At 48.7% G+C, this 56309-nt stretch carries 60 protein-coding genes and 3 pseudogenes (2 of these 63 cut by a window edge); 21 read left to right on the forward strand and 42 right to left on the reverse strand.

Annotation, left to right across the window (positions count from 1 at the left end):
- From K7J14_RS00250 to K7J14_RS00265, 4 genes are all read left to right on the forward strand, one after another.
- Positions 1 to 313, forward strand: the final stretch of a protein-coding gene (locus tag K7J14_RS00250) for a carbohydrate ABC transporter permease (protein ID WP_230752040.1). 575 nt of this gene lie to the left of the window's left edge; 313 of the gene's 888 nt are visible here — the last part of the coding sequence; the start codon falls outside the window, past its left edge; its stop codon occupies positions 311 to 313.
- Positions 313 to 1170: a carbohydrate ABC transporter permease gene (locus K7J14_RS00255; protein ID WP_230752041.1), complete on the forward strand. Its 858-nt coding sequence runs from the start codon at positions 313 to 315 to the stop codon at positions 1168 to 1170. Before K7J14_RS00250 ends, K7J14_RS00255 begins: the two co-directional genes overlap by 1 nt.
- A gap of 23 nt (positions 1171 to 1193) precedes the next feature.
- Positions 1194 to 2549, forward strand: a complete 1356-nt coding sequence (locus K7J14_RS00260) for a family 4 glycosyl hydrolase (protein ID WP_230752042.1) — start codon at positions 1194 to 1196, stop codon at positions 2547 to 2549.
- A gap of 65 nt (positions 2550 to 2614) precedes the next feature.
- A complete protein-coding gene (locus K7J14_RS00265; RefSeq protein ID WP_230752044.1) occupies positions 2615 to 3667 on the forward strand; it encodes a LacI family DNA-binding transcriptional regulator in 1053 nt (350 codons plus the stop codon).
- A 13-nt stretch (positions 3668 to 3680) separates the two neighbouring features.
- On the opposite strand, the gene K7J14_RS00270 is transcribed toward K7J14_RS00265, so the two are convergent.
- The 3 genes from K7J14_RS00270 to K7J14_RS00280 form a co-directional block, all read right to left on the reverse strand.
- A complete protein-coding gene (locus tag K7J14_RS00270) occupies positions 3681 to 4493 on the reverse strand; it encodes a hypothetical protein (protein WP_230752045.1) in 813 nt (270 codons plus the stop codon).
- A 535-nt stretch (positions 4494 to 5028) separates the two neighbouring features.
- Positions 5029 to 5655 (reverse strand): P-loop NTPase family protein, encoded by a 627-nt coding sequence (locus K7J14_RS00275; RefSeq protein ID WP_230752046.1) that lies wholly within the window; start codon positions 5653 to 5655, stop codon positions 5029 to 5031.
- A 51-nt stretch (positions 5656 to 5706) separates the two neighbouring features.
- Positions 5707 to 6516 (reverse strand): helix-turn-helix transcriptional regulator, encoded by an 810-nt coding sequence (locus K7J14_RS00280; RefSeq protein ID WP_230752047.1) that lies wholly within the window; start codon positions 6514 to 6516, stop codon positions 5707 to 5709.
- 266 nt (positions 6517 to 6782) lie between these two features.
- On the opposite strand from K7J14_RS00280, the gene K7J14_RS00285 reads away from it, so the two are divergent.
- Positions 6783 to 7565, forward strand: coding sequence for a hypothetical protein (locus tag K7J14_RS00285; protein WP_230752048.1), 783 nt, complete (start codon positions 6783 to 6785; stop codon positions 7563 to 7565).
- 85 nt (positions 7566 to 7650) lie between these two features.
- Here the strand turns inward: K7J14_RS00285 and K7J14_RS00290 are convergent, their stop codons facing one another.
- From K7J14_RS00290 to K7J14_RS00355, 14 genes and pseudogenes are all read right to left on the reverse strand, one after another.
- Complete coding sequence (locus K7J14_RS00290; protein ID WP_230752050.1) at positions 7651 to 7803, reverse strand: hypothetical protein; 153 nt, start codon at positions 7801 to 7803, stop codon at positions 7651 to 7653.
- A 16-nt stretch (positions 7804 to 7819) separates the two neighbouring features.
- Complete coding sequence (locus K7J14_RS00295) at positions 7820 to 8437, reverse strand: hypothetical protein (RefSeq protein WP_230752052.1); 618 nt, start codon at positions 8435 to 8437, stop codon at positions 7820 to 7822.
- Between the two features lie 257 nt (positions 8438 to 8694).
- Positions 8695 to 10203, reverse strand: coding sequence for an SLBB domain-containing protein (locus K7J14_RS00300; protein WP_230752053.1), 1509 nt, complete (start codon positions 10201 to 10203; stop codon positions 8695 to 8697).
- Complete coding sequence (locus K7J14_RS00305) at positions 10200 to 11225, reverse strand: GNVR domain-containing protein (RefSeq protein ID WP_230752054.1); 1026 nt, start codon at positions 11223 to 11225, stop codon at positions 10200 to 10202. Before K7J14_RS00305 ends, K7J14_RS00300 begins: the two co-directional genes overlap by 4 nt.
- 23 nt (positions 11226 to 11248) lie before the next feature.
- Entirely contained in the window at positions 11249 to 12322 is a 1074-nt protein-coding gene (locus tag K7J14_RS00310; protein WP_230752055.1) for an MraY family glycosyltransferase, read from the reverse strand.
- 282 nt (positions 12323 to 12604) lie between these two features.
- Positions 12605 to 13205: pseudogene (locus tag K7J14_RS16480) on the reverse strand (IS256 family transposase); the annotation flags it as partial.
- Between the two features lie 338 nt (positions 13206 to 13543).
- A complete protein-coding gene (locus K7J14_RS00320) occupies positions 13544 to 14083 on the reverse strand; it encodes an acyltransferase (RefSeq protein WP_230752056.1) in 540 nt (179 codons plus the stop codon).
- Positions 14084 to 14087: 4 nt separating this feature from the next.
- Positions 14088 to 14813, reverse strand: a complete 726-nt coding sequence (locus K7J14_RS00325) for a WecB/TagA/CpsF family glycosyltransferase (protein ID WP_230752057.1) — start codon at positions 14811 to 14813, stop codon at positions 14088 to 14090.
- Positions 14800 to 15924 carry a glycosyltransferase gene (locus tag K7J14_RS00330; protein ID WP_230752058.1) on the reverse strand — a complete coding sequence of 375 codons (1125 nt, stop codon included), beginning with the start codon at positions 15922 to 15924 and terminating at the stop codon, positions 14800 to 14802. The genes K7J14_RS00325 and K7J14_RS00330 overlap by 14 nt, the downstream gene beginning before the upstream one ends.
- 23 nt (positions 15925 to 15947) lie before the next feature.
- On the reverse strand, positions 15948 to 17066 hold the full coding sequence (locus K7J14_RS00335) for a hypothetical protein (protein WP_230752059.1): 1119 nt from the start codon (positions 17064 to 17066) through the stop codon (positions 15948 to 15950).
- Positions 17067 to 17342: 276 nt separating this feature from the next.
- Positions 17343 to 18428, reverse strand: coding sequence for a polysaccharide pyruvyl transferase family protein (locus K7J14_RS00340; protein WP_230752060.1), 1086 nt, complete (start codon positions 18426 to 18428; stop codon positions 17343 to 17345).
- Between the two features lie 13 nt (positions 18429 to 18441).
- Complete coding sequence (locus K7J14_RS00345) at positions 18442 to 20208, reverse strand: thiamine pyrophosphate-binding protein (RefSeq protein WP_230752061.1); 1767 nt, start codon at positions 20206 to 20208, stop codon at positions 18442 to 18444.
- Positions 20198 to 21259, reverse strand: a complete 1062-nt coding sequence (locus K7J14_RS00350) for an NAD-dependent epimerase/dehydratase family protein (protein ID WP_230752062.1) — start codon at positions 21257 to 21259, stop codon at positions 20198 to 20200. Before K7J14_RS00350 ends, K7J14_RS00345 begins: the two co-directional genes overlap by 11 nt.
- Positions 21256 to 22707 carry an MATE family efflux transporter gene (locus tag K7J14_RS00355; RefSeq protein ID WP_230752063.1) on the reverse strand — a complete coding sequence of 484 codons (1452 nt, stop codon included), beginning with the start codon at positions 22705 to 22707 and terminating at the stop codon, positions 21256 to 21258. Before K7J14_RS00355 ends, K7J14_RS00350 begins: the two co-directional genes overlap by 4 nt.
- 777 nt (positions 22708 to 23484) lie before the next feature.
- On the opposite strand from K7J14_RS00355, the gene K7J14_RS00360 reads away from it, so the two are divergent.
- From K7J14_RS00360 to K7J14_RS00380, 5 genes are read left to right on the forward strand one after another with little or no spacing between them, the layout of a single operon-like run.
- A complete protein-coding gene (locus K7J14_RS00360) occupies positions 23485 to 24156 on the forward strand; it encodes a helix-turn-helix transcriptional regulator (protein ID WP_230752064.1) in 672 nt (223 codons plus the stop codon).
- Between the two features lie 14 nt (positions 24157 to 24170).
- The gene (locus K7J14_RS00365; RefSeq protein WP_230752065.1) at positions 24171 to 24398 is read left to right on the forward strand and encodes a hypothetical protein; all 228 of its coding nucleotides are present in this window, start codon (positions 24171 to 24173) and stop codon (positions 24396 to 24398) included.
- On the forward strand, positions 24398 to 24958 hold the full coding sequence (locus K7J14_RS00370) for an NlpC/P60 family protein (protein ID WP_230752066.1): 561 nt from the start codon (positions 24398 to 24400) through the stop codon (positions 24956 to 24958). Before K7J14_RS00365 ends, K7J14_RS00370 begins: the two co-directional genes overlap by 1 nt.
- On the forward strand, positions 24955 to 25176 hold the full coding sequence (locus K7J14_RS00375; protein ID WP_230752068.1) for a hypothetical protein: 222 nt from the start codon (positions 24955 to 24957) through the stop codon (positions 25174 to 25176). The genes K7J14_RS00370 and K7J14_RS00375 overlap by 4 nt, the downstream gene beginning before the upstream one ends.
- Before the next feature lie 10 nt (positions 25177 to 25186).
- Positions 25187 to 25891, forward strand: coding sequence for a DNA-binding domain-containing protein (locus K7J14_RS00380; protein WP_230752069.1), 705 nt, complete (start codon positions 25187 to 25189; stop codon positions 25889 to 25891).
- Positions 25892 to 26151: 260 nt separating this feature from the next.
- On the opposite strand, the gene K7J14_RS00385 is transcribed toward K7J14_RS00380, so the two are convergent.
- The 6 genes and pseudogenes from K7J14_RS00385 to K7J14_RS00405 all read right to left on the reverse strand — a co-directional run bounded on the left by K7J14_RS00385 (position 26152) and on the right by K7J14_RS00405 (position 27656).
- The gene (locus K7J14_RS00385) at positions 26152 to 26370 is read right to left on the reverse strand and encodes a hypothetical protein (protein WP_230752070.1); all 219 of its coding nucleotides are present in this window, start codon (positions 26368 to 26370) and stop codon (positions 26152 to 26154) included.
- A 195-nt stretch (positions 26371 to 26565) separates the two neighbouring features.
- Positions 26566 to 26886 carry a BrnA antitoxin family protein gene (locus tag K7J14_RS00390; RefSeq protein ID WP_230752071.1) on the reverse strand — a complete coding sequence of 107 codons (321 nt, stop codon included), beginning with the start codon at positions 26884 to 26886 and terminating at the stop codon, positions 26566 to 26568.
- Positions 26864 to 27016, reverse strand: a pseudogene (locus K7J14_RS16295) (hypothetical protein); the annotation flags it as partial. The pseudogene K7J14_RS16295 and the gene K7J14_RS00390, both read right to left, overlap by 23 nt.
- Complete coding sequence (locus K7J14_RS00395) at positions 26995 to 27144, reverse strand: hypothetical protein (protein ID WP_230752072.1); 150 nt, start codon at positions 27142 to 27144, stop codon at positions 26995 to 26997. The gene K7J14_RS00395 and the pseudogene K7J14_RS16295, both read right to left, overlap by 22 nt.
- Entirely contained in the window at positions 27141 to 27458 is a 318-nt protein-coding gene (locus K7J14_RS00400) for a helix-turn-helix domain-containing protein (protein WP_230752073.1), read from the reverse strand. The genes K7J14_RS00395 and K7J14_RS00400 overlap by 4 nt, the downstream gene beginning before the upstream one ends.
- Before the next feature lie 15 nt (positions 27459 to 27473).
- The gene (locus K7J14_RS00405) at positions 27474 to 27656 is read right to left on the reverse strand and encodes a type II toxin-antitoxin system RelE/ParE family toxin (protein ID WP_230752074.1); all 183 of its coding nucleotides are present in this window, start codon (positions 27654 to 27656) and stop codon (positions 27474 to 27476) included.
- A 613-nt stretch (positions 27657 to 28269) separates the two neighbouring features.
- Between K7J14_RS00405 and K7J14_RS00410 the strand changes: the two genes are divergently transcribed.
- Positions 28270 to 28503, forward strand: coding sequence for an AbrB/MazE/SpoVT family DNA-binding domain-containing protein (locus K7J14_RS00410; protein ID WP_230752075.1), 234 nt, complete (start codon positions 28270 to 28272; stop codon positions 28501 to 28503).
- Positions 28497 to 28832, forward strand: coding sequence for an endoribonuclease MazF (gene mazF / locus K7J14_RS00415; protein ID WP_230752077.1), 336 nt, complete (start codon positions 28497 to 28499; stop codon positions 28830 to 28832). Before K7J14_RS00410 ends, mazF begins: the two co-directional genes overlap by 7 nt.
- Positions 28833 to 28862: 30 nt before the next feature.
- Here the strand turns inward: mazF and K7J14_RS00420 are convergent, their stop codons facing one another.
- On the reverse strand, positions 28863 to 29333 hold the full coding sequence (locus K7J14_RS00420) for a hypothetical protein (RefSeq protein WP_230752078.1): 471 nt from the start codon (positions 29331 to 29333) through the stop codon (positions 28863 to 28865).
- Positions 29330 to 29626: a nucleotidyltransferase domain-containing protein gene (locus K7J14_RS00425; RefSeq protein ID WP_230752079.1), complete on the reverse strand. Its 297-nt coding sequence runs from the start codon at positions 29624 to 29626 to the stop codon at positions 29330 to 29332. The genes K7J14_RS00420 and K7J14_RS00425 overlap by 4 nt, the downstream gene beginning before the upstream one ends.
- Positions 29627 to 29732: 106 nt before the next feature.
- Between K7J14_RS00425 and K7J14_RS00430 the strand changes: the two genes are divergently transcribed.
- Positions 29733 to 31037 (forward strand): mechanosensitive ion channel family protein, encoded by a 1305-nt coding sequence (locus K7J14_RS00430; protein WP_230752080.1) that lies wholly within the window; start codon positions 29733 to 29735, stop codon positions 31035 to 31037.
- 22 nt (positions 31038 to 31059) lie between these two features.
- Here K7J14_RS00430 and vapC read toward each other — a convergent pair whose 3' ends face one another.
- Positions 31060 to 31458, reverse strand: a complete 399-nt coding sequence (gene vapC / locus K7J14_RS00435) for a type II toxin-antitoxin system tRNA(fMet)-specific endonuclease VapC (RefSeq protein ID WP_230752081.1) — start codon at positions 31456 to 31458, stop codon at positions 31060 to 31062.
- On the reverse strand, positions 31458 to 31688 hold the full coding sequence (locus K7J14_RS00440) for a hypothetical protein (protein WP_230752082.1): 231 nt from the start codon (positions 31686 to 31688) through the stop codon (positions 31458 to 31460). The genes vapC and K7J14_RS00440 overlap by 1 nt, the downstream gene beginning before the upstream one ends.
- A gap of 212 nt (positions 31689 to 31900) precedes the next feature.
- Between K7J14_RS00440 and gdhA the strand changes: the two genes are divergently transcribed.
- The 3 genes from gdhA to gltA all read left to right on the forward strand — a co-directional run bounded on the left by gdhA (position 31901) and on the right by gltA (position 35809).
- The gene (gene gdhA / locus K7J14_RS00445) at positions 31901 to 33247 is read left to right on the forward strand and encodes an NADP-specific glutamate dehydrogenase (protein ID WP_230752083.1); all 1347 of its coding nucleotides are present in this window, start codon (positions 31901 to 31903) and stop codon (positions 33245 to 33247) included.
- A 175-nt stretch (positions 33248 to 33422) separates the two neighbouring features.
- On the forward strand, positions 33423 to 34304 hold the full coding sequence (locus K7J14_RS00450; protein WP_230752084.1) for a sulfide/dihydroorotate dehydrogenase-like FAD/NAD-binding protein: 882 nt from the start codon (positions 33423 to 33425) through the stop codon (positions 34302 to 34304).
- On the forward strand, positions 34304 to 35809 hold the full coding sequence (gltA, locus tag K7J14_RS00455) for an NADPH-dependent glutamate synthase (protein ID WP_230752086.1): 1506 nt from the start codon (positions 34304 to 34306) through the stop codon (positions 35807 to 35809). Before K7J14_RS00450 ends, gltA begins: the two co-directional genes overlap by 1 nt.
- Before the next feature lie 65 nt (positions 35810 to 35874).
- On the opposite strand, the gene K7J14_RS00460 is transcribed toward gltA, so the two are convergent.
- The 7 genes from K7J14_RS00460 to K7J14_RS00490 all read right to left on the reverse strand — a co-directional run bounded on the left by K7J14_RS00460 (position 35875) and on the right by K7J14_RS00490 (position 41389).
- Entirely contained in the window at positions 35875 to 36198 is a 324-nt protein-coding gene (locus tag K7J14_RS00460; protein ID WP_230752087.1) for a type II toxin-antitoxin system RelE family toxin, read from the reverse strand.
- A complete protein-coding gene (locus tag K7J14_RS00465) occupies positions 36198 to 36518 on the reverse strand; it encodes a type II toxin-antitoxin system Phd/YefM family antitoxin (protein ID WP_230752088.1) in 321 nt (106 codons plus the stop codon). The genes K7J14_RS00460 and K7J14_RS00465 overlap by 1 nt, the downstream gene beginning before the upstream one ends.
- A 75-nt stretch (positions 36519 to 36593) precedes the next feature.
- Positions 36594 to 37682 carry a dTDP-glucose 4,6-dehydratase gene (rfbB, locus tag K7J14_RS00470; RefSeq protein ID WP_230752089.1) on the reverse strand — a complete coding sequence of 363 codons (1089 nt, stop codon included), beginning with the start codon at positions 37680 to 37682 and terminating at the stop codon, positions 36594 to 36596.
- Entirely contained in the window at positions 37679 to 38626 is a 948-nt protein-coding gene (rfbD, locus tag K7J14_RS00475; protein WP_230752090.1) for a dTDP-4-dehydrorhamnose reductase, read from the reverse strand. Before rfbD ends, rfbB begins: the two co-directional genes overlap by 4 nt.
- Positions 38626 to 39186, reverse strand: a complete 561-nt coding sequence (gene rfbC, locus K7J14_RS00480) for a dTDP-4-dehydrorhamnose 3,5-epimerase (RefSeq protein WP_230754732.1) — start codon at positions 39184 to 39186, stop codon at positions 38626 to 38628. The genes rfbD and rfbC overlap by 1 nt, the downstream gene beginning before the upstream one ends.
- Positions 39187 to 39190: 4 nt before the next feature.
- Complete coding sequence (rfbA, locus tag K7J14_RS00485; RefSeq protein ID WP_230752091.1) at positions 39191 to 40066, reverse strand: glucose-1-phosphate thymidylyltransferase RfbA; 876 nt, start codon at positions 40064 to 40066, stop codon at positions 39191 to 39193.
- Between the two features lie 153 nt (positions 40067 to 40219).
- Complete coding sequence (locus K7J14_RS00490) at positions 40220 to 41389, reverse strand: type III PLP-dependent enzyme (RefSeq protein WP_230752092.1); 1170 nt, start codon at positions 41387 to 41389, stop codon at positions 40220 to 40222.
- Between the two features lie 105 nt (positions 41390 to 41494).
- Here K7J14_RS00490 and K7J14_RS00495 point away from each other — a divergent pair, with 105 nt between their 5' ends.
- Positions 41495 to 42445, forward strand: coding sequence for an AEC family transporter (locus K7J14_RS00495; protein WP_230752094.1), 951 nt, complete (start codon positions 41495 to 41497; stop codon positions 42443 to 42445).
- Between the two features lie 4 nt (positions 42446 to 42449).
- Here K7J14_RS00495 and K7J14_RS00500 read toward each other — a convergent pair whose 3' ends face one another.
- Positions 42450 to 43097 (reverse strand): HAD family hydrolase, encoded by a 648-nt coding sequence (locus K7J14_RS00500; protein ID WP_230752097.1) that lies wholly within the window; start codon positions 43095 to 43097, stop codon positions 42450 to 42452.
- A 42-nt stretch (positions 43098 to 43139) separates the two neighbouring features.
- Positions 43140 to 46649, reverse strand: a complete 3510-nt coding sequence (gene mfd / locus K7J14_RS00505; RefSeq protein ID WP_230752099.1) for a transcription-repair coupling factor — start codon at positions 46647 to 46649, stop codon at positions 43140 to 43142.
- Between the two features lie 70 nt (positions 46650 to 46719).
- Between mfd and K7J14_RS00510 the strand changes: the two genes are divergently transcribed.
- Both K7J14_RS00510 and K7J14_RS00515 read left to right on the forward strand, forming a co-directional pair.
- Positions 46720 to 47685 (forward strand): hypothetical protein, encoded by a 966-nt coding sequence (locus K7J14_RS00510; protein ID WP_230752101.1) that lies wholly within the window; start codon positions 46720 to 46722, stop codon positions 47683 to 47685.
- Positions 47686 to 47695: 10 nt separating this feature from the next.
- Entirely contained in the window at positions 47696 to 48397 is a 702-nt protein-coding gene (locus K7J14_RS00515; RefSeq protein WP_230752103.1) for a PleD family two-component system response regulator, read from the forward strand.
- Here K7J14_RS00515 and K7J14_RS00520 read toward each other — a convergent pair.
- The 4 genes from K7J14_RS00520 to ileS are packed head-to-tail and all read right to left on the reverse strand — an operon-like array spanning position 48378 to position 53134.
- Positions 48378 to 48689 (reverse strand): zinc ribbon domain-containing protein, encoded by a 312-nt coding sequence (locus K7J14_RS00520; protein WP_230752105.1) that lies wholly within the window; start codon positions 48687 to 48689, stop codon positions 48378 to 48380. The two genes, K7J14_RS00515 and K7J14_RS00520, sit on opposite strands and share 20 nt — an antisense overlap.
- Positions 48690 to 48704: 15 nt before the next feature.
- Positions 48705 to 48938, reverse strand: coding sequence for an FmdB family zinc ribbon protein (locus K7J14_RS00525; RefSeq protein WP_230752106.1), 234 nt, complete (start codon positions 48936 to 48938; stop codon positions 48705 to 48707).
- A 51-nt stretch (positions 48939 to 48989) separates the two neighbouring features.
- A complete protein-coding gene (locus K7J14_RS00530) occupies positions 48990 to 49862 on the reverse strand; it encodes a hypothetical protein (protein ID WP_230752107.1) in 873 nt (290 codons plus the stop codon).
- Entirely contained in the window at positions 49859 to 53134 is a 3276-nt protein-coding gene (ileS, locus tag K7J14_RS00535) for an isoleucine--tRNA ligase (protein ID WP_230752108.1), read from the reverse strand. The genes K7J14_RS00530 and ileS overlap by 4 nt, the downstream gene beginning before the upstream one ends.
- 165 nt (positions 53135 to 53299) lie before the next feature.
- Here ileS and K7J14_RS00540 point away from each other — a divergent pair, with 165 nt between their 5' ends.
- Both K7J14_RS00540 and K7J14_RS00545 read left to right on the forward strand, forming a co-directional pair.
- Positions 53300 to 53944, forward strand: coding sequence for a redox-sensing transcriptional repressor Rex (locus tag K7J14_RS00540; RefSeq protein ID WP_230752109.1), 645 nt, complete (start codon positions 53300 to 53302; stop codon positions 53942 to 53944).
- Positions 53937 to 55049, forward strand: coding sequence for a class I SAM-dependent methyltransferase (locus K7J14_RS00545; protein WP_230752110.1), 1113 nt, complete (start codon positions 53937 to 53939; stop codon positions 55047 to 55049). Before K7J14_RS00540 ends, K7J14_RS00545 begins: the two co-directional genes overlap by 8 nt.
- A gap of 90 nt (positions 55050 to 55139) precedes the next feature.
- Here K7J14_RS00545 and rpmE read toward each other — a convergent pair whose 3' ends face one another.
- Together rpmE and rho are read right to left on the reverse strand one after the other, a co-directional pair.
- On the reverse strand, positions 55140 to 55346 hold the full coding sequence (gene rpmE, locus K7J14_RS00550; RefSeq protein WP_230752111.1) for a 50S ribosomal protein L31: 207 nt from the start codon (positions 55344 to 55346) through the stop codon (positions 55140 to 55142).
- Positions 55347 to 55514: 168 nt separating this feature from the next.
- Positions 55515 to 56309, reverse strand: a pseudogene (rho, locus tag K7J14_RS00555) (transcription termination factor Rho) (its annotated part continues 471 nt past the right edge of the window); the annotation flags it as partial.

Raw genomic sequence — 56309 nt, forward strand, 5'->3', positions numbered from 1 at the left:
CTATCCTTCCCGGGTGGTTCACATCCTGATTCCGATGATGGCAAACGCGTTCACAATATCGCTCTTTCTCACGCTCACCTCGTCGTTCAAGCAGTTCGACATGAACTTTACGCTCACTAACGGAGGGCCGGCGACGCGCTTTCTGGACCAGCCGGTCAAGGCGAGCCAGCTGTTGGCGATGAACATCTTCAACACCGCGACCGCCAACCGCATGGCGGAAGCCCAGGCGAAAGCGGTAATACTCTTCGTCGCCCTGGTGCTGGTAGCCCTGGTGCAGGTTTCGGTCAATAAAAAGAAAGAGGTGGAAATGTGATGACGGAAAAAAAACTGAAACAGACCATTCTGGAAGGGCTGACCATACTGATGTTTCTTCTGTTCATGGTTCCCTTCGCCCTGGTCGTGCTCAATTCGGCGAAAACGTCCAAAGAAATAATCTTCAACGTAATGGCGCCGCCTGAACGCTGGGGACAGCTCTTTACGAACATATATCTGATATTCAGCAATTCCACGGTGCACTACATGGAAGCCTTCGGAGACAGCGTCGCAATCACCTTCCTGTCTCTCCTGGTCATCGTGCTCTTCTCCTCGATGTGCGCCTGGGTGCTGGTGCGGAACAAGACGAAATGGTCGCAGATCATCTTTATGATATTCGTGGCGGCCATGGTAATCCCCTTCCAGGTGCTCATGTATCCGCTGGTCCGCTGGATGCGCATAGTGGGAGAAACCATCCACTTCCGCCTGTTGGGAACCATCCCGGGAATCGTGTTCGCCTACCTCGGATTCGGAAGCCCGCTTTCCATCTTCGTGTTCCACGGCTTCATCAAAACGATTCCCTGGGAACTTGAAGAATCCGCCACGATAGACGGCTGTTCGCGGGCCCGGACCTTTTTCGAGATAGTCTTTCCCCTGCTCCAGCCCATCATCGTAACGGTGCTGATTTTGAACGGAATCTGGATATGGAACGACTACCTCTTGCCCCTGCTGGTGCTCGGCTCCAACGGTGCTGTCCAGACGATTCCGATCGCGGTAACCGCCTTTGCCGGGGCCTATCTCAAACAGTGGGATCTCATTCTGACCTCAACCCTGATCGCCATGCTGCCGCTGATCGCGCTGTACCTCTTGGCCCAGCGCTACATCATCCGGGGAATGGTGGAAGGTTCGATAAAATAAACGAGCGATTGCAAGGAGACGGTATGAAAATCGTATTGGTAGGAGCAGGGAGCGCCCAGTTCGGCTGCGGCACGCTGGGAGACATCTTCTGCAGCAAAACTCTGGCGGGAAGCGAGATCACGCTTTTGGACATCAACGCCGAGGCGGCGGATAACACGCTGAAAACGGCAAAGGCCTTTATCGAGGCGAACAAGCTGCCGTTCACGGTGAACGCGACCACGGACAGGAGGGCGGCCTTCAAGGGAGCTTCTTTCATCATTTCTTCTATAGAAGTGGGAAACCGCTTCCAGCTGTGGGACGAAGACTGGAAGATTCCGATGCAGTACGGAGTGCATCAGGTCTACGGGGAAAACGGCGGGCCCGGAGGCGTATTCCACGCCCTCAGGATCATTCCGCCGATTCTGGCCATCGTAAAAGACGCGATGGAAATCTGCCCCGAGGCGTACATCTTTAATTACTCGAACCCGATGACGGCAATCTGCACGGCGGTAAAGCGCGCGTTCCCGCAAGCCCGCTTCATCGGCATGTGCCACGAGATCGGTTGGCTTTCAAAGTGGCTCCCGCGCATGCTCGGCAAAAAAAAGGAAGACCTCTTTTTCCGCGCCGCCGGGCTCAACCACTTCAGCTGCATGCTGGAGCTCAAGGACGCCGTTACCGGACGGGACCTCTACCCCCAGGTGCTCGAAAAAGCCCACGACTTTTTCCTGCATGAACCCGGCTACAGCGACCTTCTGGACCAGTGGCGCGCTACCGGAAAAATGGAAGAGTCCGAACAGTTCGACAAGCAGGGCGCCCTGATCAAGAGCCGCTACGAATGGGCGGACCGCCGCCTGGTCAAGTTCATGCTGGAAAAATACAGCCTCCTGCCCATCACCACGGACAGCCACTTCGGCGAATATCTGGGCTGGGCCTGGGACGTGGTGGACCACCGCGGCATCGTGGACTTCTACGACGCCTACAAGATCATGCTCTCGCAGACGACGCGGCACGAAATCAAGCTTGAAACCAGCGAGCGCGTGGTGCCGATCATCGACGGAATCCTGAACAACGAAGGATTCGAGGAATCGGCGGTGAACCTGGTCAACAACGGATTAATCGACGAGCTTCCCTCCTGGATCGCGGTCGAAGTCCCCGCCGTAATAAACAGCGCGGGAGTCAACGGCATTCCGGTCAAACATATCCCCAAAGGCTACGCGTCTCTCCTGCGTTCGTACTGCGGGGTGTACGACCTGACTGCCGAGGCCGCGATCACGGGCAGGAAGGACTACGTGATCCAGGCCCTGCTGGCAAATCCGGTGGTCCATCAAGCCTCGCGCCTGGAAGAGATGACGAACCGGATGATAGACCAGCAGCCGCGCTGGCTCGGTTACTTGAAATAAGGGCCAAAAATGTGCAGAATGCGTTTACTAATGCGCGTTCTGCGCGTTTTTGGCGGAATAATCTAATGGCAACCATCAAAAAAATCGCCCGGCTGGCAGGAGTAAGCCCCACCACCGTATCGAACGTGCTTCACGGCAACACCGCCAAGGTCTCCCCGGCGACCCTGGAAAAAGTGAACGCAATTTTAAAGCAGGAAAAATACGCGCCGAACATGGGCGCCATAATACTCGCGCACAACAACTCTCGCATCATCGGCGTGATCATGTTCGTCCAGCCGCGCGACAACGAAACGGTCATCGAAGACCCGTTCACCTCGGCCATTCTCGGCTCCCTTGAACAGGAAATCAAAAACTCGGGCTACTTTACCATGATCCACACCACGGGAGACGAAGAAGACGTGCTCCGCCTCGCTTCTACCTGGAAGCTCGACGGTCTGGTGCTTTTATGGGTGCCGGACGAAATGTGCGGGCGCATCCTTGATTCTGTAGAAACCCCGATCGTCTTTATCGACTGCTATTACCATGGGGACCATCCCCGCTACCGGAACATCGGCCTGGACGACCGCCGCGGCGGCAGGGAGATCGCGAACTACTTGATGAGCATGGGGCACCGGAACGTAGCTTTTCTCGCGAACGCCTCGGAGATTCCCGGAAGCGACCTCTCCCGTTTCGAAGGCTGCCGCTTGTCCTACGCGGAAAGCGGAACAATCCTTTCGATCGACTGCTTTATCCCGCTATCCAAAGAGGCGCACGAACGGGAAGCCCAGTACGACGCCGTCCTTGCGGATACAAGGGAGTTCACCGCACTTATCATGTCCTCCGACTACTACGCCGCCGAAGCGATCCTCCACTACCAGGCCCAGGGCATCGACGTCCCCGAGCGCGTATCCATCACCGGCTTCGACGACAACATCTTCGGCCGCCTCATCCGCCCTCGCCTCACCACCGTCCACCAGGACGTAGCCGCCAAAGGCCGGCTCGCGGTAGACACGCTTATGCGATTAATCCGCGGCGAAGAAACGGCCGAACGCGACGTCCGCCTCCCCGTCCGCCTGGAAATCAGGAATTCTGTGAAGCGTTTTCCGGAAAATGCAGGAGTACTGAACGATGGACTTTAATGGATATACTCGTTTACTTCATTCTATCGATGATGATTTGTAGCATTTTCAGGGAACGTCGATTGATAATTTTTTCAACGTGATTGATATAGCTGATTGCAAAATGGGTGAATAATTGCCTTACTTCACTATCGATTTTCTTGAATTTCCAATGATACATATAAGGCGTAAAAAGCGACTGTACTTCAGTATTCAATAGATATGAATCCAGATAATTAATTTCGCAAAATTTCTGAATCGTATTTATTTTCCCAAAATAAAAGCTGTTCTCGCTTACAAGCGTTTGCAGCTTCTCATTTGCATCGTTTGTATTACCTTTCAAACACGTATCCAGTTCAATCAAGAACTTGTCAAAATAATCGAACCATCCGCTGCCGACTCCTCTATAACAGTTGATTGATGTGATTCCATTACCGGTACCTCCGGTAGAATTAGGCATTAACATGAAATTTCCGATCGTTACATACTTCTTCTTGAATGCCGTGATCGTCGCATCAAACGAACTTTCCGTGATCAAATTTTTGTATTGATCTTCTTTGCCAAACAAAGTATTGAAGGTATTGATCGTGTCTCCTCTATATTTTTTTCCGGAACCGATTTCTTCAAACGATAATTCAGGCAATCTTCCATACCAAATCAAGAACAGTATTGCCCGAGCCAATTCTGTATCGTCTTCGTCAAAACTTCCATTTGTCGTGAGGCCAAAATCTCTATCGTGCTCAAGCTCCGAAAATGAAAAAAAACGCAATTCATTAATATAGCCGTGTAACTTTGAATTCACAAAGTCGGAAATCAACTGTATTGAATCCTTGCAGGTAAAACTCATTATCTACTCACTTTTCGGGTAGTTATTATACACCAAACGACAACAATCAGGAACAGAATGATAGAGCCCGTTGATAAAAGGGAATTACAGTACATGAATAAAGAGTAATTGTCATTAATGAAATCGGTTGAAGAACCTGCATGATGTAATTGTACCGACTGAAAACCCAGAAAATCCACGGAACCCATAAACGGGATAATTGTACAGAGTTTTTTCGATAATGCGTCAATCAAGCCGATTTTTTCCATGCCGTACCGGATTTCTCGTTTTCTGGTTTCCATGAGAACAGAAGACAAGTGTAAAGAGGTACATTCATTTTCAATAGCGGCAAACTGTATGGGCATATTCGTTAAAAATCTCCGGGCACGTGTTTCTATCCGCTTGTGCGTCTCATGTACAAATAGCGTTAGCAGTGTCCAGCAAAGCAGCTTCAGGAGTGATGGATTAAAGTCCGAGATGGATAAAAAGGAGATGACCATGATAAAAGGACAAAACCTACAAAGAACGTGCAGAAAAACAAATACATTCTTTTGAATCATCGTATTACTCCTTCTTTGCTTATTTCGTTATAAATCACCCAAGCCGGTTTCAGGAGCAGTCTATATATATTCTTTTTATCAAGCATGTTCGCTTCCATGAGATCCAACAAAGGAGTCCCCCGAATCTTCCAGGATGAGGATACTGGTTTGTCAAAGCATCCCCGGCGCTTATATTGCACAAGAAGTCTATGAGGCTCATCGCGATCAAGGGTGAACAGCCGAAGAATAGCGGTAAATTGATGTTCCCAAAATAACCAGCCACAGGTTTCCCGCAAAAGATCCGCAAACTCTGCGGGTGCTGACTCGTTTTTATGCCCTTCAAGAATCTTTAATAACGCTTCTTCGCTTTTATTTTGGCTGTTGTAGAGAGCCAGACAAAAAGCAAGCCGATATACTGTATCTGGTTGTAGTCGTACGCAAATTTCGCGAAACGTATAGCCGTACTCTTCGTCGTTCCTGCCGCTACGACAAAAGATATGTGTATTTACCCAGCAATCTCCGGCTTTAATGGAATGAAGAAGGTCGCCGCTCCGGAAGTTTTTCCCCTGACAGTCCGTTTCAAGGGCTGCAGGCGCCTCGGAGAATGCAACGATAGATTGTTGGATACGTGTATAATCAAGCATGGAATCAGTATACCGTCGAGGTATATCACTGAATGATGTACCTGATTTTTTTTATACCGATATATGTGTATTCATCTCTTTTACATGCCATTCCCAATCTTTGACTAACTGCGGAGGCTCAAGCGGATAGGCATACGATCCTTTTGACAGAAGAAACTCGATAACCTTCCCGTATTGGGTGCTGGTAAACTCGAGCAAGATCCCGTCCGGCAATTCGGTAACCTGTTGATCATTCGCCCATTTGCGTTCCGTTACCCATAAAGCGAACTCGCTTAAAAACTTTAATTTAAAGTGGAATGATTCCGAACCGGCAAAAACGCCAAAGAAACTGTTTCCATGGATGGAGCGGTAGTCCCAGGAATCAGGAAGTTGAAATCTCGTTGAAGTAAGGGCTATGTTTTTAATTCTCGAAAGCGAGAATGTTCTTACTCCCTTTCGTTCTTCCGCATAGCCCAGAAGGTACCAGGCGCCATTATCAAATACCAGTTGATATGGGTGAACTAGCCGGCGTTCAAAGGGTTTTTTCCATTCGCTTTGATAATCAAATACGAGTATACGGTTTTCTTTCAGACCTGACACGATTAATTCCCAAAGATCAGTATTAATTGGATATGTCGCCGGTGTAGGGGCAATTATGCGTGTATCCAGCGAGGCGTAATCAGGGATAGGTGAGATAAGGGTCAGAATTTTCTTGACGGACGTATATATTGGCGTTTTTTCATAGATTGACAGCAAGGTTTTCGCATACGCGAGTGCTTGTATGTCATCGGATTCTGCGAAACCCGCGGGAAGACGGTATGTCTCCCGGGAATAATAAAACCCCCGATGCGATGCGCAGTATTCAATGGGAGCATTCAGCATATTCCGCATAAACTCTATATCCCGGGAAATCGTTGCAGTACTCGTTTCGTATTCGCGCGCGAGAGACTTGGTGTTGGGATAGCATCCTGACGCTATTTTACTGTCAATAAAATAAATTCGGGAAAGAGTTGATTTAGTTGGATTATTCCGAAATGACACTATGAATATCCCCTTTTTAGCTGCCCTGCGCCCCGGCAAATCGTTGATATGCTTTTATTACATGCTATACTGATTTTTGAAAAACATCATATTGAAAAGGAGTTCGCATGAAAAAATATTGTCAACGTATCGGTTCATTCCTGTCGATTATTGTAATCATAGCGCTTACCGGTTCATGCTCCAACATTACGGACGAATCTGCAGGATCGGATACGGCACAACAAGGCGCGCGCCGGGTCGCCTCATGGAATGCTACGAGTTCCGGAATGCTTTTTTCCGGCGCATCGTATGTGTATAACGAGCAGGGACAGCTGATCGAGATCAGGAAAACCAACTATAACGCAAAGACGGGAGCGGTAATCGGCACATTCAATACTATCATAAAGTATAATGACAAGGGGCAGATCAGCGGCACTTTTGACGGCGGAACCGCACAGGTAGCCAAAGCAGCCCGAACCTTTTCCTACGATGAACAGGGACGGGTTGTGCGGCAGTCGATGAATCTCGATGGAACTGCGTTTTTCACATATGAATATTCATGGCAGGACGATGAGTTGGTTCAAATCAAGTCCAACATAGACGAAAAGAACTTCGGTTGGTATAAAAACCGTCTTGGGCTGATGGAAAGCGAAGGATGGGGAAATTATTCATATTCGTACAATGACAGCGGCAAGTGTACCCGAATGACCGTATCGAAGCCAGCGGTGAGAAACGAGTATGAATATAATGATCAAAACGAGCTGATGCGCGTGAGTTTTTACGACGAGGTTCATTGCGCGTATACCCAGAATTTCTCATGGGAGAGCGGTGAAGGAAACTACGATGTATCGGACGTTCTGTTTAGTCACATCTACCAAATCGGCGTATTCAAGCATTACGGCGTCCCATAATCAGAGACGAGGGTAGCGACTTCAATTCCGTAAGAAGAATTGAAGCCGCAAGCATTCATCAGAACGGTTATAGAGGAATGATACGTTAATTATTTCTTGTTGTCTTACTAACGTACTCTTTCCAGCGTTCATTCTCTGAAGTTACCCTGTTAAGATCCCCGCTTACAAATGCTGCGAGTAGTTTCATGACATGATTAACCACTGCCCCTGTAGGGATCTTTTTCTGAGAGCCGCCCATAATTACCTCCTGAATATTATAATGAATTCATTAGCCCGGCGATATGATCGTCGAGTAATGAACATTTTCCATTATTAACTTTTGCATATCGAAAGAATTTAAAAGCAGCGTATGCAATTACAACGGCGAAAGATATTTGAGAGATCGTATCCCCTCCAAGCTCTTTTCCCGTTATATATAAATACGCAAAATACGATACCAATAGCGCAGCAATATATAACAGTATCATCTTGATAAGTATCCATACGCTTTTCAGACAACCTGTTTTAACAAGTCCATACCGGGTTGCGATATCCCCGCCTGATTTTATCTGAAACCATTTTCCCGTAGCTTTATTTTTAATGCCGCAATATAAACCCTGCTGATCGTTTTCCTTTTTTATGCATAAGATGGATACATCCTGTCCATTTCGTAATGGTAAATTGCTGTTTGCTAACGTCAGGCTAAATTCCGATCCATCGGTGCCTCTAATCCAGACTTCATTCATTTCCGTTGTTTTACTGTCAACATATAGTTTCCCGTCATTTTGGGTTCTGCCTCGAACATCTGTGGAAGTAAAATGTCGTTGTTCAATTACTTGTCCATTCAATACCCAAAAGATAAATTTTGTATTGTAAAACTTGTATTCTGACATTTTCTTACCTCACCGAAAATTAATTATGGATGACCATATTACTGAAAAAATCCGTCAAAACTTCAAATAATGTCTAAAATAGTAATTTTCTCAGATATGTCTTTATTCTATACCGTGATATGAGAATTTCAAGAAAAATTATTAATTTCTTTTAACAAGTTAAAGGGCAAGGTAGTATCATCTGGTTGTTACGGAGCAAAAAAAAACCGCGATTCGATTGAACGAATCGCGGTTTGATTATACAAATCCGGTGTATGTTAATTGCCGGTTACGGCCAGCACCGTAAGGAAGGTCGATACTGCCGTAAGGGTCGTGGTGATGATCGGCGCGTATTGGTTGAAGTAGAAGGTGAACGAGTTCGACCTCGCCGTAATCACGGTTTCAGGGGTTATCGGATCGGTTTTTTTACGCTTGTTACCGAGGACATCGGTGATGCGCACCGATTCGCCCGAGTTCTTCAAAGTATTGAAGCCGCCGGCAAGAGACACGTAGTATTCCCAGTCTCTGTCCGGAATGTAGGGGTAACGGCCGGGAGTCTGGACAGCGCCTGAAACCGTTACAAAGTACTGGCGGAAGGGGATGATGAGCACATCGTTTTTTTCTACCTGGTAGTCGCTGCGGTAGGCCGCGTCGTAGAGCATGGGGTTAAGATTGAGCGGTATCTGGCGTTCTTCCCGGATGATGTAGGCGTTCGCCGTGTCCGACACGGCGGAAAAGGAGTTTTTATAGCGGCGCACAAGGGAGGCGTAGTTCTCTCCCTGGTTAAAGCGCACCGGTATGCGCGATGAGGTTTCAGGCGTGGGGGTCACTTCCAGCGGATCAGAAACTCCTACAGCACCCTCCATAAACATTACGGGAATCAGGTCCGATATGGGGCTGACAGAGATAGAATCGAAATTCTTGAGTTCGGCGTTGGCTTCAATGTCCTTGGTATCCAGAAAAATTTTTTCACCGGCGGCAAAGGAGCTTTCCACATAGCGCACCAGCTCTATCCTGCTCGCGTCCGCGACGGGAGTAAGCCCGCTGCCGTAATACTCGATTGCCTCTTTAAGCCCTTCACCGCTCAAGAGCTGGTACTTTCCGGGGCGCTCAACCTCGCCGGTAACAGTGATTTCCCGCTCTACCCTGTTCACGGTTACTACATCCCCGGGACGAACCAGCGGGTTCTGAGAAAGGTCGCCAAAGCGGGTTGCCTTGAAAAGGTCGTAATGAGCGGTTTTCCCTGAAATGGAAGTTACGCTTACATTACGGGTAGATGAATACCGGGTCAAATGGGGTTCGATCACGTCCGACAATCGCGACAAGGCCCAGGCGTCCTGTTCGGCAGTCTTTTTCACCTCTCCCTTAATCGTGATGCGGAATATTGCCGGGCTCGCAAGCCCGAACTGGACTCCGCTCAAGGGATAGTTTTTGCTCACTATAGTTTCCACACGCTCTTTCAGGGTAGAAAAACTCATGCCAGCCGCATCGATCACCGCGAGATTCGCGACCCTGACACGGAAGGAGGTATCCACCAGAATGGAATAGGTAACCGGCACCGTGCCAGCCGCATACGCGAGAGTGTATACGTCGCCGGGAGTGACCGGATAAAAGGCTGAAGAAAGAGCAAGTTGAGGGTTAAAGGAGTTCTTTTCTACGATACGCACAGAACCTTCATCCATTTCCTGTGCGTTGGAGCTCTGACCTCGTGTTTGAGCGTTCATTTCCTGGGCCCATATAAGTGAACTGAAAATCAACAATAACAGCGTTGAACCGTGTTTTTTCATTTGGAGCCTCCTCCGGAAAGCTTTGCCATGGCCAGAGGATCCTTTTTGATGTTATCCCACGCGTTGAGCACGAACACAAGAAAAACCGAACCGAAGAAGGCAGCAAAGGTTATGATGATGCAAAGCATTCCGCGGGAGGGGCCTGATTTCTGGTCAGGAACCTCCGCGTACTCCAACACCTGAAACACCGGCGATTCGCTCGCCATCTGAACTTTGAGCAGTTCGTACTGGGTTTTAAGCTGGGTATACACCTGCTCCTGGGCGGAAAGCTCTCTTTTTATCCGGGTCGCTTCCAGCACCATGGATGATCCGTTCGCGGTATATTGCCCCATCCCGGCCGCACGGTCGAGCTTTTGGCTTTCTGCTTCCAGCTTGAGTATTTCATTGTAGGTATTCTGAATATTGGCTTCAAGGTTCTCTTTTTGGAGCTTGTTTTTATCCAAACCCATCTCGGTAAAACGCTCTTCCATGTATTGCACGGAGTAGTTAACCACTTCTTGGGCAAAGGCGGGATCTATGTCTGTAAAACTGATGGTAAACACGCCGGCTTCGTCGTCCATAGACGCGGAAAGTTTTTCTTTAAGCGCCTTGCGGCTTTCCGCCCGGGGAGATTTTTCAATTTTATACCGTTCGATCAGGTTAAAACGGTCCACGACCGAATCCAGAAAGGAATTGGTTCCCGCCAAATACACCGCAAGGGCGCTATAGGTGGAGCCGGAGGCTACGTTGACTCCTGCAAGGCTCGCTAGCCCCCCTAGCCCGCTCGAAGCGAGCATGGAAGCCATGCCTCCGCCGGACGAGGACGAATCGTTTATCATCATGTGAGCTTTGGGCGTGTACTCGTTCGGAAGGTAGGAGGTTTCCGGGGGTAATAGAAGGGATCCGACAGCAAAAAGCAGGGCTCCTATCATAGAAAGTCCGGTAATGCCGATGATGAGCCATTTTCGTTTTAACAACACAGAAACGAGATCGATGAGGTCGATCTCGTCTTCAGGGGAGGAAAGGGTTTCTTGTTCGTTCATACTACTCTCTAACAGACGGGATGTTATTCGGTTTCAATAAGTTTCGATTTTTCAAGAATTTCTTCTTTCCGTATATGCACCACAGTAAAGAAGAGAAGGCCGAGCAGGTACACGGCAAAGAGGAGGGTCAGGGCCAAAAAGCCGTGTATGCGGGCGGAGGTTGCGATCAAGAGCCCGATTATGAGCTGGAATACAACAAGAATAAGGAGGCTGCCGCGAGCGGTAAAGCCGAGCATCATGAGTTTATGGTGGAGGTGGAATTTATCGGGATCGAAGAAACTGCGGTGTTCACGGGAGCGGCGCCACAAGGCGGCGAAGGTGTCGAATATGGGAATCATGAGAACAGCGGCTGCGAACGGAAGGGATACGGTTGCTCCGCCCTTTCCGTTCGGTAGGAGGGGCAAAACGGCAAGCATGTAACCCAAGAATTGGCTTCCGCCGTCTCCCATAAAGATTTTAGCCTTAGGAATAGGCAGGTTAAACACAAGAAAGCCCATAATGGCGACCGCAAGCAGGAAACATATGAACATACCTCCGGTGTTTCCAGTCTGGAGGAAAAAGAGTCCAAAAGTAAAAGCCGACATGGCTGATACGCTTCCGGCCAGGCCGTCTATGCCGTCAATAAGGTTTACGGCATTGGTAACGCCGATTATCCAGCAGAAAGTAATTACATAGCGCATCCAGCCCATGTTCCAGTTAAGCCTGAGGGCGGAGAAATTGATGCTGTGGAAGGTGAAGTCGGCAGAAAGGACTATGACGGCGGCGAGTATCTGTACCATGAGTTTATAGCGCGCGCGCCAGGGCCGCATGTCGTCCCAGACTCCCATTACGAATATCAGGGCGCAACTGGCTATCAGATTCCAGATTTTTACTCCAAGAAAATTATCCATTCCGGTATCCAGGGCAAAAACGATGAGCCCGATTACAAACCCAAGGAACATCCCCACCCCGCCGAGCCGGGGAATGTTGCCGGTATGCACCTTGCGGGCGTCAACGGTGTCGTAGAGGCCGAAATGTCGGGAAAACAATAACACGCAGAAAATTGAAACAACCGATGAGACGAAGGCTATGCCCAGCAGATACATATAATGCGTCATGATATTTTAAGTATATCTCCAATTTTTCTAATATCAAAAACTTGCATAAAGTTTATAGAGAAAACATGAGATGGTCAATGTTCGTTACAATGTAAATAAAACTATAAAAAAGAAAGCCTCTTTCTATAGTCCGTGAAGTGTAGATAAACAAAACAAAAAAAGGTAAAAATCCTATATACTGTTTAACGTCTTTTACCGATGTTGACATTCAATAGTCTATCTGACCCTGTAAAATATTTTGTGTAAATGGCATTTCTAATTGAATGGAACTCGATCGCCAAATTAGATGACGAATTGGTTTAGCGCCATTCCTCCATCACAAATCGGTATCGTCCATTTTACTGATGCGTTCCGGATTGCTAAATACATGATCTTGAGTATAACATCATCATTCGAGAATGACGATCAGTTTTTCGTAACTTTCCGTAGTTGAAAATTAAGTGATTTAATCGCGTTCGTTGTGTAAATCGCCTTACGAATTTCCGGTGGATAGTTAAAAAATTCGTTGAGATCTTTCCAACGAGTCGACCGGGATCGATAAATCATCGGGTACCGGTCATTCGATTTTGCGCCGAAATATCTCAATCTCGCGCGGACCGCTTTCTCCGAAGGCACTGTATAAAATGCTTTCAGATCCGCGCAAATGATTTTAAGATCTTTGTACGATTCGATTTTTTGTTGAGTTACGAACCATGTGGACGATACAAAGTTGTATACGAAAGTTGGGGTACACTGCCCGAATCGGGTCTGGAAAGCTAGTTAAGCCATCAGTACAGACAATTAGAACGTCTTCTACTCCACGGTTTTTCAACTCGTTCAGGACATACATTCAGAAATTCGCGCTTTTTGTTTCCACAATCCAAAAACCGAGAACTTCCTTTTTTACCCAAAAAATTGACGCAGAGGGAACCTAACCTACAATATGAGTCGTTATCGATTCTTAGTAACACAAGGATGATAGGGGCGGTCTGCCCTTTTCTGATTGCTGGTTGAAAAACCGGTAATCATGGATAAAGAAAAAGGTTTGGAATCATCTTCAATGCCCTTGGTTTATGAAACTCGGATTGAAAATGACGGAGACACGCTAGAAACAGTAGTTTTTAGAGGTGCCCATAATATGAAATAGGTTGTTAATACTAACTCCAGAGCTTATGAATCATGAAAGTTTAATAATTTTAATTTAATAAAATTAGTGATAACATAAAAACAAAGTAATAGTTTTTATAAAGCAAACCAATATCTATAATCTAAACTATAACTTATATTTTTTTGACGGTGATTAATAAATCGAGCAGGATTACCACCAACTACACTGAATTCTTCAACATCTTTGGTTACTACAGCACCCGGTAAAACAACTGCACCTTCGTGTATCGTTACTCCAGGCATTATTAATACATTTGAGAATATCACAACATTATCCTCAATAATTACTTCTTTACCTTTTGTAGCAAAATCCGGACTATTATAATCATGTCCCAGTGTATATATCTTTGAATCATGTGAAATATTTACATTATTACCAATAGTAATTCTTCGGCGATTATCTAAATATACACCACTATTGATTGAACAGTTTCTACCGATCTTCATTTTTCCTAGTGCAAATATTTTTATACCATGAATCGCAGTTTGTTTTCCGGTCTTTATGCCAATACAATATAAAAGCAATCTTTTTAAAGAAAATAAAAAACAAAAACGAAAGGAAAGGTTTATAAGGGCAAGAATAATAAAATTTAGTTGCAACAAATAATTTCTCATAAAGCTATTCAAATCTTGGTTTTATGAATACATACTTAAAAAATTTAAGACTATCTATTAGCCTAAAAAATCGCATAAGATTAGGTTGCTTTGCAAATCGATAGATGCCTTCTAGGCCAAATTTTGAAATAAAAACAGGAGCACGCTTGATAGAACCTGATGTAAACTCGAATGTCCCACCTATCCCTATAACATATTTCACACCTAGCTGACTCAAAAAATCAATATTATCATTTATCCATAACTCTTGTTTCGGTGCACCAAAGCCAACAAAAAGTATGTCCGGAGGAAAATTTGTTAGTTCAGAAAGTATTTTTTCGTTTGTTTCATCCAAAAATGGATATTTTTCAAATTGTGGTGAATAACCAGAAATTTCAATTAAATAATCACTTCTCAATTTCTGTTGAGATAAGAAATTACTTTTTTCTAATCCTCCAAGCAGAAATATTTTATATTTTTTTTCGTTCGCTAGCTGGCAGAAATCATAAATCATATCTGATCCAGAGAGTTTATAAAACTCAATTTTGGGATTAAATAGACGAGCCAACAATAGCGGTATTTGTCCATCGAAAGTTACATAATTATTATGCAATATATTAAATAAAACAGGATCCGAATTTGCCTTTTGAATTATATCAGCATTAGCAGTAATAATAAATTTCAATTTTTTTTCTTCTTTAAGTAATTCTAGTTTATTATAGATATTAAACTCTATATTACAAAATATCATTTAATTTACACTCCAATTCTTTAATAAAATCATACCACATTAGTTTCACTTTATCTTCTGTATAGTTATTTGCTTTATTATATGCCTGACACCCAAAAGAAACCCTTAAATCATAATTATTTAGTAACAATAATACTTTGCTTATATATTCACTCTGATTTCTATTTGGTATTAGAAATCCATCAACTGAATCACGAATAATTTCAGAAGCCCCTTGTGCTGAATCATAACATATTGAAGGGAGACCGAATGAAGCAGCCTCCAGGAATGTTAAGCCAAACGATTCTGTCCATGAACATGATAGATAAAGGCTCGAGCTAAAATAATAATCACACACTTTTTGATAATCTAGATTACCAGTAAAAATAATGTGTTCTTTTAACTTATAAAAATCTACTTTTTCTAGCAACCGTTTTTTATCAGGACCATCACCAATTATTACTAATTTACATTCATTATCAATCTGTGTAATTACATAAAATAAATCAATGAGGTCATCGACACCTTTTCCTTGAACAAGTCTACCCACAGTAAGAAATTGTTTATTAATCAAAGACGCTCTATTACTTGGAAAATAACTTAATGAATGTGGTATATATTTTATTTTGGTCTTCAATATTATTTTAGAATAATAATCAGATAAAGATTGTGAAGCAGGCATTAAATAATCAATATTCCTACAGGCCTTTATTACTTTTTTTATGTATCGTATATCATCATTATGATGATTATGTTCCTGTCCAATCTTAATGACCTTTTGAGGAGCAAAGCAGGAAAATAATTTTGAGAAGAAAATACGATCTGAAATGATAATATCGGAGTCTTCCTTAATTATATATAAAATAGATTTTAAGTATTTTTGAATTAATACTTTTATATAATATAAATACAATTTCAGTAATTTAATAAAGTTTGATAATCTAATATTATAAGATATTTCATCTTTTAATGGAGGCTCAACATTAGTAATATATTTAATAGCTATATTATTCGAGATTGTATAAAATGAACCCATTTTATTCTTATATAATACTTTAAGAGTTATTTGATGATTGCAAGATAAAATATTAGCTACATTTGCAATAACTCTTTCAGCACCACCTGCATTCATATGAAATGTATATATTGATATTTTCATAAATTATAACCTAATGTTAAAAATAAACATAAAATAAGTATTGCGTAAATTATACGGGAAGGGCTAATAGTAAATAATCCAAGCTTTATTTTACTACTAACAAAAAAATGATCCAGACCGATTACACCTAAAACAAAGGCTACAAAAGAAGTAGGATAACCAAATCTAAAATCTAAAGAAACGCCACTTATTATTAATAATAAAACATTTAAAGAATAAAAAGCAATTAATGAATAGTACTTATAATTTTTCCTTTGCAAAGAAAAAAATATATAATAGATAGCTGAAAAAGAAATAAATATTTTTATTGAACTATATGAGGCTACTAGCAAATTAACCGCTTTATTTGAATATGAAAACGCAGGAATTGGACTTATCCATGCAAAGATGAAATTCATAATATTTGATATAAATATATTTGTTCCAAAGGATTTTGATAATTGAGCATTTCTTACACCTTCAACATATGCTAACTCTGGAAGAAATCTATAAAAAAGAGACAAACCAGTAAATGCAATTATGAATGAAGATATTAATAGAATTGAAAAATATTTATAAAATAATTTTCTAAAACAAAATAGTAATAAGAATACAAATAATACAAACAAAGCTATATATATGCGAAAAAAAAATAAAATAATGGTACTAAAAATAAATAGTAAAGTATTTTTAAAGTTGAAACGGTAAAATTGAAGATTTAATAAAGAATAAATTGATAACAATACAAAAAAAACAAAATAAGTTTCTTTTAATCCACTTACATTAAAATATACAGATGCAGCATTTACACCCCAAAAAGCACTAATAATCTGAGAAAGCTCATTAGAAGTATAGTGTTTTGATATTTTATAAATTAAAACAGACGAGAATGAATGAAACAAAGCAGCAGTAACACATAATAAAAAAAAAGCAAATTCATTTGATATCTTTCTAATACTGAAGAAAAAATGTTGGATTATGGGGTATCCCCAATCAGAAAACGAACTTGTTCTTTTATATGATTTTAAATCATTTATAAGACCTAATATTGTATTATTTCTATTTTTTACTGCTATATTATAATAAAACAAAGAATCATTAGCATCATAACCAAGAATGTTCTGAACGCAATACACATTGTATGCAAATAGAAGAATTGTACTTAATAGTTGAAAGCATATTATAATAGAAATTGTTTTATAAAAAAAAGGTTTATAGAAACATATATAAAAACTAATAGTACATAATGAAAAGAATACAAGATTTATATATATAAATGAATAATCCTGAATTCGACTAAAAGTCAATAAATTTATAACTAATGATAATAAAAGATATAAGTTTAATGAGAAAAACAATGCTATATAGATCTTTCTTGGCATATTATTAAGCTTGCTTAGAGATATATCTATCTAATAAAACAGATAACTAATACTATCTCGATATTTAATAATTTTTTCATTTACACTATTCCAGTTTATTTCATAATTAACGCACACTTTAATATCATCTTGGTATTTCGAGTCTTCTAATTGAAAGAAAGATAGAAGTGTATTTAAACGTGTGTTAGCTTCTTTGAAAAAACTACTTAATGGTAATGAAACGAATTTTTTATTGAATAATATTGCAAAAACTGTACCATGAAATGAATTTGTTATAACATATTCAGAGTTACATATCAGGCTGATCCATTCATGAATTGAGGCTTCAATACCTTTATTCATATTGCCTTGGCTATATACATATTTAATACCCAAGTGATTCTCTGATGCAAATTGTTCAATTTGCGTTTTTGGATAATAACATTTTGAACCAAGTAAATAAACAAATATATATTTTAAATTACTATCTTTTTTCTCTGTTATTGGATACTGATTTGAATTAATTAAGAATGTAGGATCTAGGATCAGTTTTGCGTTATTACACCCTAAAGATCTACATAATGACAAACCTTCTATTTCTCTTACGGTCACATAATCAAATTTACTTAATAACGGTTTAATATATGCTTGCAGACTCTTACCAATTTTTTGTCGAGAAAAGCTTGCTGCAAATGATATTCGCTTTATATCAGATGCACCAAAATTTAGAAAATAAGCATTAATTAAGTTTTCATATCTAACATAGCTATCAGGGAAATTCCAAACTTGATCACTCCCTGTGATATACATATCCGCAATCGGAGGATGTTCAACAAGTTCTTTATAGTGATGATACAATACGTTAGTAGATTTAATGAAATCACTTCGAAATGTATTAAATTGTCGATTTGTTTTCTTTTTAGAGAAAAGAAAACTTGTAATTTTAAAAAAAACTAATTTCGGGTTTAAAATCTTAAATACTCGAAATTTATCTTTTTTATAATCATTTCTTGGGTCATACCTTATCAAAAATGCATCATGGCCACTTTCAATTAAATATTTTTGCAATGCAAAGCATTGTAGAAGTTGCCCATAATTATCTTCTGACCACCAGAATGTCATAACACCAATTTTCATAGTATTCCTGTAATTATTTATCGATTATTTTCTTAATAGTATTGATCGTATTTTGATTGAATACTTTTTTAGCGAATTGTTTTGCCTTACCCTGAATATTGGTTTCAAGTGACATCATTATTTCCAAGGCATCACTTTCATCTTGATTGGTAGTAAAGACCTCAAGTATCATTGATCGTTTTATTTCAGGTGAAGTAAATGTATCAATCACAGATGCAAATTCTTCTTTATTAGAGGCTTGTAGATATAGATATCCAAGATCTTCTGCAAAATGCTTTACCAAAACATTTGATTTATTACCAAAGTGTCCAGCGGCGGCAATATATTTATCTGTATCATCTGCAAATTGATTTCCTGCGTGATTGAATTGTCTAAATTCCGTGCCTTTGCCATTATTTACCAGTAGAATCCTCACATTATTACCAACATGTCTATTCCCAAGCGAATTTAAATCATAAAAAAAAGCAAGGTCACCAATAACGCAATAATAAAGTCGATTTTGATTAACTAATGAAGCTCCTAATAAAGATGACATACCGCCATCAATTCCGAAACCTCCTACATTAGAAGAAGATGTTACAGAATCTGGCAATTCAAAAAAATTCCAAGAACGCAAACTGTTAAGTATGCCAAAATGAATCGTTGAATTCTTTGGTATTATATGGGCAGTTTCTGAGGCGATCCATATATTAGAGAACGGAAGATCCGGAATCTTACTATTAGTTAAAGCTATTTGATTTAAACATGCTTCGTAATATGTTTTCTTATTATTTATTTGACCTTCTTCAGTATAGTATTTAAAAAAACTTATTTCAGGTATTTCAAATACATTTTGCAACCTATGCATCGTGTCTCGTATCTCACCATCTTCACTTACACGCCAAACTACTTTTCCGGAAAAACCTAATGTATAATAATCTCCAGTTATTTCCCCAATATGAATTAGTAAATCTGGTCGATTATTTAAATCAATAAAATTTTGCTGAGCAGCAACCAAACAAAATAGAACTCTATATTTCCCATAGTAATTGCTCGAATGATCACAAAATACTACTGCATCATTCGCAGCACAAAAATTATCGAGAACTTTTGTTTCTTTCTCGGAAAAAACTTTATGCGATCCAACAAACACGCCGATTTTTCCTTTAGGCAAAGGAGGCAATTCATTAGATGCAGTATAGCGACGAATTACACGAACTTCGGGCAATTCTTTGACATCATAATTCTTGCTGTAAGTAGTAGGTAAGTTTATATGGACCGGACCACCACCGTTTCTTGATAATTCTAGAATTGCCTTGTTTATTTTTATTTCACAATCCCAATTATCATCATCATCCTTCACTATTGGTAAATGCACACTAAGTTTTACAGAATCTTTAGGCAATTGAGTTCTATCAATAACTTGCGCTATATGATGACCAATTCTAGAATAAAGTTGGGTAGAGGTAATAGCTAAAATAGGCAGCTTGCGATAATACGCTTCAGTCAAAGCGGGCAAATAATTTCTTGATGCAGTAGCCCCAGTACAACTCAATACAACAGGTTCATCTGATTCAGCCGCTAACCCACATGCCATGTATGCTGCAGATCTTTCATCAACACATGAAAATATAGTAAAAAAAGGATCATACTGAATACTTCCAATAAAAGAAACATTTGTAGCACCTGGAGAGGCGATTACTTTTCTTATACCATGTGCTTTCAATAAAGAAATTAGAACCTGAATAGCTTTTTCATCTGTATATCCATGTGTCATTTTTTCCCTCACATCATAAACCAATTCTACGAATTGTATACTTAAATATATTTTTCAGACTTCGAATATCCGAAAAATTCCAATACTCCTTTGAAATTCTGTCTTTCGAGCCCTCAGAACCATAACTTATCAAAGATTCTCCGATAGGTAAATTGCTTAAAAAATCTGATAAACATGTATTTAAACCCTCTGCAGGATGAATAAATCCACTAGTATCAATATATTTTTTAATTTTTTCATTAGAAAATAATCGATCATACATTCTATCATAATGAAGTTGATAAAACCCTTTATGCGCCTTTTCAAATTCTTTTATTCCGCATAAAAATATTTCGGGATCTTTACTAGTTAAATGTAGTATAGTTTGTTTATAGCAATTCCAGACATCCGACCAAGTTATTGATATATCATTTGTAATATGAAAGGCATTTGATAAAGCGGATTCTTGTCCTAAAATTGAAAAAACACCTCGGGCTACATCATAACCATGTGTTAAAGTTGTCTTCTTCTCAAATAAATCAACGGGAAATACGACTTTATGTCCATATAAAGCCCTGTAAAGCCAACCTTCTTTTTCTAATAAGCCAAATTGTAATCGATTATTGCTATACGTTATGTATGGGCGTACTATCGTCCAATTAATTCGTTTATTGTTGAACAAAATATCTTCTTGACGAGCTTTTATCAATGCATATTCTTCAGTTGATAGATATTTTTTATCTTCACATACATCCAGAAGCCTGGGAGAATTTTCTGTTAACACTACATTGGATTTGGCATACACACGAGAACTACTAATATAAACGTACTGATTGGTGTTTTGTAAAAGAAGATTAATCTTTTTAGAAAAGTCTATTGTCGAGTAAACCATGAAATCAACTATCATATCAAATTTTTGATTAAGTAAGCTGATCAAGAACTCATCTTCTTGGGCATTTCCTTGTATAAACTTAACGGTACCAAATGACTCTCTACTTTTTCTAGAAGTAACAAAAGTTTCAATATTACTCTGAGATAAAATATTGACTAAATGTTGTCCAATTGCACCGGTACCGCCTAATATCAGTGCTTTCAAGTTATTTTTGCCTTAATTTTGTGAATAAGAACTAATTTCTGATCTCTTGTAAGTCCTACTAAAAAGAAAAGAATTAATGAAGACAAAGAAGTAATAATAGTAATCAAAAGCAATGAAGAGAAATTTTGGGGGAAAATCCTATTGATAAAGTATGCCGGCAAACCAGAAAACAAAACAACAACTAATACAGGAATTAGTACTTCGATCATAAATTTTCTTATTGGGAGAGTTATTAGTAAATTCACTATGTATAACCGAACGATAAACATAATTAGATTTATTAGGATGGCACTATAAAAAACTATTTCAGCTGTTCCATCAAAGTATTTTATCCAAATAAACGATACAATAAAAATTAACAATTGAAGAGACCCAAGAACGAGCTCATATTCTTTCATTTTTCCTGGCGCTCTGGCTGCAGTAGTGATTGGCAAACTGATTGAATTAATCAACACCTCAATAACAGAAAGAATAGTAAAAAACACGACGTACTCCGGCAGTCGATTGAGCCAGATTGTTAATACATATTCCATTCTTAAACATAATGGAAGAGCAAAAAACCACATTAAGATAAATGTAATTTTACATCCGTTAAATATTAGTGAATACATTTTTGTTTTATTATCAAGAGCATATTCTTTAACAATTGGTGCATATAAACTTGTATTGAAATTTGCAGAAAAAACTGTTAATGCGTAGCTTACTTGAGAAGAAATTGCCCGAGATGCCACAATTATTGGATTAAAAAACTGATTTATAAGAATAGTGATAGCTTGATTTCGTGCAACTGTACTAAATGCACCAAATATGGACCACCCTGTAAAATTTGATATCTCTTTAAATAATTCCTTATCCCAACCAAGTTTAAATTTACACTCTACGTAATGTTTTTTACAATATCCCCGATAAATTGAAGTATTTATGAATCCAACAACAAAAAGAAGTACACCATACATACTTAATTTATCAAAAGGTAGTTTCTTTAATATAAAAACGATGAATAATTTTAAAGAGACTTCAATAATACTTACATATGCATATACATTCATATTTTCATGAGCGATTATACTTGACATGTACGGCGTTGTGATCAAAGTTATCGCAAAACTTAATATACTAAAGTGATAGACCCATTTCGCAGCTAATATTCTATTATCTGGTATTACAAGTTTATTATATATAAACCATAATCCAAAAGATTCAGCTACAACTACGATCACAAATATAAGAAGAATATAAATAGTGAGAGTAACACTAAATGTTTTCTCTAGCTGTTCGTAGTTTTGCCTACCTATATTAAAACTAAAATATCTTTGGCTCGCAGTCGCCATTGCTCCGCTTAAAAAGCTGAACATAGTAACAACGCCTGCTACAACATTATAAATACCATAATCTTCCGCACCCAATACCTCGAGAACAACGCGAACTGTATAGAGACTCACCAACATGATGAGAATTTGCCGAAAATACAACATGAGTGTGTTCTTCGCGATACGTTTACTATTGGACACTTCGGACATTTAAGCCTGCTTTTTTATGATTGGATTATGAGTAATATGAATAGAAAGGATTCAACCCAGGAACATTATCAATTTTGCATATATCTAGAGGTATAAATAAAGATAGGGAGATTATGCCCTCAAAGGGGTGGCGGAAAAGCCGAGGTGCGGCTTTGGAGCCAGGGGGAACCGCGGGAAGTTCGCCGCCGTAACCGGTGCAAATTACCCTGCAGAGCCCCGGAAGAGGTGGTCCCCCTCCCCTGAAAAGAACAAAAAGGCCTTTTTCGCTCGCTTTCTAAAAAGAAAAACGGGCAAAAAAGAAAGCCTGCGCATAGGCGGGGTGAGGAACAAATTCCTCCGGGTTTTTTGACCGGGCCGCCGAAACAGGCTCCGGGAAAACCAGGGGGATGTAAAAGGACGCTTCCAGGATAACAAAACAATCAACGCCGATGTTACACTATTTTTACCCTCCGGAGCAATAGAATCGGAGATACCTGGAACGGGTATTGAGTAAAATCGGATACCCGCAAAACAACCGCTTTTCTCCCCAAATTCCGTAAACAACACCAAAAAATCCCGTGTCATACTATAGCGGACACCCGTTGTACGGAAAATACCTACACAGAAGATGCCTCTTGTAAGGAAAAACCCTACAAACGGATGGGGCCAAAACAGGAAATTTCTCCTGAATTAATGGCCGAACACAAAAAAACAAAGGAGTTTTGTATGACAAAAATGGTGATGGTCGGCTTTACCGGCATGCGGCGGTTGGTAACGGAACGGTTTCTTGATTCGGTGTTCAAAGCCGATTCGATTGAAAACATCGAAACGCTGGAAGAGTTCTTCGCTTCTCCCCGGGGAGAAAACATCGACTGGATCGTATACTCAATCTTTTGCCTCGGGATAGAGATAGAGGAACACCTTGCGCGGCTGATCGAACTCCATCCTGAAAGCCGCCATGCGTGCTACTCCGAGTTTCCCGTATCCGCCTCCGTGGCGCTTAGATGCAAAAAAAGCGGGGCTTCGTACCTTCTGTGCAACCTGAACACTCAAACAGAACTTGAGCGCCTCTGTGCGAGCGTCGCCCTTGGCCGCCCCTGGTACCCGGAACACATCTGTGCTCTCGGCCAACGCGCGGAAAGGGACATTCTTGTGCGTTCAAACGGCCTCTCCGCGCGCCAACACACCGTATTACGGTGCCATTTTTTGGGAAAAACGCGCAAGGAAACCGGCGGGGAACTGGGCATAACGGAGAAAACAGTCTCCACCCACCGCGCCCGCTGCAACGAAAAAATGAAAACCGAAAGCCAGGCAGGCCTCTTTGCCGCGGCCGTTATGATGAATCTCGTTTCGCCGTTCGAGGTAATCCGGAGCCCCGAAACGGAAGAAATCGGATAAAAAAGGAGACGTACATGAGAAATGAAAGACCAGCCCTGATCGGCGGTCCGCTCGCGGAACTGCGCGAGTTTATGGGAGAGATGCGGGAGTTCAAGCGCCAAACGCTTGCCCGCCTCTCATCGATCGACCACAGCCGCGAACGAGCCGGCGGTTACCGCGTATCGGTCGTGGCCGTATGCATCGCCGCCATCGCCTGCGCGGGGAATATCGCGAACCTGATCGTCGGGCAGGGAGGCCGCTAGTGAGCGCGCTTAACTGGCACAAGCTTGCAGAAACCGGCAAGAAGCGGTTCGAACAAAGCGATGAAAAGGAACGATGGGAGGCCGCCCTGCTCGGCTTTGTCGGAACCCCCTACCGTTGGGGCAGCGAAGTGCCCGAAGGAGCGGATTGCTCAGGAGCCGTGTGCTTCGCGCTCGCCGCAGCCACGGGACTCGCCCGGCGCATGACGGCAGAAAGCCTCTACCGCACCGTGTTTACCGTGCAGGGGCCCGCGATCCGCGGAATCTCGGCCCTCTTCTTCATCTCCCGCAAGGAGAAACATGAAGGAGGGATACTCAAACCCGCTGGCGGCATACACCACGTTGCCGGCATCGTCGCCGAAGGAATCGCCGTGAACATGAGCGAGCCTGAAGGACGCCTCCGCGAAATCAGCGATCTCAAGCGTGTATACGACCGCTACGGCTACGACATGGTCGCGCGGGGACTGAGCCGCCGGGCATGGGAGCGCTTCGCGTATCCCGTACAGCTCGCAAAGGAATTCGACCCCGAATTCTACCCTTACTTTGAAGGAGAGCCGGCATGAGGGAGTCCTATATCGGCGAAAGCGTGGAGAATATCGCGAAGCGGGCGCTCGCCCTCCCCGCGAAACTCATCGGTTTCAAGCCCTGCTGCCTGTACCTGGCGACATGGCTTCTTGTTACCGGACGCATCGGAGAATGGGCATGGTTCGCCGTACTGGTAACCATACTTTTCGGGATCGTGGGCCTGAAGGCCCTCGGTCAAATCCACAAAACTATCTAAAGGAGTTTCTATGCTGCAAATCGCTTCCGTAACCAATTACCTGAAAACCTGCCTCCAGCCCTACCTGGTGCGCAGTGCCAATTCGGACATCGTGGAGGTGGACGAACTCGTTGACATCATGGCCGCAGGCCGCACCACCCTCTCCAAGCCGGACATTATCGGCTGCCTCCACCTCCTGCAGGAAGAGCTCATCAAGCTCGTGTCCGACGGGAAACACGTAAAAACCCCGGTGGGATCATTCTACCTCAGCGCGAGCGGACGGCTTGAAACCAAAGCCCAGGCATTTACCCCCGGCATCGGCGATCTCGATCACGAAATAACGCTGCATTTTCGCACCAATAAAACCGTAGAAGCGAAGATGAAAAGCCAGGCACGCTGGGAACGGGTGGAAACCTTCGACGTAACAACCGCCGTAATCGACAGCCTCTCCGTAGTCGCCCGGGAACCGGGAGAAAGCGCCCACGCGGGAGACACCCTCCGCGTCGTCGGCCGCCGCCTCAAATTCGACTCCGCAGACCCTGAATGCGGCCTCTTTATCGAAAACGAGAGCTCGAGCCTGCGCTGCCCCGTCTACCCGGACATTGCCCCGAGCAAACTCATCGCCGTGCTGCCCGCAGATCTCCCGAGCGGCACCTGGAAAGTAGTCGCCGTTACCAAGCCAAACGGGAAAAAAAGTAAAAGCGGCTACTACGAAAAAACCATTGAAGTAGCGTAAAAAGACCACTGGACTTTAAGCCGCGGACCACTGATAAACGAATCGTTTATCAGTGGTCTTTTTTTATTTGTCCAGTGGAAAACGGATCGATGTGCACTGGTCTTTTTTTCATTTTGCAGCGGGAAAAAAGAGGATGTTATTCATTCGGGTTATAAAAAAATCAAATTTTTTGAATTATATATTTATCAAACCAGGGAGGCACATTCTTACTCTGTACAGGACCGGAAAAATCCGCAATCTTTTAATCGAACAAGCCATTACTACATCTTGAATGTCTTTTTCTTCAAAATGACAGAAGGCTCAACTGAACCCAACACAACCTTTGAACCATCAGTAAATTCCTTGATGATTTCAGTACCGGAAACATAAGTAAGAGGTAAACCGGCAGCGAGAGACTGCCGAACAGCAAATTCTCCGGCGGCAGAAAAAATTTTTTGGCACGAATCATACCGAGCGGTACCGATAATCAATGTATCCATATGTATTATACAACATCATCAAGAATGTATCACCCCATCACCCCGGGCATACATACGTAAAACCGCTTTATCGTTCCGCTCTCTATTGACAACGGCCTCGCGGGGTGCCGTCGCTTCGCATATCTGTTATCGCGGAATCGAAGAGGACGGCAAGAGACGTTCCAAGCCATACTGTAAGGCCGCCGAGACCGAGGACTAACCCTTAGTCGATAAAACGTTCTTTCCCGGCTTGCCCTGCGACTCCATCATTTCTTTCCGCAATAGCTCGTTCATGAGCGTCTGGTACCCCTTCCCGAAGCTCTTGAGCCAGGCGATCACATCGGCATCGATACGGGCGGTTATCTGCTCTTTTCGCGGCTTGTAGAGGCTATGAAAGGGAATCGCTCGGGCGAAGTCGTCCTTAGTCCATTCGGGGATATCGCTGGTATCGACCTCGGAATCGGGAAGATTCGCGAGCGCCTCGATCCGCTTCTTTGCCGCTTCGTCCATGGGCTTAAAACCAGTTACCTTCTTCATAGAGCCTCCTTTCCGCCTGAGTTGCCTTTCGGGCGGAGTTTATCCGTATCGTTTCTTCGGTTTCGCCTTTCCGGATTGTAAAGACGACCAACGCCATCAACACGCCGTTTATCCGCCCGATGATTTGCTGGCGATCCTCGCTCTCGAAGTCATCGCGACGGGTAACCGCGAATGGATCAGCGAAGACGTATAGCCTGAATCCAGGGGAAGCGCCAGACCGGCAGTGTTGCGCACCTTAACCGCGACGTTACAATTCATGTATGAAAAAGTAAAACCTCTTTCGGTCCGTTATTTTTTGGATTCCGGGGGCGAACTTTTATTTCCATATCAAGATCTAATTGCGATAAATACTTAATAAGAGTAGAAAGTTTGATGTCGGTACGGCCTTCTATGCGAGACACAGCGGGCTGCGAAAAACCTTTAATCTCTGATTGTTTTACGTTATATTTCTCACGGAGTTCGGCAAGATTTATAAGTAAAAGTTCCTTCTCGTATATTTCGTTCGAACGGGAGATGGACTCCTCAGTCATTGTACTTTCCATCGCTTTCATCGCGTCTTTGACAATCGCCATATCATCCTCCTATAATCAGCTTGAAGCCAGATATTGCTCGTATAACGTTTCAGCTTCACTAATCAGCTTTTTGTAGAACCGTTTGTCTTCTGAACCGCCTTTTACATCGCCGGTTAGCAGGAGACATACGCGCTCTCCGGTAAAAAGAAAAGCAATTCGATATTTTCTACCTTGAGCCTGCACACGTAATTCCTTCAAATTCGAATACTTGCTACCCTTAAAATATCGATTATAACCTGCAGGTAATATTACGTCAAGGTAATATTATCGTGTATAATGAAATGTGCAATGAGTTCCCATGATTTTGCTGATTGTGGTTAACCAACATTAGGATGTTCCCGCCCTTTTTGTCACCCAAAAAGCGGAAACGCCTGACCGATGCTTACACACAGCGTGTAAGCTGATAGTCGCACAATAATCGAAGGCAATACCAGACACTGAAACAGTGAACTAGATTTTTACACCAGCTTACTCTATTCCTTGTTCACGAAGAAGGTATTTTAATTCATTCAAAGCTGAAATCTCGTTCGGAACTCGCCTGAGTCTCCTCCCTCATGCTCCCGATCTCGACCTCCGCATTATTCACCATTTAAAACCCTTAGTAACACTGTTTATTGATATCTAATATCTGTATTGATAAAAGCCGACGCACACCCTTAAATATGGTGATTTTGTCGGGCTAGAGGTTAATCCGGTCAGAACGAACCAATATCGTATTTAGAGGTGCCCATAATAGAAATCATTGGTATGTATATACAATGTAGATTTGACAAAGGTATATACAAAGTATATATTATTTCTGGAGGTTAGCATGCAAACTGTAGTCCAGAAGTGGGGAAATAGCCTTGGAATCAGAATTCCTGCTGTATTTGCAAGAGAATTCGAGCTTAAAAATGGAAGTTCAGTTGATATTATCGAAGACCAGGGGAGACTGGTTATCGTTCCCCAAAAACAATCGTTAGATGAATTACTCTCACTGGTAACAAAAGAGAATATGCATTCTTCGATTGAAACCGGCGGTTCTGTAGGGAAAGAAGAATGGTAAAAAACTATACTCCGGAAAAGGGCGATATTGTTTGGCTAGATTATACTCCTCAATCGGGGCATGAACAAAGAGGACGAAGACCTGCAATAGTGTTATCAAAAAAGGCATATAACCAAAAAATCGGGTTAGCATTATTTTGTCCAATCACGAGCAAAGAAAAAGGGTATCCGTTTGAGGTGAAAATTGTTGGAAAAAAAATAACTGGATGCGTATTAAGCGATCAAATAAAAAGCCTGGATTGGACAGAAAGGAATATTGAATATATTGAAGAAAGTAATAAAGATATTATCGAAGAAATTATCGAGAAAATTGAGTTGCTGATAGAGTAAAAAAAAATTGCGCAGAATGTCTGCTCAAGATCAAAACCGTTCTGCTACGAAGGCGGCGGCGCGGCGGCGGATATCTGCGAGGAGGGAGAGCTTTCCGAATACAATATTCAGGGCCAGGACGGTTTTATCGACCTCGTTCGAGTACTCGTGAGCGATTTCGTTTCGTAATTCCCGTAGGGAAAGCCATGTATCTGAGTCGACTATCTGAAGCTCCTCCATACGGTGGAGAACATCCAGAAAGGTTCTTCCTTTCACTTCTTCCCTGCCGAGCTTGAGAATTCCGGGAAAAACCTTTTCGCCGAGCGTGTCCTGCAGCTTTGAAAAACGATACACCATTTGGTCTACAAAGCTCGAATCAACCTCGTCGAGGCTGCCGAATGATTCTACCGTGAGAGGAAACCGATGAGACAAGCGTTCGGCGGCTGTGAGCATACGGTTCTCGTGTTTTTCGCATTCGGCTAGTTTTTCCAGCACAGCTTGAAGCATCACCTGGTCCGTCATAAGCGTATTCCTTTTATTCGAGCTTCGCGCTCGATCGCGCGGCTTTGATCCCCGGCAAGAACTACATCGATCTTCTGGTCGCCGATCCGTTGTTTGAGCGAAACCAGAAACTGCACCTTTCGTTGGAACAACGCCTCTGCTGATTCTCCAGCCTGCGGCACGATAAAAAGATCAATATCGCCGCCGGAAGCCGAATCGTTAACACGGCTGCCGAACAAATACACCTCGTCCGTACCAAAGTACGTAACGCACGTTTCCTTTATAGCCTGTCGGTCGTTTTCTGAAAGACGCATGGTCGGGGAATTCTCCTTACCGTAAAGGATACCCCAGCTATACCGCCGGAAGCAAGATCAGGGACTGAATTTCACAAATCCGGTTCGTTGCGGTATAATAATAGTCATGAACGCTTTTTTTCTCAATTTGTTCGACCGGATACCGCTATCCGGCTATTTGAAGGAAATCGCCGCGTGGGCGATCATTCTTGCCGCTTTAGGTTTGGCGCTGTTCATACTGAATGCGGTAATCAAGGGAATACTCAAAACCGCCGTGCAGAAGGCTGTGAGAAAGACGCACGGGGAATGGGACGACATCCTCTACGATTCGGGGACGATTGCGGCGCTTGGAAAGGCTGTGCTGCCGGTGTTGGCGAAAGTCTTTTTGACCGTGCTCTCGCCCGCCGGTCTTGCCGGCGCGGCAGGAGGGCTCGCGGCGGCAGGGAGCGCAGGGAACGCGCGGTTCGCCTCATTTTTGATCCGCTGCACGGACGCGTGGATCGCCTTCGCGCTCGGAAGCGCGGCGGCGGCCTTTCTGGACGCGGTAAACGAACTCTACCGGGCGAAAAACCCCGAACTGGCAAAGAAAAAGCCGATCAAGGGCTACCTCCAGCTCGTAAAAATCTTTATCTGGATACTGACCGCCATCATCGCGGTGACCGAAATCCTCAATATTTCTCCCGTGGGGCTCCTGAGCGGGGTCGGAGCGATGAGCGCCGTCCTCTTGCTGGTGTTCAAGGACAGCATCATGGGCTTCGTATCCAGCATCCAGCTCACCGCGAACGACCTCGTCAGAATCGGCGACTGGATCGAGATGCCCAAATACGGGGCCGACGGAGACGTGATCGACATAACGCTGCAAACCATACTGGTGCGGAACTGGGACTTGAGCGTAACGAGCATTCCCATCTACGCGCTCACCTCCGACAGCTTTAAAAACTGGCGATCCATGGCGGAATCTCCCGGAAGGCGCATCAAGCGGACGATCAACATCGATATGAAGACGGTGCGATTCCTGGAGGACGAAGACGTTGAGCGCCTTTCGCGCATTCCCCTGCTCGCCCCCTGGCTCGCCGGGCGGCAGGCGGAAATTCAGGCATGGAACGCCGAGCGCGGCATCGAAGGAGACGGCCGGGTTGCCGGGCGCCATTTGACGAATCTGGGCACCTTCCGCGCGTACGCGGAAGCCTATATAACCGCCCACCCGGACATTCAGCCGAGCATGACGCGCATGGCCCGCTACCTTGAAGCCGGAGCGACCGGCCTCCCGCTGGAACTCTACGTATTCTCCCGCGAGAAAGCCTGGGTCCAGTACGAAGGCATCATCGCCGACATCGTGGACCACCTCCTTTCCGTCATGGGAGAGTTCGGCCTCCGCGTATTTCAGAACCCCAGCGGCTGGGACATGGAAAAGGCGATGAAGGGGATCTAATTAACCAATACGTAGCCGACTTTCATATCGCCCAGTTTTCGATTTTTAAGCCTGGAACCCGTTCGAATTCGCGAACATTGTTCGTTATCAGAGTGCCTTCATGGAATTGTACGATCGACGCGATGAGGACATCGTTCGGGCCGATTCCCATGCCCTTCCGCTCGATTTCGCTTCGTATTTCCGCATAGAGGAGGGTCATGGAATCCGTAAACGGAACAATATCGAAGGGTTCGAGGAATTGAGCGGCTTTTTCCAGGTTTTCCCTTCTTTTAACGCTTTTATGCGCGCCGAGCAGCAATTCGGCCTTAACAATCACCGGAATGCGTATTTCAGCAGGAGAGAGAGACAATAGTCTATCGCGAATATTCTCGTATTTTCCGTTCAGAAAATAAATGCAGGTATTTGTGTCCAGAAAGTACATTACAGCGTTTCCCGCCAGCTGTCCGCCGCAAAGGGCGCGTCTTGGGGGCGAACCCAGGAACTATCCGAAATCGAACCGAACAGCGACTCGAAATCCTGCGGATACGAGGGCTCAAGGCGGGAGCGGATCTGTTCGGCAACCCATTTCGAAATGGATACGTGCTCCTTTTGAGCGGCGTATTCGACTTTTTTCAGGGTCGATTCATCGATATATAGCGATATTTGCGGCATGCGATCCTCCTTGTATACTAATTCTATTATGATAAGAACCAAAAAGCAAGTATACTTATACTTGCTGTGAAAATACAGCCGTACTGCAGACTGTATATATATACAAAAAATGTAAATATATATTACAATGGCGTCTGCTAGAGTTGTAAGCGCCAAGGGCGGCGCGAGATTGCAAAGGCGTAATCTTATTTTACTCAATGAGGAGTATTTTTATGGCTAACGCGTACATTGAAGAAGTTCTTGCGCAGGTTAAGGCGAGAAACGGGCACGAGAGCGAGTTTCTCCAGGCGGTGAGCGAGGTTCTCGAGACCCTGGAGCCGGTAGTCGTGCAGATGCCGGAGATTCAGAAGCACTCGATTCTTGAGCGGATGGTCGAGCCCGAGCGGGTTATCATGTTCCGCATTCCCTGGGTGGACGACGCAGGCAAGGTGCAGGTGAACCGCGGCTACCGCGTTCAGTTCAACAGCGCCATCGGCCCGTACAAGGGCGGAATCCGCTTCCATCCTTCCGTAAATCTTTCAATTTTGAAATTTCTGGGCTTTGAGCAGGTGTTCAAGAACAGCCTGACCACGCTCCCCATGGGCGGCGGCAAGGGCGGTTCGGACTTCGATCCGCGCGGCAAGAGCGACGGCGAAGTAATGCGTTTCTGTCAGAGTTTGATGACGGAGCTCTATCGCCATATCGGCGCGGACACCGACGTGCCCGCCGGAGATATCGGAGTGGGAGCCCGCGAAATAGGATATATGTTCGGCCAGTACAAGAGGCTTGCCAACGAGTTTACCGGCGTTCTCACCGGCAAGGGACTCAGCTACGGCGGATCCCTCATCCGCCCCGAAGCGACCGGATACGGCGCGGTGTATTTCGCGAGCAACATGCTCGCGGTCAAGGGAGAGGGCTTCAAGGGCAAGACGTGCGCGGTTTCCGGTTCCGGAAACGTGGCGCAGTACTGCGTAGAGAAGCTCACCCAGCTGGGCGCGAAGGCGGTCACCCTTTCCGACTCCAACGGCTTCATCCATGATCCTGACGGAATCGACGCAGAAAAGCTCGCCTTCGTGATGGATCTGAAGAACGTGAAGCGCGGCCGCATCAGCGAGTACGTGAAGAAGTTCCCGAAGGCGACCTATACCGAGGGCAAGCGCCCCTGGGGAGTCAAGGTCGATTGCGCCTTCCCCTGCGCCACCCAGAACGAGATTTCCGGCTCCGAGGCGGAAGAGCTCGTGAAGAACGGCTGCAAGCTGGTGTCCGAGGGCGCGAACATGCCTTCCACCCCGGAAGCCATCGAGGTGTTCCTGAAGAACAAGATCCTGTACGCGCCCGGCAAGGCGGCGAACGCCGGCGGCGTTGCGACTTCCGGTCTCGAGATGAGCCAGAACTCCATGCGCCTTTCCTGGAGCCGCGACGAAGTGGACCAGAAGCTGCAGGGCATCATGAAGAATATCCACGACAACGCCTACGCCGCTTCCAGGCAGTTCGGCAACGAGGGCAACTACATGATGGGCGCGAACATCGCCGGCTTCCTCAAGGTCGCCAACGCGATGATCGCTCACGGGGTCATCTAACGACTTTTGAAGTCTTTGACTTCAAAAGTCGTCATGCCGTGTAAGACGCTCAAATGGGCGTGACAAAAATGTGAAAAACGTCGAAAAAATCGGTTTTTCGGCTGTTTTCCTGCCCGCCCGGGATGACCGGGCGGTTTTTTTTCAGTAAAATAGGGCTCCAGAGAGGGAATGTTGTATGCATAAGATAATAGAGAAAAAGCAGTTTTCGGCTGAAGTGTTTTACCTGCGGGTCTCGGCTCCCGAAATCGCGCGGAACAGAAAAGCCGGCCAGTTCGTGCTCGTACAGATCGATACGGATTTCGGCGAGCGCATCCCCCTGACCATCGCGGACGCGAACGCCGAAGAAGGCTGGATTGCATTAGTGTTCCAGACGGTAGGAGCTACGACTCATAAACTTGCACTGAAGAACGTCGGAGACTCCATCGAGGCCATTTTGGGCCCCCTGGGCCGACCTACACATATCGCCAAGGTCGGAACAGTCGTCTGCGTGGGCGGCGGCATCGGAGTCGCTCCCCTCTACCCCATCGTAAAAGCGTATAAAGAGGCGGGGAACAAGGTGATCGTCATCATCGGCGCGCGCACCAAAGATCTGGTCATCTTCGAAGAAGAAATGAAGGCGGCGAGCGACGAGCTCATCGTCGTGACCGACGACGGCTCCTGGGGCAGAAAAGGTTTGGTTACCGAACCCTTGAAGGAATTGTGCGAGAGCGCGACGCCTCCAAATGAAGCGGTGGCGATCGGGCCGCCCGTTATGATGAAGTTCTGCGCGCTTACGACCAAGCCCTACGGCGTGCACACGGTGGTGTCCCTTAATACGATCATGATCGACGGCACGGGAATGTGCGGCGGCTGCCGGGTCACCGTGGGCGGAAAGACGAAGTTCGTCTGCGTCGACGGGCCCGAATTCGACGGCCATCTGGTCGATTTCGACAACATGATGATGCGCATGAAATCGTATAAAAACCGCGAGGAAGCGGACCACCATAAGTGCCACATGGAAATGGAGGCGGACCGGGTGGGAGATCCTGATTCGAAGACCGAGGGAGTACAGGCGTAATGAGCGAAAAAACATACGAACAATTGAAATCGGAAGCCGCCGTTCTGTGGAGCGGCCTGAAGGATAAGGCGCTGACGCCCAAAGACCGCATGGCGATACCGAGCCAGGATATGCCCTGCCGCGACCCGAAGGAACGCGCGCGAGTGATGGACGAGGTGGCGCTGGGCTACAGCGACGAGCAAGCCCGCGTGGAAGCCGCTCGCTGCCTGGGCTGCAAAAACCGGCCCTGCGTGGCAGCCTGCCCCGTCGGCGTGCCCATCCCCGAGTTTATCGCCTGCATCCAGGACGGAGACTACGCGAAGGCGGTTTCCACCATAAAGATAGCGAACCTGCTGCCGGCCATCTGCGGTCGCGTGTGTCCCCAGGAGAAGCAGTGCCAGAGTCAGTGCACGCTGGGAAAATCCCTTAAATCGATCGATAAATCGGTCGCCATCGGCCGGCTTGAGCGCTTTGTGGCGGACTGGGAGCGGGATAACGGGCTGATCAAGCCGCCCGCCGTTTCCGCGCCTACCGGAAAAAAGGTCGCCGTCATCGGTTCAGGTCCTGCCGGGCTTACCGTAGCCGCCGACGTGCGCCGGGAAGGCCATGAGGTTACCGTGTTCGAAGCCTTCCATAAAACAGGCGGCGTCATGGTCTACGGCATCCCCGAGTTCCGCCTTCCCAAGTCGATTGTCGCCAAGGAAGTGGAAACACTCAAAGCAATGGGAGTCGCCTTCCGCACGAACTTCCTCGTGGGCCGCACTGAAACGATCGACGCCCTTTTGGAGCGCGAAGGCTACGACGCGGCGTTCATCGGAACGGGAGCGGGTTTACCTAAGTTCATGGAAATCGAAGGCGAAAACCTGATCGGCGTGTTCAGCGCGAACGAATATTTAACCAGATCGAATTTGATGAAGGCCTACGATACCGCGAAGGCGGATACTCCGCTCTACGAAGCGAAGACGGTGGCGGTTGTCGGCGGCGGAAACGTCGCCATGGACGCCGCGCGCATGGCCTTCCGGCTCGGAGCCGAGAAGGTGTACTGCATCTACCGGAGAACCCGTTCCGAAATGCCCGCACGGGCGGAAGAAGTGACGCATGCCGAGGAAGAGGGAGTGGAGTTCGTATTCCTCAAGAACCCCACCAAAATCGTGGGCGACGAAACCGGCCGCGTGCGCGCCGTGGAAGTGCTGGAATACGAGCTGGGCGAGCCTGACGCTTCCGGCAGGCGGAGCCCCGTGGCGAAAGCGGGCACCGAACACGAGATTCCCGTGGACGCGGTGATCATCGCGCTCGGCAACGAATCCAACCCGCTGATGGCGCAAACCACCGAAGGCCTGGACGTAACGAAGCGGGGAAACATCGTGGTGGACAGCCAGCAGAAGACCAGCCTCAAGAAGGTGTGGGCCGGCGGAGACATCGTGCTCGGCGCGGCTACGGTAATTCTCGCGATGGGCGAAGGCCGCAAAGCCGCCGCCTCGATCAACGCCTACCTCTCCGGCAACGACGACCTCGCCGCCGATTGACAGTAAGGCAAATTGAATAAAAAAGACCCCCTGAAAGCAGACGCTTCAGGGGGTCTTTGCACATTTCATTCTGCTTTAATGCGCCTTTCCGCAAGTTCATACACTTCATTATCCGCGCGAATAGAAATCACAATTATCTTCATTTCTTGTTTTGTTCGTACCAGCCGATACACGACGCGTAAACCAAGCTTGGCTAGTTTGATTTTCATATAACCGGCAAGGTTTGAACTTTCTTTATTGCCCAAAGGTTTTCCATAGCCGCCTTCTGTGTAAGGAAGCGGATTCCGGGAAACCTTTTGGATAGCCTTTAAAACCTGGATTTTACATGATCCGTCAAGTTTTTCAACATCCGTAATAGCTGCTTTGTGGAAGGTAACAACCCACGGCATTATTCGATCTCTACATCATTGCTGGTATCGATCTCTTCTTGAGTGACTCCGATTGCCCGCATGAAATCGGTTTCAGAAATAAAATCGCTCTGCGATGATTGAGAGACACGCATGCTTGCTTCGGCAAGAAGGATATTGTCAGCGTTTTCATCGATAATTCTCGCGTATTCATCAGGACTGAGAATAACAGCTACCGGAACGTTATTTTTTACTACTATTTTGGTTTTATCATGCGTTAATTCGTCAAAAATACGACCGGCCTCGCCCTTATTAAAACGCGATACAGGGATCATAGATTGTAATACAGCTGTGGTAGTCATCTTCTTTCCCCCTTCCTTCACATAGTATACAAAATCCCTGTGTATATATCAATAAATATATTGATATATATATAATCAGCGTTTATCGTAGTTTTTTTCTACCCAGTTTTTATAGTCGCCGGATTTGATGCCTTCTACCCAGTCCTTGTGGGACAGGTACCAGTCTACGGTAAGAGCGAGGCCTTCTTCGAAGGTGACGGACTGTTTCCAGCCGAGCTCCTTTTTCAGTTTCGAGCAGTCGATCGCGTAGCGGCGATCGTGTCCGGGGCGGTCTTTTACGTAGGTGATGGTGTCGCGCACCTTTTTGGCATCGAGGCCGGCCTTGGAAGCGACGATGTCGATCAGGTTGAGCAACAGGTCGATGTTAGTCCACTCGTTTTCGCCGCCGATATTATATTTTTCGCCGACTCGGCCCTTGTTGACGATGTCCCACACCGCAGTGTTGTGGTCTTCCACGAAGAGCCAGTCGCGGATGTTCTTGCCGTCGCCGTATACCGGCAGGGGTTTTCCGTCGAGAATATTGAGAATCATGAGGGGAATGAGCTTCTCGGGGAAGTGGTAGGGGCCGTAGTTGTTCGAGCAGTTCGACAGGGTTACCGGCATGCCGTAGGTATGATGGTAGGCGAACACGAGGTGGTCGCTGGAGGCCTTGCTCGCGCTATAGGGTGAGCGGGGATCGTAGGGAGTGGTTTCGGTGAAGTAGCCGGTGTCTCCCAGAGAACCGTAGACTTCGTCGGTGCTGATGTGATGAAAGAGGACGTCTGTCCGCATGGAGCCGTCGGAGGCCTTCCAACTGGCGCGCGCGGCGTCCAGCAGGGTGAAGGTTCCCATCACGTTGGTTTTGATGAAGGCTTCCGGGCCCAGGATCGAGCGGTCCACATGGCTTTCCGCGGCAAAGTGGATCACCGTGTCGATGTCGTATTTTTTGAATACTTCCTCGACCTTGGCGCGGTCGGTGATGTCTCCGTGTTCGAAAAAATAGCGCTTGCCGCCGAATTGGGTTTGGATGTCCGCAAGGCTCGCGGCGTTTCCGGCGTAGGTAAGCGCGTCGAGGTTGACCACGCGGCCGGAAAAGGACGGGGTTTTCTGCAGAAGCACATGGATGAAATTGCACCCGATAAATCCGGCGCCGCCGGTAACGAGTATGTTATTCAGTTTTCTCATATTTTATTCTCCTTGGAGGAAAGGTACTCTTTCAAACTCGCCTTCCAGTCGGGGATGTCCCGGCCCAGAACCGCGCGTATTTTCGACTTGTCCAGCACGGAATACGGGGGGCGGCGGACCTTGGCAGGAAACTCCGCGCTCGTGCACGGCAGAATCGAGCAGTTTTTCGACGGATCGAGAAGGCCTGCGTCCCTGCCGGAGAGATAGATTTCGTTCGCGAAATCGAACCAGGAGATGTTTCCTTCGTTTGAAAAATGGTATATGCCGAACTCGGGGGAGGAAACCGTCTTGTACGCGCAGGCTTCCGGATGCGCCGCCTCGCGGGCTATCGCGGGAACAGAAAGAAGAAACGCGCAGATCGCCTCGCAGAGGTCTTTCGCCCAGGTGGGAGTGCCCCGCTGGTCGTTAACGACTTTCAGCTCGGTTTTTTCTGCCATGAGGCGAAGCATGGTGTGAACGAAGTTGTTCCCGTGAGCTCCGTAGAGCCAGGCGGTTCTGAGTATCCAGGTGCGCGGATTGTTCGCAAGGGCGGCAGATTCTCCGTCTCGCTTGGTGAGGCCGTAGACTCCCGTGGGATCGGTCGGATCGTCTTCCCGATAGGGGCGCGCTCCGTTTCCGTTAAAAACGTAGTCGGTGGAAATATGGAGCATGACGGCGCCGTATTTGGCGGCGCAGGAAGCGATATTCGCCGGTCCGTCTTCGTTGAGGCGCGAGCAGAGATCCCGGTCGTCCTCGGCCTTGTCGACTGCGGTGTAGGCCGCGCAGTTTATGATCGCGCGAATCGACTTGCCCCGGAATACGAGTGATTCGGCGTAGCGTTCGAGAGCGGCGCTTTCTGTGATGTCGACCTCGCGGTCGGTGCCGACGCATTCGATTCCGCAGGCGGAAAGCTTGTTCGAAAGCTCCGTGCCCAGCATGCCCTTGTTGCCGATAAGCCAGACCATCAGTTTCCCCCCAGTTCAGCGCGGAGAGCTTCGATAGACGCGTGCTTTGTGTCTTTGTCCGAGAGAGACGGGGGCATCCCGAGGTCCGGCCACTCGATTCCGATGGCGGGATCGTTCCACATCAAACCGCCTTCGTCCTCCGGGTGGTAAAACTCGGTGCACTTGTACGCGAATACTGCCGTTTCCGATAACACAAGAAACCCGTGGGCAAAGCCTTCAGGTATATAGAACTGATTCTGGCGCTCAGGGGTCAGGAGCACTCCGTGCCAGCGGCCGAAAGTCGGAGAACCTGGACGTATGTCCACCGCTACGTCGAATACTTCGCCGTCGATGCAGCGAACAAGCTTTCCCTGGGGGTATTTCTTTTGAAAATGAAGGCCCCGGAGCACGCCGCGAACGGACTTCGACTGGTTATCCTGAACGAAGCGCATGGAAAGACCGGCCTGGGCAAAATCGCGCTCGGACCAGGACTCGAAAAAATACCCGCGGTGGTCGCCGAAAACCTTCGGCACGATCTCGAACAATCCCTCTATGGGGCAAGGCGTAATGGTAAAGGGCATAGGATCAGGCATTCTCCGCGATATAAGAAAGATACTCGCCGTATTCGGTCTTGTAGCCGGCGGCAAGGGCCAGAAGGGCGTCTTTGGTCAGCCATTTATTGGCGAAGGCGATCTCTTCGATGCAGGATACGTACATTCCCTGCCGCTTCTGCACGGTGGCGATGAAGTTCGAGGCTTCAAGGAGGCCGTCGTAGGTGCCTGTATCGAGCCAGGCCATTCCGCGGCCGAGCACCTCTACGGAGAGGCGGCCTTGAGCGAGATAGGTGTTGTTCACTGAGGTGATTTCGATTTCCCCGCGCGCGGACGGCTTCACGTTTTTGGCGATGTCGACGACTGTATTGTCGTAGAAATACAGGCCGGGAACGGCGAAGTGGGACTTCGGCTTTGCCGGTTTTTCCTCGATGGAGAGTGCCTTTCCCGAAGGATCGAACTCGACGACTCCGTAGGAAGTGGGGTCTTTTACGTAATAGCCGAAAATCGCCCCGCCGCCTTCGGAATCAATGCGGTTCGCGGCGTTTTTCAAGGTGGCGGAAAATCCGCGGCCGTAGAAAATGTTGTCGCCGAGCACCAGGGCGCAGGAATCTCCGGCGATGAAGCGCTCGCCCACGATAAAGGCGTCGGCAAGGCCCCGGGGGCTTTCCTGGACGGCGTATTCGAAGCGCATCCCCAGCCATTCGCCCGAGCCGAACAGATCCTTGAACACGGGGAGGTCCCTGGGGGTGGAGATGATGAGCACCTCGCGGATTCCCGCAAGCATGAGAACGGACAGGGGATAGTAGATCATGGGTTTGTCGTAGAGGGGCAGGATCTGCTTGGATACCGCCTTCGTGATCGGATAGAGCCGGGTTCCCGAACCGCCGGCAAGTATGATTCCTTTCATATGATAAGTCCTTTTTACTCGATGAGAATAGTGACAAGGTCGCAAGATGTACCAAAGCATTTTATCAGCAGAGGGGGCTTAGCGCAAGAGAGGCGCCAAGGAGAGGAAGCGTAAAATAAAACGGCGCCCTTAAGAGGGCGCCGCAGGGATGGGTTAGTCCATTATGTGGGTCGTAATCGGCGGAAAGCCGTTGAACTCGACCGAGGCGTAGCTGGAGGTGTAGGCTCCGGTGGAAAGCCAGTAGAGCCGGTCGCCGATTTTCAGGTCGATAGGCAGGCGGTACTTGCAGTCTTCGTACATGATGTCCATGCTGTCGCAGGTGGGGCCGGCCAGGATGACTTCCCCGTACTTCGCGGTCGGGCTGTCCTTGAGCGTGACCACCGGGTATTTGATGGACTCGCCCAGGGTTTCGATCAGGCCGTTGAACTTGCCGGTGTCCTGGAACACCCAGCGGTTCAGGGCGGTGTTGTTCTTGCGGGAGATCAGGACGACCTCGCTTATCAGGATTCCCGAATTTCCCACGAGGGATCGGCCCGGTTCCAGAATGATCTGGGGGATTTCGTCGCCGAAGTCGTCCCGGAGATAGCGGGTGATTTCGCTCGCGTATTCCTTGAGGTCGTTCGTCGGTTCGATGTAGCTCGCCGGGAAGCCGCCGCCCATGTTGATCATCTGGAGCTTGATGCCCTCGTCTTCTTCGAGGCTCGTCATGAGGTACTTGGTCTTGGCGATGGCGTCGTTCCACTGGCCGATGTCGCGCTGCTGGCTGCCTACGTGGAAGGAAATTCCGTAGGGGGTAAGGCCTGCGTCGCGGGCCTGTACGAGCAGGTCGTAGGCCATGTCGGGGTGGCAGCCGAACTTCCGCGAAAGCGGCCAGTCGGCGGTAACGGAGTTTTCCACGAGTATGCGCACGTAGACTTTCGAGCCGGGCGCGTATTTCGCGATGTTTTTGAGGTCTTCCTTGCTGTCCGTTGCGAACATGCGGATACCCTTTTCAAAGAAGTATGCAATGTCCCGCGCTTTTTTGATGGTGTTGCCGTAGCTGATGCGTTCGGGCTCTACGCCCAGAGAGAGCACTTTATCCAGTTCGAATCTCGACGCGATGTCGAAATTGGAGCCCTGTTCAGCCAAAAGGGATATGACCTTCGGGTTCGGATTCGCCTTTACAGCGTAATAGATCTGGGCGAAGGGAAACGAATTCTGAAGCTTGATGTAGTTCTTCTTGATCGTCCGCAGATTAATCACCACGCAGGGTGTCTCGAGTTTCTCCGAAAACTCGAGAAAACGGTGCCATTCGGCATCACTTACATACTCTTCTCTGTTCACTTAGGGTTTCGCACCTCCTGGTAAATTGAAACTATTTTTGCAATATAGGCTCCATTACCTCTTGTGTCAATTGATATTTTGCGCCCCTTCGGGCATATTTTTCCAATGAACGTATTATTACAGGTCGGAGCCCTTTTTTTTCTCATGGCGATAGGCTATCTGCTCGGAATCAAGAAGCTGATAGAAGGCAATGCGATTCGCGGCATGTCTAATCTGATCGTGAAGGCTACCCTTCCCGCCCTCGTGTTGATGTCTTTGCAAAAACCGTTTTCGGCCGATCTGCTCGCCCAATCCCTGCAAACCCTTCTCGTCGCGTCCCTCTTTTACATCGCGATAATCGGGCTCTCCCTTCTGGTCTCCCGCGCCCTGTATCCGAACAACAAAACCGGAGCCCCGGGGGCCGCGGCCTTTTCGCTGGCCTTTTCGAACGCCGCCTTCGTGGGATTCCCCGTGATAACGTCCATTATGGGAGAGGGATCCCTCTTTCTCGCCTCGATCCACAACATTTTGTTCAACGTGCTCGCCTTTTCTGTCGGCATTCTCATGATCGCCGCGGACAGGACCGGAGGGGCGGCCTCCGCGGAAAGCCGGAGCGCCGCTCGCATCCCGTTGAAGCGCATCTTCAATATCAATGTGGTGTCCGCCCTGCTGGGCTTTCTCTTTTTCTTTTTTTCCATCGCCATTCCGCAGGCGATCGCGCTTCCGCTTACGATGCTGGGAAGCATGACCACTCCGCTGGCGATGATCGTGACCGGGGCCATGCTTTCGCGCACTCCGCTGGGCGCGGTCATGGGAGACTGGCGGCTCTACGCCGTAAGCGCGGTTCGGTTGGCAGCCTGGCCGCTGTTAACGGCGATCGCGCTCCGGGCGGCGGGCGTGAGCGGAGAACTCTATCTCATTTCGATAATCATCGCCGGAATGCCGGCCGCGTCCAACACCAGTTTGCTCGCGGAGGTCTACGGCGGAGACAGCAAGACCGCATCGTCCATCGTGTTCATGACGACGCTCCTCTCCGTGATAACGATTCCGGTAATGGGCGTGCTGCTCTCGCGCTAAATCCTTACGCGAGCAGCGGTTCGAGGTCTTTTTTCGCCTGAGCGAGAGAGGTCCACAAGAAGGCATTGAGCTTTTCCGCGCGGGCGGCGTCGATATTAATCTGGATGTCGTCGAAAAAAACGATTTCTTCCGCCTGAACCCCAAGCGCTTTCACCGCTTCCCGGTATATCTCCGGTTCAGGCTTTACAAGGTTCACCCGGCAGGAAAACACGGCGGCGTCCACGGCAAGAAAGAGCGGCACCCGGCTCTCGAACCGTTCCAGAAATTCGAAGGGCATGTTAGAGAGTATCCCGATTTTATACCCATTCTTCTGAAGCCCCAGCGCCCACTCGGTGACAGGGCCTGAAATTCGCGTCCACGCCGTCAGATCTTCGTCCAACAGGCGCTCGGTCAGTTCGTCCAAGGAAGGGCCCTTCTCGCTCGCCTGGGCGGAAGTTTCATGCCGGTATCCTGCGTCGTTCAGGATGTTCCGGTACATTTCGAGTCCCGGGAGGGTTCCCCGATCGAACTCGCTCCGGTAGCGGCGGAACCCGTCGACGAATACGTCGCGGGAAAGCCCCGTAAGGCTCGCCATGCGGTCGAAGCAGGTAGTATCCTGCTGTTCCGAAATCACATTGCCGAAATCAAGCAACACGGCTTTTATCTTGTTCATGATAGTCTCCTTACGCGCCCAGCTCAGCTCTCTATTGAGAGCTCAGCTCTCAATAGAGAGCTGGTCCAGCTTTTCGCGGATGTATTCGCTTTTTTCCTTGAGGCCGATCTTTCCGGTTTCCAGAATCAGGATGTTCGGCTGACGCGGGTCGAGCTTCACCCGGCCGGCGGATTCCTTCATCATGCGGAGAAGCCGCTCCACGGACACCTTCGACACCTTGGAGAACTCCACGAACACCCGGCCGGCCCGTTCTTTCAGGCTGGAAATCGACAGGTTCCTGCAGATAATCCTGATCTCGGCGAGCGAGAGGAGGCTCTGCACCTCTTCCGGTATGGGGCCGAAGCGGTCCAGAAGCTCCGTGTACACCCGGTCGAGTTCGTTCTGGGTGCCGATGGACGCGATTTTCTTGTAGATTTCCATCTTCGTTTGCGCCATTTCGATATAGGAATCGGGGATGAAGCCGGTGTATTCGAGTTCGAGCCACACCTCCTCCTCCGCGACATAATCGGAGTTCTGGAGTTTTTGCACGGCTTCTTCGAGCATTTTGAGGTAGAGATCGAAGCCGACCGAATAAATGTCTCCGGACTGCTCCTTGCCCAACAGGTTGCCCGCTCCCCGAATTTCCATATCCTTCATCGCGATCTTGAAGCCCGAGCCGAGTTCGGTAAAGTCCGATATGACCTGGAGGCGCTTCATGGCGATCTCGGAAAGCGCCTTGCCTTCCGGATAAAAGAGGTAGGCGAAGGCTTTGCGGTCAGAGCGTCCGACGCGGCCGCGCAGCTGGTAGAGCTGGGACACGCCGTACATGTTGGCCTTGTCGATGATGATGGTGTTCACGTTGGGTATGTCGATGCCGTTTTCGATGATGGTCGTCGCGATGAGCACATGGAAGCCGCCCATTTTAAAGCGGCGGAATATTTCTTCGAGCTCCGTCGGGCCCATCTGGCCGTGGGCGGTGTCAACGAGCATCTCGGGCACGAGCTTTTCGATGAGAATGCGGGTTTCCTCAAGGCTTTCCACTCGATTGTGGAGATAGAACACCTGGCCGCCGCGCTCTACCTCGCGCCTGATGGCGGCCGCGACGCGGTCCCCGTTGAACTCGGCTATCACCGTTTCTATCGGGTGGCGGTTCTGCGGGGGCGTGGTCAAGAGGCTCATGTCGCGGATTTTCAGGAGGGACATGTGGAGGGTCCGGGGGATCGGGGTGGCGCTCATGGCGAGGGAGTCGATGCTCGTCCGCATTTCCTTGAGCCGCTCCTTGTCCTTCACCCCGAAGCGCTGCTCCTCGTCGATTATCATGAGCCCCAAGTCCTTGAACTTTACGTCCTTCTGGATGATGCGGTGTGTGCCCACCAGAATGTCGACCTCTCCGCGCGCGACCCGCTCGAGCGTTTTTTTCTGGTCCGCGGGGGAGACGAAGCGGGAGAGCTGGGCGATCCGCACCGGGAATTTCTCGAAGCGTTCGGTGAGCGTGTCGTAGTGCTGTTCGGCGAGAATCGTGGTGGGAGCGAGAAAGGCGACCTGTTTTCCGCCCATGACGGCCTTGAAGGCGGCTCGCATCGACACTTCCGTTTTTCCGTACCCTACGTCTCCGCACACGAGGCGGTCCATCGGCACGGGCTTTTCCATGTCTTCTTTTATTTCGGCGGTGACCGTCAGCTGGTCGTCCGTTTCCTCGTAGGGGAAGGCTGCCTCGAAGGCGGTCTGCCACTCGCCGTCCTTGGGGAAGGCGAAGCCGCGGGCGGCTTTCCGCTTCGAATAGAGAGAGATAAGCTGCTGGGCGATGTCCTCTACGGACTTTTTTACCTTGTTTTTGCGGTTTTCCCAGGATTTTGAGCCGATGCGGTCGAGCCGGGGATCGTCGCCCTCGTTTCCGATGTATCGCTGGACGAGGTTGACCTGCTCGATCGGAATGAACACGATTTCTTCGTTCGCGTATTCGAGCTTGATGTAGTCCCGCTCGTTCCCGAGAGCGCGCACCCGGTCGATGCCTTTGAAGCGGCCGATGCCGTAATTGACGTGGACGACGTAGTCGCCGGGATTAAGTTCGACGAAGGTGTCGATAACGGCGCTCTTCGCGTGCTTCACCGACTTGGGGATATGCCGCCTGCGGCCGAATATCTCGTTTTCCTGAATTACAAGGATCTTGAGTTCAGGCAAGCCGAAGCCGGAGGACAGGTTTATCGGGAATATCTCTATCGGAAAATCCTTCAGGATTTCCCCGACTCTCAGGGCCTGATGCTCGCTCTCCGCGAACACGCAGATCTTCCACCCGTTTCTGATAAGGGAATCGAGTTCTTCCTTGAGGTACACGATGTTCCCGAAAAAGCTCCGGGGCGGGTCGCAGACGAGGCGCAGCCGCTCGGACGAACGAGAGGCTTCGCCGTGGATGGTCCGGAAGAGCAGACGCTTGGTCCATCCCTCGCACAGCTCCTTGAAATTGAAAAGGAGGCGCCGGGGTTCGGGAACTTGCGAAAGAAGGAGGGATTGGAGGGAATCCGAGGCGTACCGATGGTCTGTTTCGCCCGAAGCCGAGGCGGTTTTCATTTTCCGGTACAAACCGAGGTACTCGCGATCCAAACTTTCCTGGGAGTTGTCCTGGCGGTCGTAATCGATGAACAGAACGGCCGGTGCGTTTTCCATCCCTGAGCCGCCCAGATAATCAAGCACGGACGACGGATTTCCGAAGGCCAGCGGATAAAAGAGCTCTTCTCCGTCGAAACCCCGATGCTCGCGCAGATGGCGTATCAGATAGTCGGCGCCCCCGCCGAATTCGGGCAGATCCGCGAGAGTCCGCTCCAGAACCGAGATGCGTTCGTCGGTCCAGATTACCTCCCGAACGGGATAGACGACGAAGGATTCGAGCGATGCGTTCGAGGTCTGGCTCGAAGGATCGAAGGATTTGATCTGTTCCACCCGGTCGAAGTCGAACACCACGCGGTGCGCGTCTTCCTCTCCCGGCATGAAGATGTCCAGCACCTCGCCGCGGAGGGCGAACTCGCCCCGCACCGTAACCCGGGGAACGCGGGTGTAGCCGTGTTCCGCAAGGGTCTGCGCTAAAGACGCCGAGTCGAAATCGGAGCCGACCCGAATTTCCCGCAGCAGGGAACGATAGGCCTCGCGCGGGGGGACGGGCGTTAAAAAGGCCCTCTGAGTCATGACGACGACCCGCTTATCCTGAGGGAGGGGTATTCCCGAGGCGGCTGAATCCGAAAAGGCAGAAAGAGCGGAGAGAGCGGCTGAGCGGCGGCCGAATACCGGGGAGCTCGGCGGAACAGGGCGGTAGGCGATGGATCCCCACCAGGGAAGCACGGTACAATCGAGGGATGAGAGGTCGAGATCGGCGGAAAGGGATTCGATGTCCTTCTCCGTCGGCACCACGATTACGAGCGGTTGCGCGTTCGATTGTATGAACTCGGCAAGGAAAAAGCCCTGGAGACCGCCCTGAAGACCCTCAATTTCATAGGGCCATGCGTGTTCATTTAAACGGTCAAGAACACCGGACATGGACTGCCACCGGTGTATCGCTGTTTGAAGGGAAAAAGTGGACATATTGAGAGTATATTAACACTAATGAGAGGGATGAAAAAGACCGATAGTTGAGAAAAGGGAGTTTTTGAAGGTGAAACAGTTCTCATTTGTCATGCTCATACTGTGCCTCTCTACGGTTTTACCGGCTCAAGGCCAAACACCGGCCCAGGGCGAAGTTTCGATACGTTTCTATAACCGCGCGGTGTATTATCCCGGAAACTCCCCGGCCGAACAGATTTTCATCCATGTCACCATTAAAAACCCGAGTCCGGACACGCTCCGCTTCAAACTCGCCGACGACCGCTCGTTCAGCGTGGATTTCACCGCCGCGAACACGCGCAATTTGTTTCTCGATCATACGGAAGACTGGAAAAGAAGGCAGAGCACCTCCCGGCAGGTGTTCTTCCGCGAAGTGAGCCTTGAACCGGGAGAGTCCTTTTCGTTCGTGGAAAACCTGAAAGACTACCTCGCTATAACAGAGCCGGGAATGTATATCCTGCAATGCCGTTTTTATCCAGAACTGCTCAACGCGAAAAATGCCGGCTCCTCGTTCGCGTCGAACCGGCTCACCCTGGACATCAAGCCCTCTCCCGGTCCGGCGGGCCTGAAAAGCTTGCCGATCGCCGCTCAAACCGGCGAAATCCTGAAAGCGGAAAGCATCCCTCCCGACCAGGTCGTGATGACGGTTATCACCGCCCGGCAGAAAGGCCTGTGGGACCAGTTCTTCGTCTATTTCGACCTGGACCGGATGATTAAACGCGATCCGGCGCTGGGCCGCCGGTACAACAGCGAATCAGAAACCGGAAGGCTCGCGATCATCGAACGCTATAAGGCTGATTTGAAACAGGAGCGGATAGACCGCGAACTGTCCGTCATACCGAACCGATTCGAGATCGAACGAACGATGTACACCGCGACGGAAGGAACGGTAAGCGTCATCGAGTGGTTCGATCAGAACAACTACACTGAAAAAAAACGTTTTGTGTATTATGTATGGTCGCGCAACAATGTGTGGCTTATTTATAACTACACGGTAGAAAATCTCGGAAACGAGTAGGATATACGGAATGAAAGCTCTCCTTGTCTCGGAAAATGATCAAAACCTCCCCGAAATCCGGAAAATTCTCAAGTCTTCCGGATTCGATTTGATTCATTACCGGTCTGCTATCAAGGCTTTGGACAATATTGAAGAAATCCTTCCCGATACCGTGTTCATAAATACGGCCGATTTTCCGCGCCATTGGAAAACGCTGACCCAATTCATTCGATCAGACCATGCCAGGGCCGAAACCCTGATCATCCTGCTTATTTCCGAACGCTTCACGACGGACGACGCCGACAAGGCGAACTTTCTGGGAATCAACGCGATGATTCAGGAAAACTTCAGTCTGGAAGACGACGAAGATGCGACACTGAAAAAGCTCTTCGCCCGCTACGGGTTCGAGGAAAACCCTCAAATCCCCAACGCGGAGATCTCCGCGAACGCCGTATTCATGTTCACGAATCCGCTCACCGACGCGATCATCACCGGCAAGATCGAACGGCTCAGCGCGGAGCACATGCGCTTCCGGCCTGACTCCCCTGCTTCGGTCAGCGACCTTGCGGCCGGCGAAATTCTCGAACAATGTTCGCTTAAACTCAATAAAAAGATTTTATCGCCCCGCTGCCTGATTCAGGGCGTTTCCGCCCTGCTCCAGTTGGACTTCATCGATCTCAGCCCGGAAAACGTTTCCGAAATCAACGCCTTTCTCAGTGGATCAGGGCAATAGCTAAAAGAGCGATGAATATAAGGGATACGGCCGGATAAATCCACCAGGGAAGCGGGTCGGGCGTCGCGTTGCCGCGTTTCCCTTCCGGGCCGCTTCTGTTCGAACCTCGTCCGTTCACCGCGTAGCCGCACGCCGGGCATCCGTCCCTGAATACGGACGAATCCCCCGCGAAGCCGCAGGCAGGACAGCGAACAGACGCGAAGAATTTCCCGCAGCGGGGACAAAATTTGTCTTTTTGCTTAACTTCCGAGCCGCAGAATTCGCAAAAAAAACGCGGTTTTTTGGCCGGCATCGACAAAGGCCGCGGCTACTTGTCCGCGCCGCACGAAGCTTTCGCGCAGGCGGTGCTGTTTCCGCAGGAAGGGGCCGAATCGTTTTTGTAAAAACCGGAACCCTTAAAACTGATTCCTACCCCGCCCGACAGCACCCTACGCACGGCTTTTCCGCATGACGGGCAGGTGTTCACCGGCTGGTCGGACATTTTCTGGAATACTTCAAATCGATTTCCGCAAGAATCACAGGCATAATCATATGTTGGCATACAAGCTTAAACCCTTATAAGAAAAATAATGTAGCGCTGATAATTCGCTCTTTAAAAATACATTTTTTTAATCGCGTCGGCAAGCGTTCCCACAGGAAAACTGCGGTTCTCCAATGACAGGGTGCTTCCGTTCTGCGTAAACGACGCGCCCAGGGCGAGTCGAAACAAAGAAGCGGCCATTCGCGCGCTTCGCGCGTCTGTCGTTTCCAGATACACTGAAAAAAGCGCGTTGTCCGTTCCGTCTCTTTCAATGTACGCTTCCGCGGACGCGATCGGCAATGTCAAATCCGGACCGAGAAAGCGGGAAAGAGGCTGTTTGGGGTTTTGAACGAAAAACCCGGTCAGCGAGCCTAGACTTGAGGCTGCGTTCAGGACGGCTGATTCGAAACGGGGAGGCAAAACAGGTGCGTCATCTCCGCCGCCTGATTTCAGGCGCCGCAGTAAAGAGGCGATATCGCCTTCGGAGGAAAATAACAGCACGCCCGAGCGCGGAACCGCGCCCCGAAGCCCGTTCAGGGAATACCACTCCCCCGCGCCGCGTTCTGTTTGTTTCAGCCAGCCCTTCGAGGCGGGGAAAATAAGGCCGGAAGCGGCCTTCGGAAACGAACCGAGAGCGAATCCCTCTATGATCGATTTCGTACCCTCGCCTTCTGAAAACCGTATCGATACATATACCGAATGAATTCGCGAGAGAGCCTGCTCCGAAAGATCCTCGAAGCCGAAAGATGCGAGCATCTGTTCGACGAAAAGCCTGTTTCCTTCCACCGGAATGCACGCGTAGGCGTCTGCGCCGGAACTCAGGAGAGCCATGGGATTCTGCGGAATTCGCTCTCCGGTTGTGGCGCAGGACGCCAAAAGGAGGACGCACAAACCAAGGGCCGGCCAGGCAAGGCCGAGGCGGCCGTTGGTACGCATCATTCTCATGCGAGGGCGATGTCCGAAAGCCAGAGTTCGTCTCCGGCTTCGATCGAAGCGGGATTGGAGCCGCTCTGTCCCGCTAAATCTTGCGCCCACGCCGCTGAAACGGAAAGCGTTTCGCTTGCGAGGTAGTCCTTAAACCGCTCGAACGCCTTTTTCAAAAGCTCGGCGGATTCGGCGCTGTTCGAAGAAGCCGATCCAACCGTCAGCCGGATGCGGTCCGTTACGGCGAGTCCGCGTTCCTTGCGAAGGTTCTGGACCCCGCGCACCAGGTCGCGGATAAGGCCCTCGAGCTGGAGCTCTTCGGTCACTTCCGTGTCGAGTCCGACGGTCAGGGTTCCTTCGTTCACGACGCGGAGATTCGCTTTCTCCACGCGGGTTACGACTATCTTTTCGAGCGTAAGCTCTACGGTCTGTCCTTCGACATCGATGCTGAGAGTCGATCCCTCGAGAATCGTTTGAATCTCGGAAGAACTGAGTTTTTCGATCTCGGCCGCCGCGATTTTCATGGAAGCGCCGAGTTCTTTACCCAATACGCGGAAGTTCGCCTTGGCGGAATATTCCACCAGGTCCTCTTCCTTGTCGTGGAAAACGACTTCCTTGACGTTCAATTCGTCGCGGATGCTCTCTTCCATTTCAAGCAGGACGCTTTTCTCTTCGGGATTGCGGGTCACCAGCTCGACCGATTTCAGAGGCTGGCGGGTTTTCAGATTGAACTGATAGCGGAGGCTTCTTCCCATCGATATCGCTTTTTGAACCGTCGCCATTTTGAACTCGAGGGCGGGATCGCGCAAACTCTCGTCGTATTTCGGATAATCGGCCAGATGCACCGACTCGGGATCGGAGGAGGTTCTGAGGTTGAGCCACATCGACTCGGTGATGAAGGGCACCACCGGAGCGGCCACGAGGGCGAATTTTTTGAGCGCGCGGTAGAGGGTGTCGTAGGCTTGAGCCTTGTCGCCGTCGTTTTCGCTCTTCCAGAAACGCCTGCGGGACCTGCGGATGTACCAGTTGTTGAGCTGATCGATGAAATCTACGATCGGGTCGATAGCCTTCGAGAGGTCGTAGGAATCCAGAGACTCGGAAACTTCCAGCACCATTTTTTCGGTGATAGAAAGAATCCAGCGGTCCAGGGGATTCGCCGACGCGTCTTTTGCCAGCGGCGCATCGTCGGCGGGAGACTCGATTCCGTCGATATTCGCGTAGGTGACATAAAAGCTGTAGCTGTTCCACAGGGGAATCAGGATGCCCTTTAAAATTTCCCGGACGCCCTCGTCGGAATACTTGAGATCGTCGGCCTTGACCACGGCTGAGTGCATCAAAAACAGACGGAGAGCGTCGGCGCCGAATTCCCCGACTACCTTGTTGGGGTCGGTGTAGTTCCGCAGCGACTTCGACATCTTCTTGCCGTCTGTAGCGAGCACCAGGCCGTTGACAATGCAGTTTTCGAACGCGGGCCGGTCGAAGAGAGCCGCCGCGAGAATGGTAAGCGTATAGAACCAGCCTCGGGTTTGATCGAGTCCCTCTGAAATGAAGTTCGCGGGGAAATGCTTCTCGAAGTATTCCTTGTTTTCAAAGGGATAGTGGTTCTGGGCATAGGGCATGGCGCCGGACTCGAACCAGCAGTCGAGAACTTCCGTGATGCGGTTCATGGTTCCGCCGCAGGAGCAGGGAATCGTAATCTGATCGACGAAATGCTTGTGCAGATCCTCGGGGTATACGCCGGAAAGATCCTTCAGCTCCTGGCGGCTTCCCACGCAGAGAGTCTTGCCGCAGTCCGGGCATTTCCATATCGGAAGGGGATTTCCCCAATACCGGTTCCGGCTGATCGCCCAGTCGCGCGCGCCTTCCAGCCATTTCCCGAAGCGGCCTTCCTTGATGTGCGAAGGCTGCCAGTGGATTTTAAAATTGGCCTCGAGCATGCTCTTCTTGATTTTTTCCACTCCGACGAACCAGCTTCCCACCGCGCGGTAGATCAGCGGGCTGGAACAGCGCCAGCAATGCGGATAGGAGTGGAGAATCTGTTCTTTTTTGACGAGCTTGCCTTCCGCGCGCAGGCGGTCCATGATCGCCTTGTCGGATTCCTTGACGAATTGTCCCGTATAATCGGAAACATCAGCGGTGAACTTGCATTCGGCGTCCACCGGGCAGATTGTAGGAACGCCGGTTCCCTTGAATACGCGGTTGTCGTCTTCTCCGAAGCCGGGCGCGGTATGCACGATGCCCGTTCCGTCGGCGGTGGTAACGAAGTCGCCGAGGAAGGTACGGAAGGCGCCGGGGCTTCCGTCTTCGTTTTTCGCCAATTGGGCGAAATAGGGGAAAAGCGGCTCATAGCAAAGGCCGGCAAGCTCGGAGCCTTTTTTGCGCCAGAGAATCGTGCAGGACGCCGGATCCTTGTAATACGCGGAGAGCCTCGCTTCTGCAAGGATATAGCGCTCGGTGCCGTCGCTCACCAGCACGTAGTCGACGTCCGGACCGAGGGTGAGGCCGAGGTTGCTCGGAAGGGTCCAGGGAGTCGTGGTCCAGGCGAGGAAGTAGGTGTGTCCGTCGATCAGATCGGACACAAGGGATGCCTCGGGAACATGAACAGCCAGTTTATCTTTCGCGGCGGCGGCTTCCGCGGCTGTTACGCCGCCGGAAACGAGGAATTTCACGGTAATGGCCGGATCGTGGACGTCCTTGTATCCGCCAAGATTGAGTTCATGGTTGGAAAGAACGGTCGAACAGCGGGGGCAATAGGGAAGAATGTAATGGCCTTCATACAGAAGCCCCTTGTCCCAAAGGCTTTTCATGACCCACCAGATGGATTCCATGTAATCGCCGTCCATAGTCTTGTAATCGTTGTCGAAATCTACCCATCGACCCAGGCGCGTGATGGTCTGCCGCCATTCGTCGACATAGCGCAAAACGCTCGACCGGCACGCTTCGTTGAAGCGAGCGATGCCGTAGGCTTCGATGTCGGTCTTCGAATTGAGGCCCAATTCCTTCTCGATCAGGTTCTCGACGGGAAGGCCGTGGCAGTCCCAGCCGAAACGGCGCTCGACCTTGCGGCCCTTCATCGTCTGATAGCGGGGAATAATATCTTTAATGGTGCTCGGCACAAAATGTCCGAAATGGGGCAACCCTGTGGCGAACGGAGGACCGTCATAAAATACGTAGTCGGGACACCCTTCACGGTTCGCGACGGACTTCTTGAAAATGTCGTTCTTCTCCCAGAACGCAAGGACTTTTTCTTCCTGCTCCGGGAAGCTCACTTTCGGATCGACCGCTTCGTACATATCGTTACAACTCCTGACAAGGTTTTGAGATTTTCCGTCCCAGTATAGCGAATCGGCGGATTTGTTTCCATAGCCGGTTCGAACCCCTTCCAGCGGGTCTTGAATGCTTGACTTTCCCCCCTTTGCGGGGTATCGTTAAAAAAACATCGATTGCAAGGAAGTATCATGGCGAAACAGAAAATCTCGGCCGTTCCTTCGATCCGCCGGCTTCCATCGTATCTCCATATCATCAGGCAGGCCAAGGACGAAGGCAACGAGTACATATCAGGAACGGTAATCGCCCAGGAGCTCCATCTTGAACCGATTCAGGTCCGCAAGGATCTGGCGATAACGGGCATCGTCGGAAAGCCCAAAAAAGGCTATCCGGTGATCGCGCTCATGGCGGCGATCGAACACTTCCTCGGCTGGGACGAAATGCAGCAAGCCGTCCTTATCGGAGCCGGAAACCTCGGCACCGCCCTCACCGGCTATCAGGAATTCCAGTACCACGGACTCAATATCTGCGCGGCCTTCGATCAGGATCCGGCGAAAGTCGGCAAAACCATCCACGGAGTCCGGGTATTCTCCCTTGAAACCATGGATGTCCAGATCCGCAATCTCGGAGCCAAGATCGCGATATTGACGGTTCCGTCGGCCTTCGCCAACGAAGTGACCGAAAAACTGGTCGCCGCGGGAATCAAGGCCATTTGGAATTTCACGAATGTAAAGCTCAATGTGCCCGACGACGTATTGGTTCAAAAAGAAGACCTTACTTCCGGGTATGCAATGCTGTGCGTAATGATGAATATGGCGAAGCACGCGAATGTCTGACCAGCAATACGATAGAGCTGCGAAAACCGCAGAACAGGCGGTAATTTTCGCCAACCGGCTGGAAAAGCAATACAAGCATCTAAAGAAATGGGCTCGCCGCACCGGAGTAACCTGCTACCGCCTCTACGACAAAGACATTCCGGAAGTTCCTCTCGCCTGCGATCTGTATCAAAACGCGTCCAACGACGAGCTTTCGCTCCATGTCTCGCTGTACGAGCGGCCGTACGACAAGCCCGAAGCCGAAGAAATCGTGTGGATGAACGAGATGAAAAAAGCCGCGGCAGACGTTCTATACATTCCGGAATCGCGCATATACACGAAAATCAGGAAACGGCAGCGCGGGGAAGATTCCCAATACGAACGAATGGATTCTTCCGCTTCACGCATGATCGTGATGGAAGGCGGATCCCGCTTCATTGTAAATCTTACCGACTATCTCGACACCGGACTGTTTCTCGACCACCGGCCCGCCCGTATGCTCGTCCGCGGAGAATCCGAAGGGAAGCGTGTTTTAAATCTCTTTTCGTATACCGGGGCCTTTTCGGTCCATGCCGCGGCCGGTGGAGCGGCATCGGTTACATCGGTAGATCTGTCCAAGACCTACCTTACCTGGGCCGCAGAAAACCTTACCCTGAACGGATTCCGGACGCAATCTCCCCGCGCGGGCCGCGCTCCGCGATCGCCGGAACGCCCGGACACGGAGCCGTCTTTCGGATCCGCAGAAGGCATCGCCGGGGCGAACAACAGATACCCCTGCGTCCACGCGGACGTAAAGGCCTTTCTCGCAAGCTCGCGCAGGGAAGGCCTGCGGTGGGACCTGATCGTCTGCGATCCCCCAACCTTCTCCAATTCGAAGCGAGCCGCCGATATTCTGGACCTCAACCGGGACTGGGCGGAAATGTGCAGATCCTGCCTCGCCGTTCTCGCTCCCGGAGGAATTCTGTATTTCTCGACGAATTCGCGCTCCCTCAAGTTCGATCCCGAGGCTATCGGAGGAGCGGCGAGCCGTCCGGACACAAAAATCCAGGATCTTTCGGCCGCGTCCATCCCGGAAGATTTCAGAAACAAAAACATACACCGCCTCTGGAAGATCACCCTCCCCTGAGGCGCCGCTTACGGCGCATCGCGCGCTTGCGCATAAAAAAAAGCCATCCGTTGCGGATGGCTTTTTTCATTCTCGAAGAGCGGCTTACAATCAGCTCTCTTTGATGTTATAGCGCTTCTTGAAGCGGTCGATACGACCGGCGGTGTCTACGAGCTTCTGCTTGCCGGTGAAGAACGGATGGCAGGAAGAGCAGATTTCAACTTCGATATTCTTCGAGGTCGAGCGGGTTTCGATCACGTTTCCGCACGCGCAGGTGATCTTGGTCATCTCGTATCCGGGATGAATTCCTTCTTTCATGGTGGCCTCCAAAAGGGGTTTTCTAATAAACGCGCCTGCTTATCGCGTTAACGACAGGCTCCGAGGGATACGGCGAAAACGCTCCCGAATCACACAGATCCGATCCCGCGGCGGCAATGAACGAAAGGCTAAACGCTCCCGTCCACCGGTTTCTTTAGAAAAAAGTTCTCAATCGAGAGCGGCAGAGCCGGTATTCATCGATCGTAAGAACGCCTCATTATTCTTGCTTTTCTTCATTTTGTCAATGAGCAGTTCCATTATCTCGGTATCGTCCATCGGATTCAATACCTTGCGGAGCACCCAAATCTTTTGAATTTCTTCTTCCGTAAGAAGCAGTTCCTCTTTTCGGGTGCCGGATTTCTTGATGCTCATCGCAGGATAGAGGCGGCGATCGGAAAGTTTCCGGTCCAGGTTGATTTCCATGTTTCCCGTGCCCTTGAACTCTTCGAAAATGACTTCGTCCATGCGGCTTCCGGTTTCAACCAGGGCTGTCGCGATGATAGTCAAGCTTCCGCCCTCTTCCACGTTTCGTGCCGCTCCGAAGAATCTCTTCGGCTTGTGCAGGGCGTTAGAATCGACGCCGCCGGAAAGCACCTTGCCGGAGGTCGGTACGGTCTGGTTATACGCTCGGGCGAGACGGGTGATCGAGTCCAGAAGGATGACGACGTCGCGCTTATGCTCGACGAGGCGGCGCGCTTTCTCTAGCACCATTTCCGCGACCTGCACGTGCCTGGTCGCCTGTTCGTCGAAGGTGGAGGAAATTACCTCGGCCTTTACAGTCCGTTCCATGTCGGTGACTTCTTCCGGTCGTTCGTCGATGAGAAGAACGATGAGGTACACCTCGGGATGATTCGTGGTAATGGCATTGGCGATGCGCTGCATCAGAATGGTCTTTCCGGTTCTCGGAGGCGCCACGATCAGAGCGCGCTGGCCTTTTCCGATGGGACAGAACAGGTTCATGAT

Source organism: Teretinema zuelzerae (genome assembly GCF_021021555.1).
GTDB classification, from domain to species: Bacteria; Spirochaetota; Spirochaetia; order Treponematales; family Treponemataceae; genus Teretinema; species Teretinema zuelzerae.

Coding starts and splice junctions, on each gene's coding strand:
- K7J14_RS00385 (WP_230752070.1), bottom strand. CDS start 26,370: ATGGATACATTGATTATCGGTACCGCTCGGTATGATTCGTGCCAAAAA.
- K7J14_RS00260 (WP_230752042.1), top strand. CDS start 1,194: ATGAAAATCGTATTGGTAGGAGCAGGGAGCGCCCAGTTCGGCTGCGGC.
- K7J14_RS00365 (WP_230752065.1), top strand. CDS start 24,171: ATGAGAAATGAAAGACCAGCCCTGATCGGCGGTCCGCTCGCGGAACTG.
- K7J14_RS00545 (WP_230752110.1), top strand. CDS start 53,937: ATGTCTGACCAGCAATACGATAGAGCTGCGAAAACCGCAGAACAGGCG.
- rfbD (WP_230752090.1), bottom strand. CDS start 38,626: ATGGTCTGGCTTATCGGCAACAAGGGCATGCTGGGCACGGAGCTTTCG.
- K7J14_RS00540 (WP_230752109.1), top strand. CDS start 53,300: ATGGCGAAACAGAAAATCTCGGCCGTTCCTTCGATCCGCCGGCTTCCA.
- K7J14_RS00305 (WP_230752054.1), bottom strand. CDS start 11,225: ATGAACGAACAAGAAACCCTTTCCTCCCCTGAAGACGAGATCGACCTC.
- K7J14_RS00530 (WP_230752107.1), bottom strand. CDS start 49,862: ATGAGAATGATGCGTACCAACGGCCGCCTCGGCCTTGCCTGGCCGGCC.
- mfd (WP_230752099.1), bottom strand. CDS start 46,649: ATGTCCACTTTTTCCCTTCAAACAGCGATACACCGGTGGCAGTCCATG.
- K7J14_RS00270 (WP_230752045.1), bottom strand. CDS start 4,493: ATGAGTTTTACCTGCAAGGATTCAATACAGTTGATTTCCGACTTTGTG.
- K7J14_RS00465 (WP_230752088.1), bottom strand. CDS start 36,518: ATGACTACCACAGCTGTATTACAATCTATGATCCCTGTATCGCGTTTT.
- mazF (WP_230752077.1), top strand. CDS start 28,497: ATGGTAAAAAACTATACTCCGGAAAAGGGCGATATTGTTTGGCTAGAT.
- K7J14_RS00420 (WP_230752078.1), bottom strand. CDS start 29,333: ATGACGGACCAGGTGATGCTTCAAGCTGTGCTGGAAAAACTAGCCGAA.
- rfbC (WP_230754732.1), bottom strand. CDS start 39,186: ATGCCCTTTACCATTACGCCTTGCCCCATAGAGGGATTGTTCGAGATC.
- K7J14_RS00515 (WP_230752103.1), top strand. CDS start 47,696: ATGAAAGCTCTCCTTGTCTCGGAAAATGATCAAAACCTCCCCGAAATC.
- K7J14_RS00295 (WP_230752052.1), bottom strand. CDS start 8,437: ATGTCAGAATACAAGTTTTACAATACAAAATTTATCTTTTGGGTATTG.
- K7J14_RS00440 (WP_230752082.1), bottom strand. CDS start 31,688: ATGCCGCAAATATCGCTATATATCGATGAATCGACCCTGAAAAAAGTC.
- K7J14_RS00340 (WP_230752060.1), bottom strand. CDS start 18,428: ATGAAAATTGGTGTTATGACATTCTGGTGGTCAGAAGATAATTATGGG.
- K7J14_RS00395 (WP_230752072.1), bottom strand. CDS start 27,144: ATGAATTGTAACGTCGCGGTTAAGGTGCGCAACACTGCCGGTCTGGCG.
- K7J14_RS00285 (WP_230752048.1), top strand. CDS start 6,783: ATGAAAAAATATTGTCAACGTATCGGTTCATTCCTGTCGATTATTGTA.
- K7J14_RS00310 (WP_230752055.1), bottom strand. CDS start 12,322: ATGACGCATTATATGTATCTGCTGGGCATAGCCTTCGTCTCATCGGTT.
- K7J14_RS00520 (WP_230752105.1), bottom strand. CDS start 48,689: ATGCCGGCCAAAAAACCGCGTTTTTTTTGCGAATTCTGCGGCTCGGAA.
- K7J14_RS00525 (WP_230752106.1), bottom strand. CDS start 48,938: ATGCCAACATATGATTATGCCTGTGATTCTTGCGGAAATCGATTTGAA.
- K7J14_RS00425 (WP_230752079.1), bottom strand. CDS start 29,626: ATGCGTCTTTCAGAAAACGACCGACAGGCTATAAAGGAAACGTGCGTT.
- vapC (WP_230752081.1), bottom strand. CDS start 31,458: ATGTACTTTCTGGACACAAATACCTGCATTTATTTTCTGAACGGAAAA.
- K7J14_RS00325 (WP_230752057.1), bottom strand. CDS start 14,813: ATGATATTTTGTAATATAGAGTTTAATATCTATAATAAACTAGAATTA.
- gdhA (WP_230752083.1), top strand. CDS start 31,901: ATGGCTAACGCGTACATTGAAGAAGTTCTTGCGCAGGTTAAGGCGAGA.
- K7J14_RS00460 (WP_230752087.1), bottom strand. CDS start 36,198: ATGCCGTGGGTTGTTACCTTCCACAAAGCAGCTATTACGGATGTTGAA.
- K7J14_RS00430 (WP_230752080.1), top strand. CDS start 29,733: ATGAACGCTTTTTTTCTCAATTTGTTCGACCGGATACCGCTATCCGGC.
- K7J14_RS00255 (WP_230752041.1), top strand. CDS start 313: ATGACGGAAAAAAAACTGAAACAGACCATTCTGGAAGGGCTGACCATA.
- K7J14_RS00265 (WP_230752044.1), top strand. CDS start 2,615: ATGGCAACCATCAAAAAAATCGCCCGGCTGGCAGGAGTAAGCCCCACC.
- K7J14_RS00400 (WP_230752073.1), bottom strand. CDS start 27,458: ATGGCGATTGTCAAAGACGCGATGAAAGCGATGGAAAGTACAATGACT.
- ileS (WP_230752108.1), bottom strand. CDS start 53,134: ATGTACGAAGCGGTCGATCCGAAAGTGAGCTTCCCGGAGCAGGAAGAA.
- K7J14_RS00300 (WP_230752053.1), bottom strand. CDS start 10,203: ATGAAAAAACACGGTTCAACGCTGTTATTGTTGATTTTCAGTTCACTT.
- rpmE (WP_230752111.1), bottom strand. CDS start 55,346: ATGAAAGAAGGAATTCATCCCGGATACGAGATGACCAAGATCACCTGC.
- rfbB (WP_230752089.1), bottom strand. CDS start 37,682: ATGAGAAAACTGAATAACATACTCGTTACCGGCGGCGCCGGATTTATC.
- K7J14_RS00360 (WP_230752064.1), top strand. CDS start 23,485: ATGACAAAAATGGTGATGGTCGGCTTTACCGGCATGCGGCGGTTGGTA.
- K7J14_RS00390 (WP_230752071.1), bottom strand. CDS start 26,886: ATGAAGAAGGTAACTGGTTTTAAGCCCATGGACGAAGCGGCAAAGAAG.
- rfbA (WP_230752091.1), bottom strand. CDS start 40,066: ATGAAAGGAATCATACTTGCCGGCGGTTCGGGAACCCGGCTCTATCCG.
- K7J14_RS00450 (WP_230752084.1), top strand. CDS start 33,423: ATGCATAAGATAATAGAGAAAAAGCAGTTTTCGGCTGAAGTGTTTTAC.
- K7J14_RS00495 (WP_230752094.1), top strand. CDS start 41,495: ATGAACGTATTATTACAGGTCGGAGCCCTTTTTTTTCTCATGGCGATA.
- K7J14_RS00375 (WP_230752068.1), top strand. CDS start 24,955: ATGAGGGAGTCCTATATCGGCGAAAGCGTGGAGAATATCGCGAAGCGG.
- K7J14_RS00355 (WP_230752063.1), bottom strand. CDS start 22,707: ATGTTGGTGAGTCTCTATACAGTTCGCGTTGTTCTCGAGGTATTGGGT.
- K7J14_RS00410 (WP_230752075.1), top strand. CDS start 28,270: ATGCAAACTGTAGTCCAGAAGTGGGGAAATAGCCTTGGAATCAGAATT.
- K7J14_RS00320 (WP_230752056.1), bottom strand. CDS start 14,083: ATGAGAAATTATTTGTTGCAACTAAATTTTATTATTCTTGCCCTTATA.
- K7J14_RS00500 (WP_230752097.1), bottom strand. CDS start 43,097: ATGAACAAGATAAAAGCCGTGTTGCTTGATTTCGGCAATGTGATTTCG.
- K7J14_RS00275 (WP_230752046.1), bottom strand. CDS start 5,655: ATGCTTGATTATACACGTATCCAACAATCTATCGTTGCATTCTCCGAG.
- K7J14_RS00380 (WP_230752069.1), top strand. CDS start 25,187: ATGCTGCAAATCGCTTCCGTAACCAATTACCTGAAAACCTGCCTCCAG.
- K7J14_RS00330 (WP_230752058.1), bottom strand. CDS start 15,924: ATGAATGCAGGTGGTGCTGAAAGAGTTATTGCAAATGTAGCTAATATT.
- K7J14_RS00280 (WP_230752047.1), bottom strand. CDS start 6,516: ATGCTGAATGCTCCCATTGAATACTGCGCATCGCATCGGGGGTTTTAT.
- K7J14_RS00290 (WP_230752050.1), bottom strand. CDS start 7,803: ATGGGCGGCTCTCAGAAAAAGATCCCTACAGGGGCAGTGGTTAATCAT.
- gltA (WP_230752086.1), top strand. CDS start 34,304: ATGAGCGAAAAAACATACGAACAATTGAAATCGGAAGCCGCCGTTCTG.